At 36.5% G+C, this 57,671-nt stretch carries 54 protein-coding genes, 8 tRNA genes, 1 other RNA gene, 1 pseudogene and 2 riboswitches (2 of these 66 running past the window's edge); of the genes and pseudogenes, 48 read left to right on the forward strand and 16 right to left on the reverse strand.

Features of this window, described 5'->3' with window-relative positions; translation table 11 throughout:
- The 8 genes from IGM09_RS04205 to IGM09_RS04240 all read left to right on the forward strand — a co-directional run.
- A tRNA-Asp gene (locus IGM09_RS04205) sits at window positions 1–58 on the forward strand; it begins 18 nt to the left of the window's first position.
- A 45-nt stretch (window positions 59–103) separates the two neighbouring features.
- Window positions 104–176, forward strand: a tRNA-Phe gene (locus IGM09_RS04210).
- A gap of 5 nt (window positions 177–181) precedes the next feature.
- Window positions 182–262 (forward strand) — tRNA-Tyr (locus tag IGM09_RS04215).
- Window positions 263–266: 4 nt separating this feature from the next.
- Window positions 267–340: transfer RNA gene (locus IGM09_RS04220), tRNA-Trp, on the forward strand.
- A 36-nt stretch (window positions 341–376) separates the two neighbouring features.
- Window positions 377–449: transfer RNA gene (locus tag IGM09_RS04225), tRNA-His, on the forward strand.
- Between the two features lie 14 nt (window positions 450–463).
- Window positions 464–535 (forward strand) — tRNA-Gln (locus IGM09_RS04230).
- Between the two features lie 25 nt (window positions 536–560).
- Window positions 561–631 (forward strand) — tRNA-Cys (locus IGM09_RS04235).
- A 13-nt stretch (window positions 632–644) separates the two neighbouring features.
- A tRNA-Leu gene (locus IGM09_RS04240) sits at window positions 645–728 on the forward strand.
- A 17-nt stretch (window positions 729–745) separates the two neighbouring features.
- Here IGM09_RS04240 and IGM09_RS04245 read toward each other — a convergent pair.
- The 3 genes from IGM09_RS04245 to IGM09_RS04255 form a co-directional block, all read right to left on the reverse strand.
- Window positions 746–1,006, reverse strand: a complete 261-nt coding sequence (locus IGM09_RS04245; protein WP_002401593.1) for a hypothetical protein — start codon at window positions 1,004–1,006, stop codon at window positions 746–748.
- A 64-nt stretch (window positions 1,007–1,070) separates the two neighbouring features.
- Window positions 1,071–1,238: riboswitch (M-box (ykoK) riboswitch) on the reverse strand.
- A gap of 62 nt (window positions 1,239–1,300) precedes the next feature.
- The gene (locus IGM09_RS04250) at window positions 1,301–2,080 is read right to left on the reverse strand and encodes an ABC transporter ATP-binding protein (RefSeq protein WP_002360638.1); all 780 of its coding nucleotides are present in this window, start codon (window positions 2,078–2,080) and stop codon (window positions 1,301–1,303) included.
- Window positions 2,081–2,168: 88 nt separating this feature from the next.
- Window positions 2,169–3,941, reverse strand: a complete 1,773-nt coding sequence (locus tag IGM09_RS04255; protein WP_033624889.1) for an ABC transporter permease subunit — start codon at window positions 3,939–3,941, stop codon at window positions 2,169–2,171.
- A 44-nt stretch (window positions 3,942–3,985) separates the two neighbouring features.
- Window positions 3,986–4,153, reverse strand: a riboswitch (M-box (ykoK) riboswitch).
- 314 nt (window positions 4,154–4,467) lie between these two features.
- On the opposite strand from IGM09_RS04255, the gene IGM09_RS04260 reads away from it, so the two are divergent.
- From IGM09_RS04260 to IGM09_RS04270, 3 genes are all read left to right on the forward strand, one after another.
- A complete protein-coding gene (locus tag IGM09_RS04260) occupies window positions 4,468–4,983 on the forward strand; it encodes an AAA family ATPase (protein ID WP_002384763.1) in 516 nt (171 codons plus the stop codon).
- Between the two features lie 268 nt (window positions 4,984–5,251).
- Window positions 5,252–6,850 carry an Nramp family divalent metal transporter gene (locus IGM09_RS04265; RefSeq protein ID WP_002382010.1) on the forward strand — a complete coding sequence of 533 codons (1,599 nt, stop codon included), beginning with the start codon at window positions 5,252–5,254 and terminating at the stop codon, window positions 6,848–6,850.
- Complete coding sequence (locus tag IGM09_RS04270; RefSeq protein WP_002358161.1) at window positions 6,850–7,275, forward strand: universal stress protein; 426 nt, start codon at window positions 6,850–6,852, stop codon at window positions 7,273–7,275. Before IGM09_RS04265 ends, IGM09_RS04270 begins: the two co-directional genes overlap by 1 nt.
- A gap of 54 nt (window positions 7,276–7,329) precedes the next feature.
- On the opposite strand, the gene IGM09_RS04275 is transcribed toward IGM09_RS04270, so the two are convergent.
- Window positions 7,330–9,000 (reverse strand): PucR family transcriptional regulator, encoded by a 1,671-nt coding sequence (locus IGM09_RS04275; protein WP_033624890.1) that lies wholly within the window; start codon window positions 8,998–9,000, stop codon window positions 7,330–7,332.
- A 380-nt stretch (window positions 9,001–9,380) separates the two neighbouring features.
- On the opposite strand from IGM09_RS04275, the gene IGM09_RS04280 reads away from it, so the two are divergent.
- The 5 genes from IGM09_RS04280 (at window position 9,381) to IGM09_RS04300 (ending at window position 14,719) form a co-directional block, all read left to right on the forward strand.
- A complete protein-coding gene (locus tag IGM09_RS04280) occupies window positions 9,381–11,042 on the forward strand; it encodes a peptide ABC transporter substrate-binding protein (RefSeq protein WP_002363656.1) in 1,662 nt (553 codons plus the stop codon).
- Entirely contained in the window at window positions 11,043–12,293 is a 1,251-nt protein-coding gene (locus tag IGM09_RS04285) for an amidohydrolase family protein (RefSeq protein WP_016618214.1), read from the forward strand. It begins immediately after the preceding gene.
- Complete coding sequence (locus IGM09_RS04290; RefSeq protein ID WP_010815950.1) at window positions 12,290–13,507, forward strand: amidohydrolase; 1,218 nt, start codon at window positions 12,290–12,292, stop codon at window positions 13,505–13,507. The genes IGM09_RS04285 and IGM09_RS04290 overlap by 4 nt, the downstream gene beginning before the upstream one ends.
- Before the next feature lie 234 nt (window positions 13,508–13,741).
- The gene (locus tag IGM09_RS04295) at window positions 13,742–14,221 is read left to right on the forward strand and encodes a GAF domain-containing protein (RefSeq protein WP_002360627.1); all 480 of its coding nucleotides are present in this window, start codon (window positions 13,742–13,744) and stop codon (window positions 14,219–14,221) included.
- 66 nt (window positions 14,222–14,287) lie between these two features.
- Window positions 14,288–14,719, forward strand: coding sequence for a VOC family protein (locus IGM09_RS04300; protein ID WP_025192069.1), 432 nt, complete (start codon window positions 14,288–14,290; stop codon window positions 14,717–14,719).
- Between the two features lie 45 nt (window positions 14,720–14,764).
- Here the strand turns inward: IGM09_RS04300 and IGM09_RS04305 are convergent, their stop codons facing one another.
- The 3 genes from IGM09_RS04305 to galM all read right to left on the reverse strand — a co-directional run bounded on the left by IGM09_RS04305 (window position 14,765) and on the right by galM (window position 16,805).
- Window positions 14,765–15,403 (reverse strand): sugar O-acetyltransferase, encoded by a 639-nt coding sequence (locus IGM09_RS04305; protein ID WP_002394768.1) that lies wholly within the window; start codon window positions 15,401–15,403, stop codon window positions 14,765–14,767.
- A 120-nt stretch (window positions 15,404–15,523) separates the two neighbouring features.
- The gene (locus IGM09_RS04310) at window positions 15,524–15,670 is read right to left on the reverse strand and encodes a hypothetical protein (protein WP_002384758.1); all 147 of its coding nucleotides are present in this window, start codon (window positions 15,668–15,670) and stop codon (window positions 15,524–15,526) included.
- A 130-nt stretch (window positions 15,671–15,800) separates the two neighbouring features.
- A complete protein-coding gene (galM, locus tag IGM09_RS04315) occupies window positions 15,801–16,805 on the reverse strand; it encodes a galactose-1-epimerase (protein WP_016617492.1) in 1,005 nt (334 codons plus the stop codon).
- Window positions 16,806–17,057: 252 nt separating this feature from the next.
- Here galM and IGM09_RS04320 point away from each other — a divergent pair, with 252 nt between their 5' ends.
- From IGM09_RS04320 to IGM09_RS04405, 18 genes are all read left to right on the forward strand, one after another.
- Window positions 17,058–18,221: a galactokinase gene (locus IGM09_RS04320; protein ID WP_033624892.1), complete on the forward strand. Its 1,164-nt coding sequence runs from the start codon at window positions 17,058–17,060 to the stop codon at window positions 18,219–18,221.
- Between the two features lie 15 nt (window positions 18,222–18,236).
- On the forward strand, window positions 18,237–19,226 hold the full coding sequence (gene galE / locus IGM09_RS04325; RefSeq protein WP_033624893.1) for a UDP-glucose 4-epimerase GalE: 990 nt from the start codon (window positions 18,237–18,239) through the stop codon (window positions 19,224–19,226).
- Between the two features lie 14 nt (window positions 19,227–19,240).
- Window positions 19,241–20,731: a UDP-glucose--hexose-1-phosphate uridylyltransferase gene (gene galT / locus IGM09_RS04330; protein WP_025191334.1), complete on the forward strand. Its 1,491-nt coding sequence runs from the start codon at window positions 19,241–19,243 to the stop codon at window positions 20,729–20,731.
- A gap of 6 nt (window positions 20,732–20,737) precedes the next feature.
- Window positions 20,738–21,742, forward strand: a complete 1,005-nt coding sequence (locus IGM09_RS04335; RefSeq protein WP_010713545.1) for a LacI family DNA-binding transcriptional regulator — start codon at window positions 20,738–20,740, stop codon at window positions 21,740–21,742.
- A gap of 9 nt (window positions 21,743–21,751) precedes the next feature.
- Window positions 21,752–22,318, forward strand: coding sequence for a kinase (locus IGM09_RS04340; RefSeq protein ID WP_025192668.1), 567 nt, complete (start codon window positions 21,752–21,754; stop codon window positions 22,316–22,318).
- 27 nt (window positions 22,319–22,345) lie between these two features.
- On the forward strand, window positions 22,346–22,654 hold the full coding sequence (locus IGM09_RS04345) for a hypothetical protein (protein WP_161798482.1): 309 nt from the start codon (window positions 22,346–22,348) through the stop codon (window positions 22,652–22,654).
- A 62-nt stretch (window positions 22,655–22,716) separates the two neighbouring features.
- Window positions 22,717–23,223 (forward strand): GNAT family N-acetyltransferase, encoded by a 507-nt coding sequence (locus tag IGM09_RS04350; RefSeq protein ID WP_033624895.1) that lies wholly within the window; start codon window positions 22,717–22,719, stop codon window positions 23,221–23,223.
- Between the two features lie 48 nt (window positions 23,224–23,271).
- Window positions 23,272–23,712 carry a GNAT family N-acetyltransferase gene (locus IGM09_RS04355; RefSeq protein WP_289862020.1) on the forward strand — a complete coding sequence of 147 codons (441 nt, stop codon included), beginning with the start codon at window positions 23,272–23,274 and terminating at the stop codon, window positions 23,710–23,712.
- Window positions 23,713–23,904: 192 nt separating this feature from the next.
- Complete coding sequence (gene emeA, locus IGM09_RS04360) at window positions 23,905–25,059, forward strand: multidrug efflux MFS transporter EmeA (protein WP_002358140.1); 1,155 nt, start codon at window positions 23,905–23,907, stop codon at window positions 25,057–25,059.
- Window positions 25,060–25,205: 146 nt separating this feature from the next.
- Complete coding sequence (locus IGM09_RS04365; protein WP_033624896.1) at window positions 25,206–26,528, forward strand: Y-family DNA polymerase; 1,323 nt, start codon at window positions 25,206–25,208, stop codon at window positions 26,526–26,528.
- 4 nt (window positions 26,529–26,532) lie between these two features.
- Window positions 26,533–26,922 (forward strand): hypothetical protein, encoded by a 390-nt coding sequence (locus IGM09_RS04370; RefSeq protein WP_010710518.1) that lies wholly within the window; start codon window positions 26,533–26,535, stop codon window positions 26,920–26,922.
- A 71-nt stretch (window positions 26,923–26,993) separates the two neighbouring features.
- Window positions 26,994–27,191, forward strand: coding sequence for a hypothetical protein (locus IGM09_RS04375; protein WP_002360617.1), 198 nt, complete (start codon window positions 26,994–26,996; stop codon window positions 27,189–27,191).
- Between the two features lie 17 nt (window positions 27,192–27,208).
- Window positions 27,209–27,514 (forward strand): hypothetical protein, encoded by a 306-nt coding sequence (locus IGM09_RS04380; RefSeq protein WP_002358136.1) that lies wholly within the window; start codon window positions 27,209–27,211, stop codon window positions 27,512–27,514.
- A 52-nt stretch (window positions 27,515–27,566) separates the two neighbouring features.
- Entirely contained in the window at window positions 27,567–27,998 is a 432-nt protein-coding gene (locus tag IGM09_RS04385; protein ID WP_002391595.1) for a universal stress protein, read from the forward strand.
- A 69-nt stretch (window positions 27,999–28,067) separates the two neighbouring features.
- A complete protein-coding gene (locus IGM09_RS04390; RefSeq protein WP_002358134.1) occupies window positions 28,068–28,310 on the forward strand; it encodes a hypothetical protein in 243 nt (80 codons plus the stop codon).
- A 369-nt stretch (window positions 28,311–28,679) separates the two neighbouring features.
- On the forward strand, window positions 28,680–29,126 hold the full coding sequence (locus IGM09_RS04395; protein WP_010713539.1) for a GNAT family N-acetyltransferase: 447 nt from the start codon (window positions 28,680–28,682) through the stop codon (window positions 29,124–29,126).
- Window positions 29,127–29,265: 139 nt separating this feature from the next.
- Window positions 29,266–29,979 (forward strand): DsbA family oxidoreductase, encoded by a 714-nt coding sequence (locus IGM09_RS04400; protein ID WP_002375225.1) that lies wholly within the window; start codon window positions 29,266–29,268, stop codon window positions 29,977–29,979.
- Between the two features lie 70 nt (window positions 29,980–30,049).
- Window positions 30,050–30,445 (forward strand): DUF805 domain-containing protein, encoded by a 396-nt coding sequence (locus IGM09_RS04405; protein ID WP_002358131.1) that lies wholly within the window; start codon window positions 30,050–30,052, stop codon window positions 30,443–30,445.
- Window positions 30,446–30,630: 185 nt separating this feature from the next.
- Here the strand turns inward: IGM09_RS04405 and IGM09_RS04410 are convergent, their stop codons facing one another.
- A complete protein-coding gene (locus tag IGM09_RS04410; protein ID WP_033624897.1) occupies window positions 30,631–32,052 on the reverse strand; it encodes a helix-turn-helix domain-containing protein in 1,422 nt (473 codons plus the stop codon).
- Window positions 32,053–32,226: 174 nt separating this feature from the next.
- Here IGM09_RS04410 and ebpA point away from each other — a divergent pair, with 174 nt between their 5' ends.
- From ebpA to srtC, 4 genes are all read left to right on the forward strand, one after another.
- Window positions 32,227–35,691, forward strand: a complete 3,465-nt coding sequence (gene ebpA, locus IGM09_RS04415) for an endocarditis and biofilm-associated pilus tip protein EbpA (RefSeq protein ID WP_162782967.1) — start codon at window positions 32,227–32,229, stop codon at window positions 35,689–35,691.
- A 3-nt stretch (window positions 35,692–35,694) separates the two neighbouring features.
- The gene (ebpB, locus tag IGM09_RS04420) at window positions 35,695–37,125 is read left to right on the forward strand and encodes an endocarditis and biofilm-associated pilus minor subunit EbpB (protein ID WP_033624899.1); all 1,431 of its coding nucleotides are present in this window, start codon (window positions 35,695–35,697) and stop codon (window positions 37,123–37,125) included.
- On the forward strand, window positions 37,122–39,005 hold the full coding sequence (gene ebpC, locus IGM09_RS04425) for an endocarditis and biofilm-associated pilus major subunit EbpC (protein ID WP_010775721.1): 1,884 nt from the start codon (window positions 37,122–37,124) through the stop codon (window positions 39,003–39,005). The genes ebpB and ebpC overlap by 4 nt, the downstream gene beginning before the upstream one ends.
- 93 nt (window positions 39,006–39,098) lie before the next feature.
- Complete coding sequence (srtC, locus tag IGM09_RS04430; protein WP_002360607.1) at window positions 39,099–39,956, forward strand: Ebp pilus assembly class C sortase; 858 nt, start codon at window positions 39,099–39,101, stop codon at window positions 39,954–39,956.
- A gap of 312 nt (window positions 39,957–40,268) precedes the next feature.
- On the opposite strand, the gene IGM09_RS04435 is transcribed toward srtC, so the two are convergent.
- On the reverse strand, window positions 40,269–40,562 hold the full coding sequence (locus IGM09_RS04435) for a hypothetical protein (RefSeq protein ID WP_002358125.1): 294 nt from the start codon (window positions 40,560–40,562) through the stop codon (window positions 40,269–40,271).
- 194 nt (window positions 40,563–40,756) lie between these two features.
- Between IGM09_RS04435 and IGM09_RS04440 the strand changes: the two genes are divergently transcribed.
- Both IGM09_RS04440 and tnpA read left to right on the forward strand, forming a co-directional pair.
- Window positions 40,757–40,960 (forward strand): DUF378 domain-containing protein, encoded by a 204-nt coding sequence (locus IGM09_RS04440; protein ID WP_002381996.1) that lies wholly within the window; start codon window positions 40,757–40,759, stop codon window positions 40,958–40,960.
- Window positions 40,961–41,147: 187 nt separating this feature from the next.
- Window positions 41,148–41,441: pseudogene (gene tnpA, locus IGM09_RS04445) on the forward strand (IS200/IS605 family transposase).
- 155 nt (window positions 41,442–41,596) lie between these two features.
- Here the strand turns inward: tnpA and IGM09_RS04450 are convergent.
- The 3 genes from IGM09_RS04450 to IGM09_RS04460 form a co-directional block, all read right to left on the reverse strand.
- Window positions 41,597–43,363, reverse strand: coding sequence for a collagen binding domain-containing protein (locus IGM09_RS04450; RefSeq protein ID WP_010713533.1), 1,767 nt, complete (start codon window positions 43,361–43,363; stop codon window positions 41,597–41,599).
- 702 nt (window positions 43,364–44,065) lie between these two features.
- Window positions 44,066–44,432, reverse strand: a transfer-messenger RNA (tmRNA) gene (ssrA, locus tag IGM09_RS04455).
- 138 nt (window positions 44,433–44,570) lie between these two features.
- The gene (locus IGM09_RS04460; protein ID WP_002360604.1) at window positions 44,571–44,876 is read right to left on the reverse strand and encodes a DUF898 family protein; all 306 of its coding nucleotides are present in this window, start codon (window positions 44,874–44,876) and stop codon (window positions 44,571–44,573) included.
- A gap of 334 nt (window positions 44,877–45,210) precedes the next feature.
- Between IGM09_RS04460 and ace the strand changes: the two genes are divergently transcribed.
- From ace to IGM09_RS04475, 3 genes are all read left to right on the forward strand, one after another.
- The gene (ace, locus tag IGM09_RS04465; RefSeq protein ID WP_173962398.1) at window positions 45,211–47,235 is read left to right on the forward strand and encodes a collagen-binding MSCRAMM adhesin Ace; all 2,025 of its coding nucleotides are present in this window, start codon (window positions 45,211–45,213) and stop codon (window positions 47,233–47,235) included.
- A 124-nt stretch (window positions 47,236–47,359) separates the two neighbouring features.
- Window positions 47,360–48,955: an ATP-binding cassette domain-containing protein gene (locus IGM09_RS04470; protein WP_033624902.1), complete on the forward strand. Its 1,596-nt coding sequence runs from the start codon at window positions 47,360–47,362 to the stop codon at window positions 48,953–48,955.
- A gap of 69 nt (window positions 48,956–49,024) precedes the next feature.
- The gene (locus tag IGM09_RS04475) at window positions 49,025–49,759 is read left to right on the forward strand and encodes a class I SAM-dependent methyltransferase (protein ID WP_002391601.1); all 735 of its coding nucleotides are present in this window, start codon (window positions 49,025–49,027) and stop codon (window positions 49,757–49,759) included.
- On the opposite strand, the gene IGM09_RS04480 is transcribed toward IGM09_RS04475, so the two are convergent.
- From IGM09_RS04480 to IGM09_RS04495, 4 genes are all read right to left on the reverse strand, one after another.
- Window positions 49,756–50,157, reverse strand: a complete 402-nt coding sequence (locus tag IGM09_RS04480; protein ID WP_002388016.1) for a YxeA family protein — start codon at window positions 50,155–50,157, stop codon at window positions 49,756–49,758. The two genes, IGM09_RS04475 and IGM09_RS04480, sit on opposite strands and share 4 nt — an antisense overlap.
- Before the next feature lie 109 nt (window positions 50,158–50,266).
- Window positions 50,267–51,619 carry an amino acid permease gene (locus IGM09_RS04485; protein WP_033624903.1) on the reverse strand — a complete coding sequence of 451 codons (1,353 nt, stop codon included), beginning with the start codon at window positions 51,617–51,619 and terminating at the stop codon, window positions 50,267–50,269.
- A gap of 169 nt (window positions 51,620–51,788) precedes the next feature.
- Entirely contained in the window at window positions 51,789–51,974 is a 186-nt protein-coding gene (locus tag IGM09_RS04490) for a hypothetical protein (RefSeq protein ID WP_002358046.1), read from the reverse strand.
- Window positions 51,975–52,154: 180 nt separating this feature from the next.
- Entirely contained in the window at window positions 52,155–52,442 is a 288-nt protein-coding gene (locus IGM09_RS04495) for a hypothetical protein (protein ID WP_002390077.1), read from the reverse strand.
- 369 nt (window positions 52,443–52,811) lie between these two features.
- Here IGM09_RS04495 and IGM09_RS04500 point away from each other — a divergent pair, with 369 nt between their 5' ends.
- The 5 genes from IGM09_RS04500 to IGM09_RS04520 all read left to right on the forward strand — a co-directional run.
- Window positions 52,812–53,573, forward strand: a complete 762-nt coding sequence (locus IGM09_RS04500) for a (Fe-S)-binding protein (protein WP_002365495.1) — start codon at window positions 52,812–52,814, stop codon at window positions 53,571–53,573.
- A gap of 12 nt (window positions 53,574–53,585) precedes the next feature.
- Window positions 53,586–55,058 carry a LutB/LldF family L-lactate oxidation iron-sulfur protein gene (locus tag IGM09_RS04505; RefSeq protein WP_002365496.1) on the forward strand — a complete coding sequence of 491 codons (1,473 nt, stop codon included), beginning with the start codon at window positions 53,586–53,588 and terminating at the stop codon, window positions 55,056–55,058.
- Window positions 55,051–55,770, forward strand: a complete 720-nt coding sequence (locus IGM09_RS04510) for a LutC/YkgG family protein (RefSeq protein ID WP_002361597.1) — start codon at window positions 55,051–55,053, stop codon at window positions 55,768–55,770. Before IGM09_RS04505 ends, IGM09_RS04510 begins: the two co-directional genes overlap by 8 nt.
- 220 nt (window positions 55,771–55,990) lie before the next feature.
- Window positions 55,991–56,539, forward strand: a complete 549-nt coding sequence (gene lepB / locus IGM09_RS04515; RefSeq protein ID WP_002358039.1) for a signal peptidase I — start codon at window positions 55,991–55,993, stop codon at window positions 56,537–56,539.
- Window positions 56,540–56,649: 110 nt separating this feature from the next.
- Window positions 56,650–57,671, forward strand: the 5' end (the start) of a protein-coding gene (locus IGM09_RS04520) for a PD-(D/E)XK nuclease family protein (RefSeq protein WP_033624904.1). The gene runs 2,569 nt beyond the window's last position; 1,022 of the gene's 3,591 nt are visible here — the first part of the coding sequence; it begins with the start codon at window positions 56,650–56,652; the stop codon falls past the right edge of the window.

Below are 57,671 nucleotides of genomic sequence, written 5' to 3' on the forward strand. Positions count from 1 at the left end.
TTAACATGCCTGCCTGTCACGCAGGAGATCGCGGGTTCAAATCCCGTCGGAACCGCCATTTAATGTTGTTACTTGAAAATTATTTGAACAAGCTTTTGTTTTAGGCGTGGTAGCTCAGTTGGTAGAGCAACGGATTGAAGCTCCGTGTGTCGGCAGTTCGACTCTGTCTCACGCCATTTATGGAGGAATAGCGAAGTGGCTAAACGCGACGGACTGTAAATCCGTTCCTTAGGGTTCAGTGGTTCGAATCCACTTTCCTCCATTTTAGGGGCATAGTTTAAAGGTAGAACAACGGTCTCCAAAACCGTTGGTGTGGGTTCAATTCCTGCTGCCCCTGCCATTTAATTATTTAATAGATACACTTTTTAAGATTACGGCGATCGTGGTGAAGTGGTTAACACACCAGATTGTGGCTCTGGCATTCGTGGGTTCGATTCCCATCGGTCGCCCTTTGTAATTTTATTGGGGTATAGCCAAGCGGTAAGGCAACGGACTTTGACTCCGTCATGCGTTGGTTCGAATCCAGCTACCCCAGTTTTTTTGTAACAAAAATGGAATATGGCGGTATAGCCAAGTGGTAAGGCAGAGGTCTGCAAAACCTTCATCACCGGTTCAAATCCGGTTACCGCCTTCCAAAATATCTTGCCGGCGTGGCGGAATTGGCAGACGCGCTGGACTCAAAATCCAGTTCCTTCACGGGAGTGCCGGTTCGACCCCGGCCGCCGGTATACTAAAGACTGTTAAATCAATGATTTAACAGTCTTTTTTGTTTATTATTTTCTCGAATACATAAAAAAACCATCTCAAAAAAATGAGATGGAAAGTTAAGTGAGAGAGTGATAAGTATAGTGCGAATAAATACAAGGGTTACAGAAGAATGTGGGGGTTCTGCATCATCGTCATTAAATGTTCCTGCAGTAGGAATGTGAATTTCTGTCATATTATATTCAATAACTTGAACTGTGATGATTGCAACAGTTCCAATGATTGCTAACATAGTAGTCATACTTTCACTCCTCTCTTAATTTTAAATAAAAGTACTTAACTGATTAACTAGAGACTAAAAAGATACATCAACATGAACGTTGAGCTTTAGCACTATACAACGTAAAGATCACTCTTAGCTATTTTGAGAAAAGCCTTCTCCTCGACCAGTCTTGTTCTACTCATTGGTGTCTCTCGACATTTCTGAGCAATAGCCTATGTTTGTATAGGAGCCTCACCTAACTTATTACAAAGAAATAATAGTCTTTTAAGTAACTCTTTGTCAAGACATAAGCAGAAGTCAAAACAGTTCTATTTACAAATGAATGCGACGAACCATTTCTTCTGTTATTTGTTCTACAATATCAATGGTTGTTTTTGGCGAACGTTGATTTCTGGGGATATCGATTGAGTAAATTTTGGCAATACGACCAGGATTTGCATCCATTAATACAACCCGATCAGAAAGTTGGACTGCTTGTTGAACGTCATGCGTGATCATTACAATTGATTTAGTCGCAATTTGATTGTTTAACCAAATTTCTAATAAATCGTTGGATAATTGGCTGGCTGTAATGATATCTAAAGCTGAAAAAGGTTCGTCTAAGAGCAATAAGCTAGGTTCGATGGCTAAAGCACGAGCAAAGCCTACACGCTGTTTCATTCCACCAGATAACTCTCTGGGATATGCTTTTTCAAAACCAGTTAAACCAATCATTTCAATGAGATTACTGACTCTTTTATTTATTTGTTCACGGGAAATTTCTTTACGGTTTTCTAAGCCAAAGCTGATATTTTTTTCAACTGTCAACCAAGGAAAAAGGGCAAAATGTTGAAAAACCATGCCGATATTGGCATCAGGCTCATTAATGATTTTATCTTCAAAAGTAATTTCACCTCTAGTTGTACGAAGAAGTCCAGCGATACTTCTGAGCAACGTTGATTTTCCTGTTCCTGATTGTCCGATAATACTTAAAAATTCATTCGTTTTAACCGTTAAATCAATATTTTCAAGGACTTTTAAATGTTCTGAATGTCCTTCAATTTCAAATTCTTTATATACTGATTTTATGCTTAATAATTCTTTATTTTCCATCGTCTTATTAGATAGGCAAAGGGAAATCACCTATCGTTCTCCTCTCTAGTTTATCTTAAAAATTTAGTCGAGTTGAGTCGTCCAGCTATTAATAGTGAAATTTTTGTTTTGCTGCTCGATATAAAGGTTGCCAAACAAAGGCGATACATAAACCAACAACGAAACACATCGCTAAGGTTCCTAAGGCAGATTTATCTTTTACACCATCGTTTGCCGCAATATATTGTCCTAGGCCAGTAACATCTATTGATTTTTTTCCCCATTGAATGCTTTCTGCTGCGATATCAGCGTTCCAAGCAGCACCAGCAGCGTTAATAATTGCTGTAATGAGGTAAGGTAAAATAGAAGGGATCAAAAATTTTGTCCACCATTGCCATTTAGATAATTTAAAAAGTTTGGTTACGTCACGAATATCATCAGGGATGGCTAAGTAGCCAGCAATTACATTAAAGAAAAAATACCATTGGCAACCAACCATGATGAGTGGTAAAATCCACCATTCTAATTTGTTGAAGCCCATACTAATAATCAACACAATGAATGGAGTATAAACATTTGACGGAATGGAGCCTAAAATTTGTCCAATCGGTTGAACGATACTTAAGCGCCGATTATCATTCGCAACCCAGATTGCTAAGGGAGTAAAGAGAATGCCAGCAACGACCATAGCCAAGGTAACCCGTAGCGTAGTATAAAGGGTTAATCTTGGAATCATGCTGAAATCTTGATGGGGCAAAAAATGATAGAGCTTAATAGAACAATAAACCCCGACAATGGTTAAGCTGACATACCATAATGTTTTGAAGAAATGGCGTAATTTTGCTAGTAATCGATAGAGATAGTCTAGCTTGAAAAAGTACCAAACTTTTGGTAAATCGTAAATCCAAAAATGACTGAATTTCACAAAAGCTTTTGAAAAGTATTTCGTTAAAGTTGCTTTTTTTAATAAATGATAAATAATAGATTTAGGTGGCGTTGTACTTTCGACATCTGTTTCATATTTAAAATAATAAGTGGCTCGAACTAAAGGTTGAAAAACTAAAAAGTTTAAAATCACCACATTGATTAATAAGGCAAAAACAGCCCATAAACAGGATTTAAAGTCGGCTCGATTTAATGCTACTTGGATATAAGAACCAATTCCTGGTAAATAAAGGTTGGTTTCTTTAGGAAAGGCAACAGAAGCTTGCTCGCTGGCCACCAAGGCAAACCAAGCCGCAGTTTGAGAAATAATAACGTTCCAAAGTAAGCCAGGAATTGAGTAAACAAATTCAAGACGCCAAAATTTTTCCCAAGCATTGTACTTGAACTGATCGGTCACATTCACTAAATCTGAAGGAATAACTTCCATTATTTGATAAAGAGTCAACATGATGTTCCAAGCTTGACCTGTGAAGATGGCAAAAATAGCAACCGCTTCTGCGCCCATCACATTTCCTGGAAATAAACCAAGTAACCAAGCAGTTGTAAAGGTCAAAAAACCTAGCAATGGAACAGATTCAAGGAAATTAACTAATGGTAAAATGACTCTTCTTGCCGTTTTATATTTTACGGCTAAAATACCAAAAACAAAGGAAAACAGGAAGGACCAAGCCATCCCCACAATCATTCGAAACATGGTTCGAATTGAAAAGTAAAAAAGATTTGATGGAGATAAGAAATCATCTGTTTTACTTGGTGTTGCGAGGAATTCTTCTGAGGGAAGGGTGTGAAGAGGGCGATTCATTTTTAGCCAAGAGAAGACGATGATAAAAATGAAAATGCCTAAAATGATGAGTAAGGTAAGATTCCCGATACTTTTAGCAAGTAGGGTATTTTTCTTAGATGATGCAGTGACAGCTTTCAATTTAAAAACCTCCAATTAATCATATTAAAGAGGTCGCCGAATAAAAGAAGAAGATTATAGGGTAATCACAATAATTGAGCTTTGGCTTTCTGAGACGTAAGAAAAAAATTCTAGTTATCTTAGGAAAGCCTTAATTCGACAATCCCTGCTTTACTCGTTACTGTCTCTCGACATTTCCGAGCGATAACCTGTGTTCTTCAGAGTAACCTCACCTAATATGATTCTATTTGATTTACATGCTTATCATACTCGTGACTAAAAATAAAACAATTTCTAGCTGGTTATACCTGAATTACTGTTTGTTGTTATTCTATTCAATGATTCTTAAAAAGATTGCCCACATTCTGTTTTTTTAGGGAGAAATTATCAGATGAGTATGTTATGTAACCCGAGGTTAATAGCGTAGGATGTTGTATTTTTAGTTTGTCTCGTTTACTGTTAAAGATGTAAGTAGTAACTATAAGTGAATGGCTAAAAAAATTAAAAGTAATCTAGCACCTAAATTAAACAACAAAGAAATTTGTTCAGAAGAAAGGAAATTATGATGATTATTTGGTTAAACGGTGCGTTTGGAGCCGGAAAAACGACCATTGCACATGAGTTACAACAAAAACTTCCCAATGCAATCATTTATGATCCAGAAATTATTGGTAGTGCATTGATGGAGCTAGTTCCCGAAGAAATGAAAGAAAATGATTTTCAAGAGTATCAGGAATGGCGTTGCTGGAATGCTCATTTATTAAAACGAATGTCCAAAGAGTCTGGACGGCCGATTATTGTTCCAATGACCCTTTATAAAAATGAATATGAAGAAGAGCTGATTGGATATCTGAGACGAGCAGGCATTGACGTTTATCATTTTTTGTTAGCGGTCGAGAAAGAAGAAATTTTACAGAGATTATTGAAAAGAAATGATGGAACTTTTGAATGGGGGAAAAATAAGTTGCCCGAAGTACTTGAAGGTTTTCGTCAGATTCAGTTTACCGAGATTTTTAGAAATCATTCAGCTGACACGACAGAAATTGTAGCAACCATTCTTAATAGAATAACCGAATAAAAATAAAATAAGGGACCTAAGCCGAAATGACTTAGGTCTCTTATTTTCTACTTCTTAAGATAATCAACTACCAGCTACCCTGATTTCTTCAAACTTTAAGACCGCACATTTACGACAATCTATTTTTACACTGTCAAAATTTTCTTTCAAGTCTTGCATTTTGTTATTTTTAGCAGTATATTTTAGGTGTACCTAAAATATATTAGAGGTTAACCTTCTAACGGGAAGGGCCTTTTAAAATTATTGCAAAACGAAAGAAGGAATTGAATTGAAAAATTCAGAAGAACATGAACCAAAGCAAAGACATCATTTGATTGAATATGCAAATGGTCCTTCGCTTGAAGAAATTAATGGCACCATCGACGTGCCTAAAAATATGAGTTTTTGGAAAACGTTATTTGCTTACTCAGGTCCAGGAGCATTGGTAGCAGTGGGGTATATGGATCCAGGAAACTGGTCTACTTCAATTACTGGGGGACAAAATTTTCAATATTTATTGATGTCGATTATTTTAATTTCCAGTTTGATTGCAATGTTGCTCCAATATATGGCTGCTAAATTAGGCATTGTTTCACAGATGGATTTAGCACAAGCGATTCGTGCTAGAACTAGTAAGACGTTAGGTATTGTATTATGGATTTTAACAGAGTTAGCAATTATGGCTACAGATATCGCTGAAGTTATCGGGGGCGCAATTGCCTTATATTTATTATTTCATATTCCTTTAGGTCTGGCTGTCTTCATTACGGTATTTGATGTTTTACTTTTGTTGTTATTGACAAAAATTGGTTTTAGAAAAATTGAAGCTATTGTTGTTGCTTTAATTGTTGTTATTTTTGTGATTTTTGCTTATCAAGTGGCATTGTCAAATCCAGTATGGGGAGATGTAATTAAAGGGCTGGTTCCTAGCGCAGAAGCTTTTTCTACATCACATGCGGTGAATGGGCAAACGCCACTGACAGGTGCATTGGGGATTATTGGTGCAACAGTGATGCCTCATAATTTGTATTTACATTCTTCTGTTGTACAAAGTCGTAAAATTGATCGTAAAGATAAAACCGATATTCAACGCGCTTTACGCTTTTCAACTTGGGATTCTAATATTCAATTAACGATGGCATTTTTTGTTAACTCTTTGTTATTGATTATGGGTGTGGCCGTTTTTAAATCCGGCAGTGTCAAAGATCCTTCATTCTTTGGTTTGTTTGATGCTTTATCAAATCCAGCGGTTATGAGTAATTCTATTTTAGCGCATATTGCAGGTTCTGGAATTTTATCAATTTTATTTGCGGTAGCCTTATTGGCATCAGGACAAAATTCAACAATTACAGGAACGTTAACTGGTCAAATCATTATGGAAGGCTTTATTCATATGCGCGTGCCAATTTGGTTACGTCGGATGGTCACACGTTTGTTATCTGTTATTCCTGTCTTAATCTGTGTTTTAATGACCAGCGGGAAAAGTACAGTGGAAGAGCATATCGCGATTAATAATTTAATGAACAATTCACAAGTTTTTCTAGCATTTGCTTTGCCATTTTCTATGTTGCCTTTACTGATGTTTACAGATAGCCGTGTTGAAATGGGTGAACATTTTAAAAACTCGTGGTTAATTAAATTGTTAGGCTGGGTTTCTGTCATTGGCTTAATTTACCTCAATATGAAAGGCTTACCTGATCAAATTGAAGGATTTTTCGGTGATAATCCGACAGCGAGTCAAATTACGTTAGCCGATAATATTGCCTATGTCATCATAGCACTCGTCATCCTCTTGTTAGTTTGGACGGTTGTGGAATTATATAAAGGCGATAAACGATATGCACAGCAGCTTGCAGCTATGGAGCAACAAGTAGAGGAGGTTAAATAATGAAATTTTCAAAAATTATGGTTGGTGTTGAAGAGTCGCCAGATGCGTTAAAAGCATTTCATTATGCTATCCAAAAAGCAAAAGAAGAACAAGCTGAATTGGTTATTGTTTCGATTTTAGAAGAGAAAGAGATTAATGTTTACCAATCGTTAGATAAAAATTATTGGCAAGAACAGTTGGCGAAATTAGAGAAACAAACGGAAAAATATCAACAAGAAGCGTTAGCGAATGGCATCGATAAAGTAAGTGTAATTGTCAATGAAGGGAACCCAGGAGAATTAATTATTAATAAGCTTATTCCTTTGAATAAACCAGATTTGTTAATTATTGGCTCCAAGTCAACTAGCAAATTAAAAAGCTTTTTTGGTAGCCAAGCAGCTTATATGGCTCGATATGCACCAATTTCTGTAATGATTATTCGCTAACAAAATTGAAACAGTTAAAAAAGCCGCCACGATTTACTATTCGTGGTGGCCTTTTTATAGTAATTTTTGTTTATATAAATAAACAGCCAAACTTAGTTGTAGCGAACTATCAGGAAATTCTAAAGTTAAGTGAAGAATCTCTTCTATTTTTTTTAAGCGGTAAATAATTGTATTACGATGTACATACATATTTGTGGCAGTCAACGAAATATTTTTATTCGATTGAAAGTAGGTGTTGATGGTTTCTAGTAGGGAACTTTCATGTTTTTGATCTTCTTTTTCTAATGGTTCAATCAATCGTTGATATATTTTTTGTTTGGCTTTTTTGGTCAGGGTTTCGATCATTAAACGATAAAAAAAGAGGTCGTCATAATTCAAAATAGTTCGTTGTTGTAATTCTTGACTTGCTTGTGCTAAGTGGAATGTTTCTTGTGCTAATTTATAAGAATCACACAGATTGGTGATTTTTTTGACAGTTGGCCCAATCGCTAATTTAAATGATAATTTTGGATTCAGTTTCATTAGTTGCTCTAGTAAATTCTTGGCAAGATGAGTGGTTTGTGCAAGGTAGGTGGCTTCCTCTTGTGCTGGATTTTCTAGTAATAAAATAAAGCCAGTTTGTGTAGGAAAGGCAGTAATTTTTTGTCGATATCCTTCTAAAATATGATTCAATTGATGGCCAATGCTATTCATTTGAATAGTCGGATTAAACAGTTGTTCCAATTGTTCAATGGCTACAAGCAAGAGACTAAATGTATCTTTTTCATTTAATTGCAGATAATTACTAAATTCTTGCCAAGCTTGAGGATTGGTATTTTTTTCTTGGATAAGGTCTTGAAACAGCGCCCCGATCTTTTGCCTCGTTGTTAAATTTTCCGAAGATTCTAATTGAAGTTGTGGTAAAAGGTAGTGAGCACAGACCTCCACAGATAATAAATCAATCGTCTGTAATTTTTTGGTAGTTTGCCAAATCACTAAGTAAGATAAGCTGAGATTTTTCTTTTTGATGGGTAAAATTCGCAAAGATAACTGATGGTTCGCTAAGGAAAATTCAACAGTCAATGGTTCTTTATAAAATAATAGTAGCTCATTGTTCTGGGCTTTTAAAGCTGTCTCAAACTGTTTTTTGAGAGTCGCGTTGTTTAAAATACTGGTGATTCTTGTTGGCGCATCAGGTAAATCAAAATGATTCATAATCTGAAAACGCTCATCTAAAAGCATTACAGGCGCTTGAATCGCGGCACTTAATACTTCCAGTAATTGGGTACTTTTTCCGCCAGCTTTGATAATTGTATAAAATTTATTATGCATATGAACAGAATGTTGGCTAATCGTTTCGTCAGGTTGATTGACTCGGCGATTGACCAATGAAATAATTTGAGAAAAGTTGTAATTATAAGGGATTGAGAGAATTGGTAATCCGACGTCATTCGCTAATTGGATCATCTCTTGTGGAACTTCATTGAAATAGCGTTGGACTTTAAAGCCTAGAGCAGCGCAGTTCATATTTGCTAGTTCTTGAATAAGACGTTTTTGCAAGCAAGGCTGATCTTTGAAAATATAGCCGGTAGTTAATAAAATTTCTCCTGGCGTTAACCAGTCAAAAGCATCAGGATTTTCTAAAATATTTGCTTGTAGAATTGGCGCATCTAAATTGGTCTCGTGCGTCAATAAGGTTAAACCAGGTAGTTCTTCTGCATGGAGTAGATCATTGACCGTCATCATTAGCAAGGCCTCCTTTTGTATGAATTATCTAAAAATTAAGTGTATTTATTGTAAGATGTTACAAAACTATTTTAGGGAAAATAAGGTATCCTTATACTAATAGAAAAAAGTTCCAAGTCATCACGTGATTGGTAGTCACAAGTGACCAAATAAGAACAATCAGCGCTTACAACCTATAGAAACGCATCGTTTAAAGATATAGCAATAGTATACTTAATTTTTAATGCTTTTACTATTGTTTCAGCTACTTTAAATTTCTCAAGTATTTCTATAATTTGTAAGTTTTTTGAGACTCTTATCGGATATGCTTCTTTTTCTATATTTTATCAGAAAATTCTGGTAACTTTGAAGGTTATAGTTTGTAAAATGGAGGGATCGGTATGAAGAAATTAAAAATGTTAGGATGTGTCGGTTTGCTTTTAGCTTTAACGGCTTGTCAGGCGGGAACGGGAAACTCGGCTGATAGTAACAAAGCAGCGGAACAAAAAATTGCAATTAGTTCTGAAGCGGCTATTTCGACAATGGAACCACACACAGCGGGGGATACGACCTCGACTTTAGTCATGAATCAAGTTTATGAAGGACTCTATGTTTTAGGTAAAGAAGACGAGTTAGAGTTGGGGGTCGCTGCCGAAGAACCAGCGATTTCTGAAGATGAAACCGTTTATACATTTAAGATTAGAGAAGATGCCAAATGGTCGAATGATGATCCAGTAACAGCAAATGACTTTGTTTATGCATGGCAACAAGTTGCTTCCCCTAAATCAGGGTCGATTCATCAAGCGTTATTTTTTGATGTCATTAAAAATGCTAAGGAAATTGCTTTAGAAGGCGCAGATGTGAATACTCTTGGGGTTAAGGCGCTAGATGATAAAACGTTAGAAATAACTTTAGAGCGGCCCACCCCTTATTTGAAATCTTTGCTTTCGTTTCCTGTTTTGTTTCCGCAAAATGAAAAATATATCAAAGAACAAGGGGATAAATATGCCACTGATGCAGAACATTTGATTTATAATGGTCCTTTTAAATTGAAAGAATGGGATAATGCCTCTTCCGATGACTGGACCTACGAAAAAAATGATACGTATTGGGATGCTGAAAAAGTTAAATTAACAGAAGCAAAAGTTTCAGTAATTAAGAGCCCAACGACAGCGGTGAATTTGTTTGACTCGAATGAATTGGATGTAGTGAATAAGCTAAGTGGTGAATTTATTCCTGGTTATGTTGATAATCCAGCCTTTCTTTCAATTCCTCAATTCGTCACATACTTTTTAAAAATGAACAGTGTTCGTGATGGAAAAGAAAATCCGGCTTTAGCGAACAACAATATTCGTAAAGCGTTGGCACAAGCTTTTGATAAAGAAAGTTTTGTAAAAGAAGTCTTGCAAGATCAATCAACGGCCACAGATCAAGTAATTCCGCCGGGACAAACGATTGCGCCAGATGGAACAGATTTCACAAAACTAGCTGCTAAGAAAAATAACTACTTAACCTACGATACAGCGAAAGCAAAAGAATTCTGGGAAAAAGGGAAAAAAGAAATTGGGCTGGATAAAATCAAATTAGAATTTTTAACAGATGATACAGACAGCGCCAAAAAAGCTGCTGAGTTTTTCCAATTTCAATTGGAAGAAAATCTAGACGGATTAGAAGTGAATGTTACTCAAGTTCCTTTTACTATTCGTGTTGATCGTGATCAAACGAGAGACTATGATTTAGAATTATCTGGTTGGGGAACCGATTATCGTGATCCATTAACAGTTATGCGCATTTTTACTTCGGATAGTACCTTGGGCGGCGTAACGTTCAAGAGTGATACGTATGATCAATTAATCCAAGAGACTAGAACAACACATGCGGCTGATCAAGAGGCTCGTTTAAATGACTTTGCTCAAGCACAAGATATTTTGGTGAATCAGGAAACGGTTTTAGCACCAATCTACAATCGAAGCATTTCTGTATTAGCTAATCAAAAAATCAAGGATCTGTATTGGCATTCATTTGGACCTACGTACAGTTTAAAATGGGCTTATGTTAACTAATTGAATGAAGGTAGGAAGGGGTTTGTCATGCTTTTAAAAAACTGTAAATTAGAAACAGGATTTTCTACTGTGAATCAGCGAATTGTTGCGACAGAAACAGCTAGCTATGATATTCGAATTGAAAACGAGGTCTGTACTGCGGTCGCACCGCAGTTAAGGCCTTTAGAGAGCGAAACAGTTATCGATGTGAATCAGCAACTCGTTTTACCTGCTCTAAGAGAAATGCATATTCATATTGATAAAACGTATTTTGGGGGACCTTGGAAGGCCTGTCGTCCACTAACGAAAGGAATTTTAACACGTATTGAAGAAGAAACTTGGCTGTTACCTGAACAATTACCAACTAGTTTAGAACGTGCTTGCCAAGTTATTGAGCAGTATATTCAACAAGGCCATTATCATATTCGCAGTCATTGTAATGTAGATCCATCTATTGGAACGAAACATATTGAAATCACTAAAGAAGCATTTAGTCGATATGAACAATACATTACTCATGAAATTGTGGCTTTTCCTCAACACGGATTACTCCGCTCACAAGTCGAACCTTTGATGCGCGAAGCCTTACGCATGGGGGCAACTCATGTCGGCGGCGTTGATCCAGCCCTTGTGGATCGTCATGTGGATCATTCAATCGCAAAAATATTTGAATTAGCTACCACATTTAATAAAAAAATTGATGTTCATTTACACGCCCGTGATACTTTGGGACTTTATGAATTTAATAAATTTGTTGATTATACAGAACAAGCAAAGATGTTTGGCAAAGTTACTTTAAGTCATGCTTTAGCTTTGGGGAGCTTAGAAGAAGCAGCAATTAGAGACATTGCGCAAAAATTCATCGAAACAGGGATTGATTTGACTTCGACTGTACCGATTGGAATGCCCACCATGCCGATTCCAACCTTGGTTGAACAAGGTGTTAAGATCTCCGTGGCTCATGACAGTTTGACGGATCATTGGTCGCCTTTTGGCAGTGGCAATACAATAGAAAAATTAAATACAGCCGCTCAAAGATTTAAAATTAGCGATGAGTATCGCTTGAATCGTTTATGGGGCTTAGCGAGTAATTTTGTAACGCCTCTTGATCCTAACGGGCAGCGAGTTTGGCCTAACGTCGGCGATTCTGCAGATTTCCTACTATTTAATGCTGAGAGCACTGCTCACGTGATTGCACGCCAACAGCCAATCCAACAACTGATACTAAAAGGACAACTGGTTGAAGCCGTTCAAAAGGGGGAAAGAGAATGACAGCATCCATTGTTTATTTGAATAATGTTCGTTTAGAAACTGGTTTTGCTAAAGACCACCACGAATTAACGTATACTAAAACCGCACGCTATACTTTAGCGATTCAAGAAGGCAAAATTCAAGCGATTATTCCGCAAAATCAAGTCACTGAAAAGCAACAAGGAACTGATTTAAACGGACAACTGGCTATTCCCGCTTTTCAAGAGAGCCATAACCACTTAGATAAAACCTACCTTTCATTAGGCTGGCGTGCTAGCCAACCTGTTAAGAATTTAAAAGAGCGTTTAGCAGACGAAGCCAGTGAACTTAAATTGTTAGCGCCGTCAACAGAACAACGAGCGACGGCCATGATTGAAAAATTGATTGGGTATGGAGCCTCTTATATTCGGACACATGTCAACATTGATCCTTATGTAGAACTAGAAAACTTCTGGGGCGTCAAAAGAGCCTTAGAAAAATATGCGCATGTGATTGATTATGATATTGTTGTCTTTCCACAGCATGGATTATTAAAAAATCCCCAAACGGTTTTACTCATGAGAGAAGCCCTAAAAAATGGTGGAACAATGGTTGGCGGTTTAGATCCTGCAGGCATTGATTATGCAATTGAAGAATCTTTAGAAACCATTTTCGATCTGGCAGAAGAATTTCAAGTAGGAATCGATATTCACTTGCATGATACGGGGGAAGTGGGTGTTTATACAATTGATAAATTTTTAGACATTTTGGAAGAACGAAAATTTACTCAGCGAACCGCTATCAGTCACGCCTTTGCGCTGCTAGATGTACGACCAGCAGAAAAAGAAAAACTATACCAACGCTTGGCAACGCATCAAACGGCGATTATGTCTACAATTCCCTATGATCCTCGTTATTTATTGCCACCAATTGATGTGTTACGCCAAACTGGTGTATCGGTTCATTTAGGTAGTGATGGCTTTTTTGACTCTTGGAGTTCTAATGTTTCAGGTGATTTATTTGAAAAATTACGTAATTTTTGTGAAATGACAGGAAAGATTACAGAAGAGCAACTTACTCAAGCTTACGTCCATGGCTGCGGCAAAGAAGCACCTTTTTCATTTGAAGAAGAACGTCTTTGGTTTACAGAAGGCGACGAAGCAAACTTTATCTTTACAGAAGCAGCTTCTACAGCAGAAGTGATTGCTAGAAAACCACAGAAACGCCAGATTATGTTGAAAGGACAATGGGTTTAACTTGCTTTAAAATTAGGTAGAAATAGAATGCTAAAAAGCCAAACAGAGGAAACAGGGTTCAGCTCTGAGCGACGCATAGTGTCAGTCCAGCGGTTACTCGTCACAGTTTAATCCTTATAAAGTGCTTCTGCTCACAACGTGTATCAGCGTTTCAAGTTTGTTTGACTCACTTTAACATAGCACTTTTGCGTATCTTCCTTTATAATAAGACAAAATGAAGGAGATGAACCAAGCATGACTGAACAAACGAGAGAAAACAAAAAAGCAGCCTACGAATTGTGCTTACAACAATTGAGCGGTTTGCTAGAAATAGAAACGGATGCTATTGCAAATTTAGCAAACTCGTCCGCGTTACTTGCACAAACATTACCAGATACCGTTTTTGCTGGGTATTATTTATATAAAGATGAAGAATTAGTTTTGGGGCCTTTTCAAGGGAAAGTCTCTTGTACCAGAATTAAAATGGGCAAAGGTGTCTGCGGTGAATCAGCGGAAAAACAAGCTACATTGATTGTTGATAACGTGAAGACACACGCCAATTATATTTCTTGCGACTCAGCTGCGATGTCTGAAATCGTTGTACCGATGGTAAAAAATCATCAATTGGTCGGTGTTTTAGATATTGATAGTGGTGTAACAAATAGCTATGATGCGGTTGACCAACTGTATTTGGAAAAATTTGTTACCTTGTTACTAGAAAAATCAGATTTTTAAGCAGACTATTTTTGCTTTCTGACAAATCATGAGAAAATAAAGTATAAAATTTGATCATGAAAGAAGGTGAGTCATTTGTTAGAGCTGTATATAAATTTTAAAGGTGAAGCAAAAGAAGCAATTGCGTTCTATGAAGATGTTTTTGATACAAAATGTCAAAATTTAATGACTTTTGGCGAAGCACCTGAGGATCCTGAGCATCCTATAAGCGACGAGATAAAGGATTTAGTGATGAACGCAAGTATCATTATTGAAGGAACCTATGTAATGATTTCAGATGTTCCTGATATGTTTGGTTTTGAAGTTACGGAAGGAAATAACCTTTCGCTCGTGGTTAGCACAGATGATGATGAAAAAATTGATCGCTTATTTAAACGATTATCTGAAGGTGGCACTGTTACAATGCCATTGTCTGAAACTTTTTGGTCCAAAAAGTATGGTTCCCTAAAAGATCAGTTTGGCATCCATTGGATGTTTAATTATTATGAAGAAGATTAAAATAAAAAATCCCCAATCCGTTATTTTCATTGGATTGGGGATTTTTTATTCATGAAAGAATTGCTTCTTAGCGATTTGATACTGCCGTTGCTTTTCTGTCCAAAATTGCTGATCTTTTTCATCAATTTTGCGAATGACTTTTGCTGGATTACCTCCAACAATCGTGTTGGCAGGAACGTCTTTTGTAACCACAGCACCAGCAGCGACAATAGCATTTTTTCCAATTGTAACGCCAGGTAAAATGGTGGCACTTCCGCCAATCCACACGTTATCTTCAACAATAATTGGCGTCCCGAATTCTAATTCTGCAGTTCGAATCGTTGGATCAATTGGATGGCCGGCAGTATAAAAACTAGCACGAGGGCCAACCATGACATTATCACCGAAGATGATTTTGTTTACATCTAAAAAAATGCAATCCATATTTGCATAAAAATTTTCTCCTACCTCAATATGGCGACCGTAATCTACATAGAGGGGTGGGGTGATATATAACTCATTGCCAGTTTTTCCTAATAATTCTTTTTCTAGGGCCACAATTTCTTTCACATTATCGATAGGAAGTTGATTGATTTTTTGAGCTAACACCTTGCCTTTTGTTGATTTGTTTTCGGGTAAAATGGTGGGGGCGTAATATAATTCACCTTTTAACATTTGCATATAATCAAAGTCATTTTGTTTCATGTAAGCGCTCCTTTAGGCTTTTTCTCTATTGTATCAAATCAATACAATAAGTCGAGGAATATGTAAAATAAAAAAGGACAGATAGCAAAATAGCCTTGCTTATCTATCCTTTACCTAAGGTTATCCAATTTTTTTAACTCTCCCGCCAATTTTATCTGCTAATTTTTGTGCTTCTTTTTCAGAGTGGTAAACTAAACAACCTGATTTATCTCGCGTACGTTTACCATCTGCAGTTAAATAGCCATGAAAAAATTTGATTGCATACATAGACATCACCGCCTTTCTAATTGAAAATAGTGTAAATGGAGCGATTAAAAATGTCAAATAATAGAAGTGCTCTTAACCATTCTTATCTTTTTTAGTTCGAAGATAAGTTTGGTTAAGAGCACCATTTCACTTAATAAATTAGTTTGAAACGGGTCGTTGAGTGAAATTCCTGTTCAGGTGAGAGGGTGATAGAACCGAACAACGGAAATCTTTCAGCACCAGGACAGACTTGGGTTTCAAATGTGAGCGCTCCGTGATTGACTAATTTTTGTCCTTGAATATCGGGACCGTTATCAGCAAAATTTGCTGAAAAAATAACAACTGAAGGTTGATCAGTGAACATTTCTAAGGTGATATCTTTAGTAGGACTTTTTAAGATAACATCTGGGTTAATTAAATCATGATTGGTTAAGATGAAAGGGTGATCGAAGCCGTTCATCTTTTGGATTTGTTCATCGTTACTTGAAAAAACCTCAGCTAATTTTTTAGGTTTTTGTAAATCAAAAGCTGTCTGGTCGACGGAAGCTAATTCTCCAAGCGGTAAAACTCTTTCATCAAGCGGGACAAACTTTTGGGCATTTATTTGTAACTCATGCGCATCAATGGGGATTGCAGGATTTCCAGTTAAATTAAAGTAGACATGATTGGTTGGATTAAAAAGTGTTTGTTCATCTGTAGTTGCCTGATACTCAATTTGCCATTCATTTTCTTCAGTCAATGTATACGTGACTGAAACAGTGAGATTTCCAGGAAAACCATTTTCACCAGCAGGACTCTCTAGCCAAAATTTCACAGAAGGATTCGCTTGTGCCTCTTGGATTTCGCTGTGCCATTTTTTACTTTCAAACCCAGGTGTGCCACCGTGAAGTGTTGTTTGAGTAGGAGTATTAATCATCGTTTGATACGTTTTACCCGCTAGTTCAAAGGAGCCATCGGCAATTCGGCCAGCTGTTCGACCAATTGTTGCACCAAAATATAAGTCTTTAGACAAATATTCATCTGCTGAGGGAAAGCCTAGCACGAGTGATCGGGATTCATTTTTTGTAAGAGGAACGTCGAGCGCAACAATTCGCGCACCAAAATCTGTTGCTTTTAAAGTCACACCATTTTTATTCGTCAGTGTGTAAAGAAGCATTCCTTGTCCAAATGATTCAGTTGAAATAGTCAAAATAATCAATCCTTCCTTTAAGTAAATATTTAGTAAATTTAACTTTGTTGTTTAGATTATTTAAATAGTCAAAAAGAAACGCTAAGAAAATAAATCTTTATTTAATTGTATTGTACACGTTTTCGATCAAAATGACAATCAAGAAAATGTTAAGTAAATATTTGCAAAAGTTTAGTAAATATTATACAATTTGTTTACTAGTGAAAGGAGCGATTAGTGATGGAAGAACTGTTAATGAATCGATTTGTAGAAATATTTGGTGAGAAAGGGACAGCCTGTTATTTTGCCCCTGGAAGAATTAATTTGATTGGTGAACATACAGATTACAATGGCGGTCATGTTTTCCCAGCGGCTATTACTTTAGGGACATTTGGTGTGGCAAGAAAAAGAGACGACCAAAAAATTCGAATGTTTTCTGATAATTTTAAAGAGGTTGGTCTCATCGAATTTTCATTAGAAGATTTAACCTATTCAGATTCAGATGATTGGGCAAATTATCCGAAAGGCGTTTTAAATTACTTGATTGAAAGCGGACACAATATTGATTCTGGCTTAGATGTGCTCTTCTACGGTACGATTCCTAATGGTGCTGGCTTGTCTTCTTCTGCTTCTATTGAACTTTTAATGGGGACGATCTGTAATGATTTATATGCTTTACACTGTCCAATGCTTGAGTTGGTGCAAATCGGTAAAAAAGTGGAGAATGAATTTATTGGCGTTAATTCGGGAATTATGGACCAATTTGCCGTAGGAATGGGAGAAAAAGATCAAGCTATTCTACTAGATACCAATAATATGCACTATGAAATGGTTCCCGCCAAATTAGGTGAGTATACGATTGTCATTATGAATACTAACAAACGCCGTGAATTAGCAGATTCAAAATATAATGAACGTCGTGCAGAATGCGAAGAAGCCGTTCGTTTGCTTCAAAAAGAGTTATCTATTGAATTTTTAGGTGAATTAGACAGCGAGACATTTGACCAATATCAAGCATTGATTGGAGATCCAGCGTTGATTAAACGAGCGCGTCATGCCGTCACAGAAAATGAACGAACTTTATTGGCAAAACAAGCGCTAACTGAAGGGGATTTGGAAGAATTTGGCTTATTATTAAATGCCTCACATCGTTCGCTAAAAGAAGATTACGAAGTAACCGGTATTGAGTTGGATACCTTAGTGGCTTGTGCGCAAGAACAACCAGGCGTTTTGGGCGCACGGATGACTGGTGCAGGGTTTGGCGGTTGTAGTATTGCTTTGGTACCAAAGCAAAATATAGATGCATTTATTGAAGCTGTTGGCCAGAGTTATCAAGATAAAATTGGCTATGCTGCTGATTTTTATCCTGCATCAATTGATGATGGTGCCAGAAAGTTATTTTAGAAAGGAAGGCTTTAAATGTCTATTTTAGTATTAGGTGGCGCAGGCTACATTGGCTCACATGCCGTCGATCAATTAATTTCAAAAGGATATGCCGTTATTGTTGTTGATAATTTATTAACGGGGCATCGTTCAGCAGTTCATGAACAAGCGACTTTCTATGAAGGCGATATTCGTGATAAAGCTTTTTTACGTAGTGTCTTTGAAAAGGAATCAATTGAAGGGGTGTTGCACTTTGCGGCCAATTCTTTAGTAGGAGAATCCGTGGAGAAACCGTTAATGTATTTCAATAACAATGTTCACGGCACGCAAATTGCCTTGGAAGTCATGCAAGAATTCGGGGTGAAACACATTGTTTTTTCTTCCACAGCGGCCACTTATGGCGAACCAAAAGCAATGCCTATTACAGAAGAAACCCCAACGAATCCTAAAAATCCGTATGGGGAAAGTAAATTAATGATGGAAAAAATCATGAAATGGTGCGACAACGCTTATGGAATGAAATATGTTGCTTTGCGTTATTTTAATGTTGCAGGAGCAAAAAAAGATGCCTCAATTGGTGAGGATCACACGCCAGAAACGCATATTGTGCCAATTATTTTACAAGTGGCATTAGGCCAACGAGCAGAGCTAAGTATTTTGGGGGATGATTATGATACACCAGATGGCACGTGCATTCGAGATTATGTTTACATTGAAGACTTGATTGCAGCACATATTTTGGCTTTAGAATATTTGAAAAATGGCGGCGAAAGTGACGTCTTTAACCTGGGAAGCAACAACGGCTATTCTGTTAAAGAAATGTTAGATGCTGCTCGCGAAGTGACAGGCCAAGAAATTCCTGCGACAATCGCCCCACGCCGAGCAGGGGATCCTAGTACGTTGATTGCTTCTAGTGAAAAAGCCAAACGAGTTTTAGGCTGGCAACCAGAAGTAACTGAGGTCAAGGATATTATCGCCACCGCTTGGCAATGGCATGTGAAACATCCTCAAGGCTATAATGAATAGGAGAACATCAGATGATGAAAGAAAGTAGTAAATGGATTGCTGCATTTGTAGAGATAATCATAGAAAATGGCGATTGGACGGAAACAGACCGTTATTATTTGACGAATCGGATTGCCAAACTAGTTGGCTGTGATTTTTTTGAACAACCAGAAGCGGTTGTTTGTGAGCAAGAACCGTTGCGTGTGGTGGAACATCTTTTAAACATTGCACAAGCCAATCACCAAATCGATGACTCAATTACGGAAGCAGAACAACTAGAAGCAGAGTTAATGGATTTTATTACGCCGACCCCAACCATCATTAATCGGAAGTTTATGGATTATTATCAAGAGTCTCCACGAAAAGCAACGGATTATTTTTATCAGTTATGTAAAACAAATAACTACATTAAAACGAAAGCAATCGCCAAAAATATTATTTTCCCAATGGACTCACCCTATGGTAAACTAGAAATTACCATTAACTTATCGAAGCCAGAAAAGGATGCTCGAAAAATTTTGGCTGAAAAGAAAATGAGTCAAAAAAAATATCCAGCGTGTATGTTATGTATGGAGAATGAAGGCTATTATGGTCGTGTGAATTATCCAGCACGGACAAACCATCGGATTATCCGACTAAATTTAGAGGACGAAGCTTGGGGCTTTCAATATTCGCCATATGCTTACTATAATGAGCATGCGATTTTCTTGGACCAACAACATCGAGAAATGAAAATCGAGAAAAAAACGTTCCAGCGGCTCCTTAAAATTACGGAGTTATTCCCTGAATATTTTGTGGGCTCTAATGCAGATTTGCCAATTGTTGGTGGTTCTATTTTATCTCATGATCATTACCAAGCGGGACGTCATACATTTCCAATGGATTTAGCACCAATGGAAAAAAGATTTTCTTTGAAAAAATATCCTGAGATAACTGCTGGTATTTTAAAATGGCCGATGTCTGTGATTCGTCTTCAAAGTGATCGTCAAGAGGAACTAGTTGAAGCAGCCGAATTAATTTTGACCAAATGGCGCAATTATTCTGATGAACGTGTCTCAGTTCGGGCCTATTCAGAAGATGGTACGCCGCATCATACGATTACGCCAATTGCCCGACGCAAAGGGTCATTATTTGAATTGGATTTAGTTTTACGAGATAATAATGTTTCGGAGGAATTTCCAGATGGCATTTTTCATCCACATCCAGAAGTACAACATATTAAGCAAGAAAATATTGGCTTAATTGAAGTAATGGGACTAGCTATTTTGCCACCAAGGCTGGCACAAGAATTAAGAGAAGTCGAAAAGTATTTATTAAAGCAACCCAATCAAATTGCTGAAAGTCATCGAGCTTGGGCGGATGAACTCAGTCAGCAAACCATCACTGAAGCCAATGTCAAAGAAGTGATCCAACAAGGAATTGGGACAATTTTTGTTCAAATTTTAACAGATGCCGGCGTCTTTAAACGTGATGAAGAAGGCCGTCGTGCTTTTGAACGATTTATTCAATGTATAGAAAATGATTAGTTTGAGGTGAGGAACATCGTAACCATTAAAGATATAGCAGAGCAAGTCGGTGTTTCTTCAGCGACAGTTTCGAGAGTTTTGAACTATGATGAAACATTATCAGTTAGTGATGAAACGAAGAAGAAAATATTTGAAACAGCAGAAACGTTAAATTATAAAAAGCGAGCCAGAAAAAAACAAGCAGGCAAAAAGAAAATTCGGTTTGTCCAATGGTTCAGCGATCCAGAAGAACTGGATGATATTTACTATTTATCGATTCGTTTAGGTGTTGAAAAGCGGGCAGAGGAATTGGGTTTTCTTTTAGTCAAAGAATCTCTGACAAACCTGTCTCAAAAAAGATTTGATGGGACAATTGCCCTAGGAAAATTTGATGAAAAGCAAGTGGCGGCCTTAGCCGCCTTAGGCGCACCTCTTCTATTTGTAGACTTTGATGCAATGGTTTTTGGCCAAAACTCCATTGTTGTTGATTTTACTGGAAGTGTTAAAACAATTGTGCAAGAATTTTTGGCGCAAGGGCATCAGAAAATTGGTATGCTTTCTGGGCAAGAATATACGAAAGAGTCCCACGTGGCATTGGTTGATCCACGTTTTGTCGCTTTTAAAGAAACCTTAAAAGATCTGGACCTTTATCATCAAGAATGGGTTGTCGAAGCAGCTTTTTCTGTTGAAGAAGGCTATCAAGCGATGAAAGACTTTATTGAAGAAGCGGACACTCGTCCAACCGCTTTTTTCGCTGCAAGTGATACATTGGCGATTGGTGCAATGCGGGCGTTACAAGAAGCAGCCATTCGTGTGCCAGAAGATATTTCTATCATTGGTTTTAATGATATTAGTGTCGCAAAATATGTTTCACCAACATTAACAACAGTTAAAGTTCATACTGAATGGATGGGTGAGCTAGCCGTTGAGACAATGAAAGAGTTATGCTTGAATACCCCACCAGTTCCTAGAAAAATTATTGTCGGAACGGAATTCATTCAGCGAGATTCAACGAAACATTCATCAAAATAACAGCAAAACTTGGAGAGTTTTTTCCAAGTTTTTTGCTCTTTTCTGCTGGTTTTCAACAATCAAGAAAATGGAGGGAAACAGATGCAACCGAAATTAATTATTTTACGTGGTAATTCTGGTAGTGGTAAAACAACGATAGCTAAAGCGCTTCATCAGTGTCTTAAAGAACAATCGTTATTGATTTCTCAAGATGTGGTGCGCAGAGAAATGCTTCGTGTTAAAGATGAAACAGGTAATCTAAGTATTGCTTTGTTAAAACAGTTGGTAGCTTTTGGTTATCAAGAATGCCAGTATGTGATTGTTGAAGGGATTTTTCAAAAAGCCATTTATCATTCCTTTTTCCAGGAAATAATCCATCTCTTTGAAGGAAATGTTCAGGTTTATTATTTTGATCTTTCTTTTGAAGAAACGGTGAAAAGACATAGCCAGAGAAACAAGAATCAAGAATTTGGTGTCGTGGAAATGAAACGTTGGTGGCTACCAGAAGATTATTTAGGGCTTGCGGGAGAACAGCGGTTATCTGAACAACTGTCTGAAAAGCAGATTATCAGGCAAATTTTAGCAGATATTCAGTAGTAAGTGCTGCGCTTTTTAGAGAAATGGATGTTGTGGTATGATAAAAAAGAAGGAGTGGTTTCAATGGATTATCAAGAACGATTAAAAAATTTACCACCTGAAGTCATGACAGCTTTTTCAGAATCATTTATTTTTTTAATCAGTAATGATAAAGTTCAACATTTTCCTGCACGAGACTTAACGCAAGCTGAAATGATTCAACGAGTGAAAGAGAAATTAGGTGAAGCGGTGACGTGGTCCTTATGGCAAGGGTTCGTTATTGCTGTTAATTCAGAAGAAACATGTGTTGCTGTTTTGCCCAAATATCATCAACTCGATGGTTTTGAAAATGAATAAGGGAGCGAAGAATTATTCGCTTCGTTTTATAAAATGAAAACGCTTTTCGGGAGGAAGTGCTAATGTCTGAGCTAGTGGTTATTAGAGAAATGCAAGAGAAAGATATCTTAGCGCTGGATACTCAATTTGTCCAACAAGGTTGGCCAAGTCGCCAAGAGATTTTAATGAACTATTTAGAAGAACAATTAGTCAAGCAACGAACGGTTTTTGTAGCGGAGAAAAAGGCAACGCTGTTAGGTTATGTGACGTTACTGCCATTAGCTAAGGAAGGACCTTTTAAAAATTTATATCCTGAAATAGCTGATTTCAATGTTTTCTTGTCATTTCAAAAACAAGGAGTGGGGCGGTTATTATTAAATCGTGCAGAAAATGTTGCCAAAAGTTATGCAGATACTGTTTCCTTGGGAGTAGGCCTGCATCCTGGTTATGGTGCAGCGCAAAGATTATATATCAAACAAGGATATGTGCCAGATGGTTCAGGAGTTTGGTTTCAAAATAAGCAGCTGAAACCAAACGAACGGTGTGTTAATGATGATGAGTTAGTTCTTTATTTATCGAAAAAACTATAGAGTAGCCAAAGTAATACTCTATAAATATCATTTAGGAGGGTGTTACCCTTGATTAGAAAAATGAAGTCAACAGATGCAACGGCGTTAACTATCATTAATAAAGAACAATTGGGCTATGAAGTTCCCGTTGACGTGACCTGTAAACAGATTGAGAAATTACTACTAGCCAGTGACAGAGAGTTTTTATATGTTTATGAAGAAACGAAGACAGGGAAGATTTTAGGCTATGTGCATGCGCAACTGTATGAAACAATTTATTCCCAAACGTTATTGAACGTTCTGGGATTAGCAGTGGCAAAAGAAGCAGAAGGCCGTGGAATTGGCAAACAATTAATGACGAAACTAGAAACGGAAGCTAAAAAGTGTAACTTGTCTGCGATTCGCTTAAATTCAGGGGAACAGCGTACAGCAGCACATCAATTTTATGAACACATTGGCTATATTTCTGATAAAAAACAAAAGCGATTCATTAAATACTTGGATACTTAAGTTATGTCTTTAAAAAATAACAATTTCCTTTAAAAAAATAAGTAAAAACTAGTGAAATTTTCAGCGAATTAGTGTAAAATGTATCTCAATGACTCAACGAGTGTTTCAGCCGAAACACTGTCAAAGAAAGTACATACAAAGAAACAGAAATAGCCATTTTTGATGGCTGTTTTTTTATGGAGGAGGCAAATTATGACGAAAAAAAATAGTATGATGTACTTAGCAATTTCTAACTTATTTCTTGTTTTTCTAGGCGTAGGCCTAGTCATTCCCGTAATTCCCCAATTAAAAGAAGAAATGCATTTTTCTGGTACCACAATGGGAATGATGATTTCTATTTTTGCGATTGCCCAATTAATCACATCGCCAATCGCAGGTGTCCTTTCGGATAAAATTGGTCGGAAAAAAATGATTGCAACGGGCATGTTGGTGTTTTCAATTTCTGAGTTATTATTTGGTTTAGCTCAAGCGAAAAGCGGTTTTTATATTTCTCGTGGTTTAGGTGGGATTGCCGCCGCTTTATTAATGCCGTCAGTGACAGCCTTTGTGGCAGATATGACCACGATTTCTGAACGTCCGAAAGCGATGGGACTTGTGTCAGCTGCAATTAGTGGTGGTTTTATTATCGGACCAGGAGTTGGTGGTTTTATTGCTTATTTAGGTATTCGCGCCCCGTTTTTTGCGGCCGCATTTTTAGCGTTTATTGGTTTTATTTTGACATTAACTGTTTTGAAGGAGCCAGAGAAACGAATTTTAGCCGCTGTTGAAGCGAAAAAAGGTTCATTTATGGATATTTTAAGAAATCCAATGTTTACCTCATTATTTGTGATTATCTTAATTTCCTCTTTTGGCCTGCAAGCGTTCGAATCTATTTATAGTATTATGGCGACTATTAATTTTGGCTTTACCACAAGTGAAATAGCAATCGTGATTACGGTTAGTGGTATTTTAGCGTTGATTTGTCAGTTGTTTTTCTTTGATGCAATCGTCCAAAAAATAGGTGAAATGGGTTTAATCCAATTAACCTTTTTTGCAAGTGCCATTTTTATTGCCGTGATTGCCTTTACAAAAAATAATTTAGTTGTTGTATTTTCAACGTTTATTGTCTTTTTAGCGTTTGACTTGTTTAGACCAGCAGTAACTACTTATTTATCCAAACATGCTGGAGATCAACAAGGAACCATCAACGGACTAAATTCGACATTTACAAGTTTTGGTAATATTTTAGGACCAATGGCAGCAGGAGCTTTATTTGATATCAATCACTTTTTCCCTTATTATGTTTCAGCAGTAATTCTGTTAGGAACGGGCTTTTTATCGTTATTTTTAAATCGAAATAAGATGTAAAAGAAAAAATAAGTATTTGGAATATAAAAATTCCGAATACTTATTTTTTTTTGATCACCGACCGTTCTTGAAAAAAACAAAAAAATAAACAGTGTTCGCTTGATTAATCGAACGTTTGTTCGTATAATGATTTTGCAAGTGAGGTGATGTTTGTGAAATTTGATTATGAAAAAGAACCTAGTCGCGATATTCTTTGTATTGATTGCAAAAGTTTTTACGCTAGTGTAGAATGCGCAGAACGTGGGTTAGATCCGTTGAAAACGATGTTGGTAGTGATGAGTAATGCCGAAAATGCGGGGGGATTAGTTTTATCAGCATCGCCAATGGCAAAAAAAGTTTTAGGTGTTTCAAATGTTACGCGTAAAAATCAAGTGCCCGCTCATCCTGATTTATATGTGGTTCCGCCACGAATGAATTTGTACATGAAAAAAAATCAAGAAATTAATAATTTATATAAAAAGTTTGTCGCAGATGAAGATCACTCTGTGTTTAGTGTAGATGAATCATTTCTTGATGTAACGGCTTCTTTAAGTTATTTTCATTGTGAAACTGCCTATAAAATGGCTCGGATTATCCAAAGAGTCGTTTATAATCATGTGGGTATTTATGTGACCGTTGGGATAGGGGACAATCCGTTACTGGCTAAATTGGCGTTGGACAATGGCGCCAAACATTCGCCAGATTTTATTGCAGAATGGCGGTATGATCGTGTACCAGATACTGTCTGGCAGTTGCCTTCTTTGACAGATTTTTGTGGGATTGGTCGCAGAATGGCTAAACGACTGAATCGTTTCGGAATTGATTCTGTATATGAGTTAGCGCAAGCGAATCCGCATCTTTTACAAGAAACATTTGGCGTGATGGGGCTTCAATTGTATGCTCATTCATGGGGGATTGATCGTACCTTTTTAGGGAAAAAAGCGCAACATAAAGCTGAAAAATCATTTGGGAATAGTCAGATTTTACCGAGAGATTATGCGCGAAGAGATCAGATTGAACTAGTCTTAAAGGAACTGACAGAACAAGTGGCTGCTCGTTTAAGAAAAGCGCATTGTCAAACGGAATGTATCACAGTCTACGTTGGTTATTCCAAAGGACAAATTGACCGTGAAGGACGAACTGGTTGGCGAAAACAACAAACGATTCCTGCAACAAACAATACAAAAGTTTTGATTACCTATGTCTTAGCCCTTTTTAGAGAACATTATCTAGCGGGAACCGATGTCCGGCAATTAGGGCTTTCTTATGGGAAATTAGTTTGGAATGAATCTTTACAATTAGATTTATTTTCGGAACCAGAAGAGCAAATTAGTGAAATGGAGTTAAACTATCTGATTGATAAAATCCGACAAAAATTTGGCTTTCAAGCTTTAATCCACGCCTCTTCTTTGTTGGAAGGCGCGACGGCAATTCATCGTTCAGGATTAGTCGGTGGACATGCTGGAGGAAATGTCGGTTTAGGAGGATAACATCATGAAACGAACAAAAAAAGAATTTACACCTTATAATGAGTACCATGATCGTCCCTTTGAACTGAAATGGGCGACCGCTTTTGCATTGGGGGAGTTACAAGAAGGAATCGAAGCTTCTGACGAATATTCTAAGAGAGCATTTGAACGCTTACCGCAACAGACAACAGAAGAAATTGAAGAATACTTAGAGCAGTCTTTAAAAAATAACCAGGTTTTAGAAATCCAATTGAATACTTTGGATGATTTTGGCCGTGTTCAACCGCCAATTGTTGGTGTTTTTGAAGGGATGAGTTCAATGGAGTATGCAAAAGTTGGAAATACACATATTTTATTTGAAGAGATTCGGCATATTAAAAGTCATGAGTTTACAAAGTGGTCGAGCCTTGATTAAAAAACTATTGTTATACGTGCGTTTTGTGAAAACATATGAGATAATGTTCATAGGTAATGGAAATAAAAATTATGGAGGTGGCTAGGATGGGACATCATTTAAAAGGACACCATGGCAAAAAAACAAACGCAAATGGCGGTTTTTTAACAAAGTTATTGGCAGGCGGCGCCTTAGTGGGCGTAGGAAAAAAGTTATACGACAATCGTGAAAAAATTAAAGAGCTGTTAAGTGACGACAAAGAAAAAAGCAACGATACTGAAAACAAATAAAGGACTGGATTGACGGAATGGTAAAAGATGCAGCGTATATTATTGAAGAGATTACCACGATTTTAGAAGGAACCTATTTTGTGATAACCAAGAAAGCGAATAAGCGCCGCATGTGTTTACATGTTTCAGATACCGCGAAAGAATTTTTACGTTGTCGACTGGAGTATGAAACATTCTTAGAGCAACAGTTTGATTATGCCACAATGTTTTTAGAAACATGTACGGAAGATGTTTCTGTTGAAATTCAAACAGGACTACTTGAAGAAACAAATTATCAAGCATTAACCGTGGAAAAATTACAACAGATAGCCACTAAAATGTAACACAGCTGTTGTGTTAGTTTTGATTCTTAATTTGGTTAAGGAGGCGGATAAAATGTCAGTATATCAACATATTTTGGTTGCTCTTGATGGCTCAGATCAATCTGAAAAAGCTTTTCATGAAGCTGTCAGGATTGCCAAAGAGGAACAAGCTACTCTTTATTTAGCTACAATTATTAATGATGCTGAATTTACGACGAGTCCATTTTCTTTTGAAGAATTGTATGATTTAGAAAAACACAAGTCAGAAGAGATGCTCACTGAAAAGGCAAAACAAGCGAGTGAAATTGGTGTAAAAACAGTCAAAAAAATTGTTGAGCTTGGGAGCCCAAAACGTTATCTTGCCAACACGATTTCTGAAAATTATGCCATAGATTTAATTGTGCTAGGTGCCACGGGAAGAGGTGCTATTCAACGAACCTTGATTGGTTCTACTACAGATTATGTGGTTAACCATGCTTTGTGCAATGTCTTAGTCGTTCGCTAATTGTGAGTAATTAATCAAGGAAACAATGTTTTATCGGGACGTTTTTTAAATTAAACGAGAGGTGAGTTTATGAAAACAAAAATCGGAAAAACAGTTATCTTGTCAGCGTTTTTATTCACAAGTTTCCTTTTACTGAGTGGTTGTACCTCGGCTGGCGAAGAGATGGAAAAAACAATTGATCGACAGAAAGAAAAAGTCGATAAAACGGTCGATAAGCAGAAACATAAAAATGAAAATTCCATGGAAAGTTACGACGAAAAAGTTGACCGTTCTTTAGATAGTCAAGAAGACAAAATCGATACTACTGAGTAACGGGAAAGCTTTCAACTATCGGCTAGTAAATAAATAATATACAAAAGGGAGCATCCACTGCAGTTATTTCTCACAGCGGATCCTCTCTTTTGTGGTTAAAAAGAAAAAGTTAACTGCTCCCCAACAGTTAACTTTTAATCATGTTGCACATAGTTAAAACACTCTATATATCATTTATATCATTTGAAACGGGCAGTGTAAAAAGAAATCTCTTGAAAAGAGTCTCCATTTATAGGGAAGATTTCCCATAAAAAAGAGAAACGTATAATCACAGAGAGTTAGAGAAAGCAAAGGGAAATAAGTATGTTAAAATAAGAAGCAAGAAAGAAGACAAGTATGCAGAAAATAACAACTAATTAGGTGAAAACAATGGAAATACATTTTGAAAAAGTAACAAACGATAATCGTAAAGCAGTGGAAAACCTACAAGTTTTCGCTGAACAACAAACCTTCATTGAATCAATGGCAGAAAATCTAAAAGAATCGGACCAATTTCCAGAATGGGAATCGGCAGGTATTTATGACGGCAATCAATTAATCGGCTATGCCATGTATGGACGTTGGCAAGATGGGCGCGTTTGGTTAGACCGCTTTTTAATTGATCAACGGTTCCAAGGACAAGGTTATGGGAAAGCAGCCTGTCGACTTTTAATGTTAATGCTAATAGAAAAATACCAAACAAACAAGCTATACTTGAGTGTTTATGATACGAACAGCTCAGCAATTCGGTTGTATCAACAACTTGGTTTTGTATTTAATGGTGAATTAGATACGAATGGTGAGCGGGTAATGGAATGGACACATCAGAATAAGTAGATAGAACAGGTGAGACAAAAGCCATAGCGCATTTTGTTTCATCTTTTTCTTTTAATTGGCTTCATTTGTTTACTTTTAGTAAGTAAAATGGTAAATTTAGTTCAATCTGTTTTGAAAAAAGAGTTACTGGAGGGTAAGGATGAAAATAGAATTTTTCCATGATGTTATTTGTAGTTTTTGTTTTCCAATGTCTGACCGCATGCATGAGATTCAACAAGAATTTCCTGAAATTGAATTGATTCATCGGTCGTTTGCGTTGGGGTGGTCCGCAAACGATTTTGAAACAATGTTTGGCTCACGAGCAGCAGTAAAAGAAGAAGTTTTGACGCATTGGGTGCATGCCAATCAAAACGATTCAAAGCATCGTTTTAATATTGAAGGGATGAGGAAGCAACGATTTGATTTTCCAACATCAAAGAATGCATTATTAGCAGCAAAAGCAGCTGGATACATTGGCAACCAAGACACTTATTGGGTACTGTTTGATAAGTTACAAGAAGGTTTATTTATGAGAAGTTTAAATATTGAAGAGCCAGAAGTAATTGAGGAGCTAGTAAAAGAGACAACGATTGATTTTGCTTTATGGAAAGAAGCTGTTGCTTCCGAGGCTGTTTGGACGGCAGTTCAAGAAGATTTTGCGCTAGCTTCTGCTTATGGTTTACAAGGAGTTCCCGCACTAATCATTAATCAAAAATATTTAATTAATGGTGCAGTACCGAAACAACAAATCAGCCAAACTATTCAAAAAATTCTCGCAGAAGAAAAACAACAGCAACCGTTAGTTTCATTAACTCCTTCTTCTGAAAAGTCAGCTTCGTGTGAGTTTAAGGAAGGCACATGGACGTGTCATTAAGCGGCATAAAATAACGTTATTCTTTGACAAAACGAAAGACTTCTGTAATAGTTAATGCGGGGGTGATAATATGTTTAACGCGTATAGAGAATACTGGAATAATATTACAACAATGAATGCGTCAGCAACACGAGCACAATATTGGTGGCCACAATTAATTAATTATTTGGTGTTAGGGATTTATTCAGCAATTACGGGCGTTTACAGATATATTGAAGTAACACCCAATGATGGAACAATCATTAAAGAATGGAATACTGTGACCATTATCTTTTTCTTGCTGACTGCTTTAATTTGGTTGGCAAACTTTACTGTTCGAGCAAGAAGATTGCATGATCGCGACCACAGTAACTGGTGGATTTTATTCTATTTACTTCCTTTTATCGGTACTTTAGTGATCTTCATTACATTAATTTTGCCAAGTAAAAGTCACACAAGATGGCCAGTGAATCAATCAGAAATTTAATTTGCTGGTTTCGTTTAGCTGATTATCTTAAGAGTGAAAATAGGACATAAGTCGAAATGACTTATGTCCTATTTTCTTTTTGATTTCAGAAAAATAAAAATATCTTCTGTATGATGGCACCTCACATTACGTGATTCTTGATAAAAGGGCTATCTTTTTGGTAGATAGGGAAAACCATTAAGACGTTAAAAGTTTAATAAATCGAGCAATTCTCTTTTGTTAGAAAATAAGATAGCATCATTAATTAAAATACTTGGAACACTGGTTTCAATAATTGGTTGATTGGTAATAATCAAATCAAATTCTTCAAGTTGATGTTCACCTAATTGTTCTTCCGTAATTGCTAACGTATTTGAACGAATCCGATGCAAAGCTAAAATATCGTGGACATAGTTTCCAATATATTGACTATGATTCAGGCCCATGTCGCTAATAATCAAAATCTTTTTTGAGTCGAAACTCTGGTTAATTTCTGGAAAAGTATTAAGCAACCAAAAAATATAAGAAGATGAATAGTTTAATAGATTTGTTTCTAAAAGAGCGGAAAAGAAATGCAATTCTGCTTTTAATCGTGCATATAAGTGAAGCTGAGTAAAATGAATTTGTCGAGTGAAAAAGGTGGCCCTTTGTGTCAATTCGGAGGTGTCAAAAGGCACTAATTGAGAAAACAAATAAAGACAGGTTAACAAGTGAACAGCGAAGTCGACGACTTCTTCTGTTAATTGTTCAATCTGTGAAAAAGCATTAAATTTTAAATTTTCACGTATTCTTTGACTGATGACTTCTTGGTCTTCGGAGTAGTATTGCCGAAAAGCGCCTCTTTGAAAATACCGGAGAACTTCCCGATAGGTTTCACGGCTGAGCCCAGTAAAATGACGACTGAGTAAAAGATAATCTTCCATTTTGATTGGACTCTTTTTATCTGTTTTTTTCTGGAAACGTTGCTGAAAGCCTTGATGCTCTCTTAATAAATCAACAATAAAATACATAATAAAGAAATCGTGTTCATAACTGTTATCCATACTAATAATATTTAATTGGCATTGATTACGACGCATTAATTGTTTGATTTCTTGCTTATCTAATTGATAAGGCAATTCATAATGACCATAATACATTAAAAAGAAAAAGGTTGTAAAAATACGTAAAGGCAATTCTTCTGTTTGGCTAGTTAATTGATAGCCTTGATCAACGATAACGCGAAGAGAGTAAGTTTCCAAGACCTGATTACACTGCTTCAATTTTCGAGCAAAAGAAGAGCGACTAATATTGATGGTATCGCAATAATATTCGATGGTTTTGCCAGGATTTTGGATAAACTCATGGAGCAATTGGGTGGTCGTTGACGTTTTTGCCATATCCGTCAGCACGTTTAAATATAAGGACACATTAAAGTTTTCTAAACGATAGCCTAATTTATGCGATGTTTTAATGGTTAAACTTTCGCCCCAACGCTGTTTAATCTCCTCAATATAACGAATAAAAGTAGACTCAGAACTACCAATATATTTTGCAAGTTCTTTTTTAGTCATCCATTTATCAGAAATGGATAAGACACGAATGATTTCTTCCATTTTCCGATAATTTTTTTCTAAAAACCTAATCATATTGTTTCCTCCCAAGTCCTTTACTTTAATGAAACAATCATCGAAACAATAACGCAATTTCAGAAATGAAACCGCTTGGTATGAAAGCTGGTGTGATTTAATGAGCTCCTTCTCTGTATAATAATTATCAGATTAGAATAATGAAATTTTACGTGCTAGGCAATTCTAATTTAACTGTTAATTCATAAAAGAAAGGAGAGAACAGACATTAAATTACTAAAGAAATTTGGGGTTTTCGGCGTAGTCTTTTTACTTGTCTCATCCTATTTCATACCGCTCATTGGCTATGCAGAAACAGCCAAAGAAGTTGAAATTACATCCGCTCAAATGATAACAGATGAGAATGATAAAACGAATATTAATATCGAGTTAAATCTTCTCAACCAAACAGAGCAGCCATTACAACGAGAAATTCAATTGAAAAATGCACAGTTCATGGATACTGCTGTAATTGAAAAAGACGGATATTCTTACCAAGTGACTAATGGTACGCTTTATCTGACTTTGGACGCACAAGTAAAAAAGCCGGTACAGCTTTCGTTAGCTGTTGAGCAAAGTTCGCTTCAAACAGCTCAGCCACCTAAGTTATTGTATGAAAACAACGAATATGATGTTTCAGTTACTTCTGAAAAAATAACAGTAGAGGATTCTGCTAAAGAATCAACTGAACCAGAAAAAATAACTGTACCAGAAAATACGAAAGAAACTAACAAAAATGATTCGGCTCCAGAAAAAACAGAACAGCCGACCGCAACAGAAGAGGTAACCAATCCATTTGCAGAAGCAAGAATGGCGCCAGCCACTTTGAGAGCGAATCTGGCACTACCTTTAATTGCACCACAATACACGACGGATAATTCTGGTACTTATCCGACAGCTAATTGGCAGCCCACAGGCAATCAAAATGTGTTAAACCATCAAGGGAATAAAGATGGTGGTACACAATGGGATGGTCAAACGAGTTGGAATGGGGACCCTACTAATCGCACAAATTCTTATATTGAGTATGGCGGTACAGGAGACCAAGCCGATTATGCCATCCGAAAATATGCTAGAGAAACAACAACACCAGGGCTTTTTGATGTATATCTTAATGTGCGTGGAAATGTTCAAAAAGAAATCACACCATTGGATTTGGTCTTAGTCGTTGACTGGTCCGGAAGTATGAATGAAAACAATCGGATTGGTGAAGTACAAAAAGGAGTGAACCGTTTTGTTGATACATTGGCAGATAGCGGTATTACCAATAACATCAACATGGGCTATGTTGGCTACTCAAGTGACGGTTATAATAACAACGCCATTCAAATGGGACCGTTTGATACAGTCAAAAATCCAATTAAAAATATTACGCCAAGTAGCACTAGAGGAGGAACTTTCACTCAAAAAGCATTAAGAGATGCTGGTGATATGTTAGCAACGCCAAATGGACATAAGAAAGTTATTGTACTTTTAACGGATGGCGTCCCAACCTTCTCTTATAAAGTGAGTCGAGTTCAAACAGAGGCGGATGGTCGCTTTTACGGGACACAATTTACGAATCGACAAGACCAACCAGGTAGCACTTCTTATATCTCTGGTAGCTATAATGCGCCAGATCAAAACAATATCAATAAACGAATTAACAGTACGTTTATCGCCACGATAGGTGAGGCAATGGCCTTAAAACAACGTGGGATTGAAATACATGGATTGGGCATTCAATTGCAAAGCGATCCACGAGCTAATTTATCTAAACAACAAGTTGAAGATAAAATGCGCGAGATGGTGTCAGCCGATGAAAATGGAGACCTTTATTATGAATCCGCGGATTATGCACCAGACATTTCTGATTATTTAGCGAAAAAAGCCGTTCAGATTTCAGGAACGGTTGTAAACGGAAAAGTAGTTGATCCAATTGCTGAACCTTTTAAATACGAGCCAAATACATTATCAATGAAAAGTGTGGGTCCTGTTCAGGTTCAAACATTACCAGAAGTGTCGCTAACAGGCGCTACAATTAATAGTAATGAGATTTATTTGGGTAAAGGGCAAGAAATTCAAATTCATTATCAAGTACGTATTCAAACAGAGTCAGAAAACTTCAAACCTGATTTTTGGTATCAAATGAATGGTCGGACAACGTTTCAGCCATTAGCCACGGCCCCTGAAAAAGTTGATTTTGGGGTTCCTTCTGGAAAAGCACCTGGCGTGAAGTTAGACGTGAAAAAAATCTGGGAAGAGTATGATCAAGACCCAACAAGTCGGCCAGATAATGTGATTTATGAAATTAGTAGAAAGCAAGTAACTGACACAGCCAACTGGCAAACTGGGTATATTAAATTATCAAAACCAGAAAATGATACCAGCAATAGTTGGGAGCGCAAAAATGTAACCCAACTTTCCAAAACCGCGGATGAAAGCTATCAAGAAGTTCTTGGGCTTCCCCAATACAATAATCAAGGACAAGCTTTCAATTATCAAACAACCCGTGAATTAGCAGTTCCTGGTTACAGTCAAGAAAAAATCGACGATACTACTTGGAAAAACACGAAGCAGTTCAAGCCATTAGATTTAAAAGTAATCAAAAATTCTTCCTCAGGTGAGAAAAACTTAGTGGGAGCCGTCTTTGAATTGAGTGGTAAAAATGTTCAGACAACATTAGTGGACAATAAAGATGGGAGCTACTCCTTGCCAAAAGATGTGCGCCTACAAAAAGGGGAACGCTATACATTAACTGAAGTAAAAGCACCTGCAGGACATGAGTTAGGTAAGAAAACGACTTGGCAAATTGAGGTGAATGAGCAAGGCAAAGTAAGCATCGATGGACAAGAAGTGACCATCACAAATCAAGTTATTCCATTGGAAATTGAAAATAAATTTTCTTCTTTGCCAATCAGAATTAGAAAATACACCATGCAAAATGGCAAACAAGTGAACTTAGCAAAGGCGACTTTTGCGTTGCAAAGAAAAAATGCTCAAGGAAGTTACCAAACTGTGGCAACTCAAAAAACAGATACTGCAGGATTGAGCTATTTTAAAATTAGTGAACCTGGTGAGTATCGAATGGTGGAACAATCAGGACCATTAGGCTACGACACTCTTGCTGGAAATTATGAATTTATTGTTGATAAATATGGGAAAATTCACTATGCAGGCAAAAATATTGAAGAAAATGCGCCAGAATGGACACTGACACATCAAAATCATTTGAAACCTTTTGACTTAACGGTTCATAAAAAAGCCGATAATCAGACGCCACTTAAAGGAGCGAAATTCCGTTTAACAGGACCAGATACGGATATTGAATTACCAAAAGATGGCAAAGAAACGGATACTTTTGTTTTTGAAAACTTAAAACCAGGGAAATATGTCCTAACAGAAACCTTTACGCCAGAAGGATATCAGGGGTTAAAAGAACCAATCGAATTAATAATTCGCGAAGATGGTTCAGTCACGATAGATGGGGAAAAAGTAGCAGATGTTTTAATTTCTGGAGAGAAGAATAATCAAATTACTTTAGATGTTACTAACCAAGCAAAGGTTCCTTTACCTGAAACTGGTGGCATAGGACGCTTGTGGTTTTACTTGATAGCGATTAGTACATTCGTGATAGCGGGTGTTTATCTCTTTATTAGACGACCAGAAGGGAGTGTGTAATCAATGAAAAACGCACGTTGGTTAAGTATTTGCGTCATGCTACTCGCTCTTTTCGGGTTTTCACAGCAAGCATTAGCAGAAGCATCGCAAGCAAGCGTTCAAGTTACGTTGCACAAATTATTGTTCCCTGATGGTCAATTACCAGAACAGCAGCAAAACACAGGGGAAGAGGGAACGCTACTTCAAAATTATCGGGGCTTAAATGACGTCACTTATCAAGTCTATGATGTGACGGATCCGTTTTATCAGCTTCGTTCTGAAGGAAAAACGGTCCAAGAGGCACAGCGTCAATTAGCAGAAACCGGTGCAACAAATAGAAAACCGATCGCAGAAGATAAAACACAGACAATAAATGGGGAAGATGGAGTGGTTTCTTTTTCATTAGCTAGCAAAGATTCGCAGCAACGAGATAAAGCCTATTTATTTGTTGAAGCGGAAGCACCGGAAGTGGTAAAGGAAAAAGCTAGCAACCTAGTAGTGATTTTGCCTGTTCAAGATCCACAAGGGCAATCGTTAACGCATATTCATTTATATCCAAAAAATGAAGAAAATGCCTATGACTTACCACCACTTGAAAAAACGGTACTCGATAAGCAACAAGGCTTTAATCAAGGAGAGCACATTAACTATCAGTTAACGACTCAGATTCCAGCGAATATTTTAGGATATCAGGAATTCCGTTTGTCAGATAAGGCGGATACAACGTTGACACTTTTACCAGAATCAATTGAGGTAAAAGTGGCTGGAAAAACAGTTACTACAGGTTACACATTGACGACGCAAAAGCATGGATTTACGCTTGATTTTTCAATTAAAGACTTACAAAACTTTGCAAATCAAACAATGACTGTGTCGTATCAAATGCGTTTAGAAAAGACCGCTGAGCCTGACACTACGATTAACAACGAAGGACAATTAGTCACGGACAAGCATACCTTGACTAAAAGAGCCACAGTTCGTACAGGCGGCAAGTCTTTTGTCAAAGTTGATAGTGAAAATGCGAAAATCACCTTGCCAGAGGCTGTTTTTATCGTCAAAAATCAAGCGGGGGAATACCTCAATGAAACAGCAAACGGGTATCGTTGGCAAAAAGAAAAAGCATTAGCTAAAAAAATCACGTCTAATCAAGCCGGTGAATTTTCAGTTAAAGGTTTAAAAGATGGCCAGTACTTCTTGGAAGAAATCTCTGCACCAAAAGGTTATCTTCTGAATCAAACAGAAATTCCTTTTACGGTGGAAAAAAATTCTTATGCAACGAACGGACAACGAACAGCACCGTTACATGTAATCAATAAAAAAGTAAAAGAGTCAGGCTTCTTACCAAAAACAAATGAAGAACGTTCTATTTGGTTGACGATTGCAGGCCTGCTAATCATTGGGCTGGTAGTCATTTGGCTATTTTATCAAAAACAAAAAAGAGGAGAGAGAAAATGAAGCAATTAAAAAAAGTTTGGTACACCGTTAGTACCTTGTTACTAATTTTGCCACTTTTCACGAGTGTATTAGGGACAACAACTGCATTTGCAGAAGAAAATGGGGAGAGCGCACAGCTCGTGATTCACAAAAAGAAAATGACGGATTTACCAGATCCGCTTATTCAAAATAGCGGGAAAGAAATGAGCGAGTTTGATAAATATCAAGGACTGGCAGATGTGACGTTTAGTATTTATAACGTGACGAACGAATTTTACGAGCAACGAGCGGCAGGCGCAAGCGTTGATGCAGCTAAACAAGCTGTCCAAAGTTTAACTCCTGGGAAACCTGTTGCTCAAGGAACCACCGATGCAAATGGGAATGTCACTGTTCAGTTACCTAAAAAACAAAATGGTAAAGATGCAGTGTATACCATTAAAGAAGAACCAAAAGAGGGTGTAGTTGCTGCTACGAATATGGTGGTGGCGTTCCCAGTTTACGAAATGATCAAGCAAACAGATGGTTCCTATAAATATGGAACAGAAGAATTAGCGGTTGTTCATATTTATCCTAAAAATGTGGTAGCTAATGATGGTAGTTTACATGTGAAAAAAGTAGGAACTGCTGAAAATGAAGGATTAAATGGTGCAGAATTTGTTATTTCCAAAAGCGAAGGCTCACCAGGCACAGTAAAATATATCCAAGGAGTCAAAGATGGATTATATACATGGACAACGGATAAAGAACAAGCAAAACGCTTTATTACTGGGAAAAGTTATGAAATTGGCGAAAATGATTTCACAGAAGCAGAGAATGGAACGGGAGAATTAACAGTTAAAAATCTTGAGGTTGGTTCGTATATTTTAGAAGAAGTAAAAGCGCCAAATAATGCAGAATTAATTGAAAATCAAACAAAAACACCATTTACAATTGAAGCAAACAATCAAACACCTGTTGAAAAAACAGTCAAAAATGATACCTCTAAAGTTGATAAAACAACACCAAACTTAGATGGTAAAGATGTGGCAATTGGCGAAAAAATTAAATATCAAATTTCTGTAAATATTCCATTGGGGATTGCAGACAAAGAAGGCGACGCTAATAAATACGTCAAATTCAATTTAATTGATAAACATGATGCAGCCTTAACTTTTGATAACGTGACTTCTGGAGAGTATGCCTATGCGTTATATGATGGGGATACAGTGATTGCTCCTGAAAATTATCAAGTGACTGAACAAGCAAATGGCTTCACTGTCGCCGTTAATCCAGCGTATATTCCTACGCTAACGCCAGGCGGCACACTAAAATTCGTTTACTTTATGCATTTAAATGAAAAAGCAGATCCTACGAAAGGCTTTAAAAATGAGGCGAATGTTGATAACGGTCATACCGACGACCAAACACCACCAACTGTTGAAGTGGTGACAGGTGGGAAACGTTTCATTAAAGTCGATGGCGATGTGACAGCGACACAAGCCTTGGCGGGAGCTTCCTTTGTCGTCCGTGATCAAAACAGCGACACAGCAAATTATTTGAAAATCGATGAAACCACGAAAGCAGCAACTTGGGTGAAAACAAAAGCCGAAGCAACTACTTTTACAACAACGGCTGATGGATTAGTTGATATCACAGGGCTTAAATACGGTACCTATTATTTAGAAGAAACTGTAGCTCCTGATGATTATGTCTTGTTAACAAATCGGATTGAATTTGTGGTCAATGAACAATCATATGGCACAACAGAAAACCTAGTTTCACCAGAAAAAGTACCAAACAAACACAAAGGTACCTTACCTTCAACAGGTGGCAAAGGAATCTACGTTTACTTAGGAAGTGGCGCAGTCTTGCTACTTATTGCAGGAGTCTACTTTGCTAGACGTAGAAAAGAAAATGCTTAATTTCTAGCATCACCGAAGAAATTTTTAGAAAAACAAAGAGCCTGGGCCAATCACTGTCCCAGGCTCTCATGCTTTATTTTTAAGGAGGAAGCAATGAAGTCAAAAAAGAAACGTCGTATCATTGATGGTTTTATGATTCTTTTACTGATTATTGGAATAGGTGCATTTGCGTATCCTTTTGTTAGCGATGCATTAAATAACTATCTGGATCAACAAATTATCGCTCATTATCAAGCAAAAGCAAGCCAAGAAAACACCAAAGAAATGGCTGAACTTCAAGAAAAAATGGAAAAGAAAAACCAAGAATTAGCCAAAAAAGGCAGCAATCCTGGATTAGATCCTTTTTCTGAAACGCAAAAAACAACGAAAAAACCAGACAAATCCTATTTTGAAAGTCATACGATTGGTGTTTTAACCATTCCAAAAATAAATGTCCGTTTACCAATTTTTGATAAAACGAATGCATTGCTATTGGAAAAAGGAAGCTCCTTGTTAGAAGGAACCTCCTATCCTACAGGTGGTGCGAATACACATGCGGTCATTTCAGGCCATCGTGGTCTCCCTCAAGCCAAATTATTTACAGATTTGCCAGAATTAAAAAAAGGCGATGAATTTTATATCGAAGTTAATGGGAAGACGCTTGCTTATCAAGTAGATCAAATAAAAACCGTTGAACCAACTGATACAAAAGATTTACACATTGAGTCTGGCCAAGATCTCGTCACTTTATTAACTTGCACACCGTATATGATAAACAGTCATCGGTTATTAGTTCGAGGACATCGTATCCCATATCAACCAGAAAAAGCAGCAGCGGGGATGAAAAAAGTGGCACAACAACAAAATTTACTATTATGGACATTACTTTTAATTGCCTGTGCGTTAATTATTAGCGGCTTCATTATCTGGTACAAGCGGCGGAAAAAGACGACCAGAAAGCATGGAAATTAACGATTCGTATAATAAAAGTGACTATGTTTTTATTTTTTTAAACCCTTTACGTAGTAAATCAATGACCAAACCTAAGCAAAAATAAGTACAAAAATGAAGCCCAGAAGAAATCAACATTCTGGTTGTTAAAGGCTGCTGGGAATAATAAGTATCCAGCACAGGCGTTTGGTGAATAATAGAAAAACCTAGAAAATCTGTAAGGGCCAATAGAAATCCCTTACTATCATATCCAGAAAACCAAAGTAGTATGACGAAAAGGCTAAACATACTAAAAAAAAGAGTAAAAAATAGCTTTTCAATTTTTAATCCTCCTTATCGTGCATAATTGAACCAGAGAAACAGAAGTATTAACGAAATAACTAAAAGAGCAAGCCCTGAATAAAAAGCGACAAAGGGCCAATCAATCGACTGTTTAAATTCCTGCCAAGTTTGGATTTTTCTGTTTTTTTTCGCGCTATCCTCAAGCGTGAGTAAATAATTCAATAGTAAGAGGAGCAGCAACACCGTGAAATCATTTGTGGTAAAAAGCACATGTAAAAATAGAATGACAAAGACAACACGGGATAACACTCGATTCCGCAAAATTAAAAATAACTTAGCACGCATAATAAACCACCATTTCTTATCAGAGATAATGAATCTGTTTTTGTCTACTCTTTAGTTATATCATAAAATTCTTAATAATGAAAAAATGATTCGAGAAAATAATTGAAAAAAATTTTTTTCCTGAATCATTATTTTCGTAAATAAAGAACAAACGTGTTACTCTTGGCTTATCAAATTTGGAAGGAGTGTTAAAAATGAAATATCTGGATATTATTGCTTTAATTTTATTGATTGTCGGAGGTTTAAACTGGTTATTAGTTGGCGCATTTAATTTTGATTTAGTTGCAACAATTAGTGGCGGTGCAACCACACCATTAGCAAAAATTATCTATATTATTGTCGGAATTTGTGCGATTTATTCTATTAAGTTTTTAGCTCCTTTGTTCCGCGAACCATAGGATTGATTTAAAAGATTTAGATAACGTGAAGTTATTTTGACTTAGCAATTGAGAGTTTCCTTGAGAAAGGGGACTCTTTTTTTTTATGCATTGAAAACCATCCACTATGCAAATGGTTTCTCGACCATCATATCAAAAGTTTTGAGGTAACCCTTATGAAAAAGGGCATAAAAAGTTTATACACAAGATGGAATGTAAGTATCATATTGTTTTTGCGCCAAAATATCGCTAGAAAGTTGTATACGAAACATATTCATATGCTAGTATGCATTCCTCCAAAATTAAGTGTCTACCAATTCATTCTGCATTTAAAAGGAAAAAGTAGCTCAATGATATTCGATAGACATACAGAACTAAAATATCGTTAGGAACATAAAAAATTTTGGTGTGGCGGTTACTATATGGGTACAGTAAAAAAAATAAAAAGCAGATAGAAGAATACATTCGTAATTAACTTTGTGAAGATTATGTAGCAGATTAACTAACAATGTTTGAAGATGTAGGTCCGTTCACAGGACAAAAAATACAAAAAATAAAATAGCTCCTTTCAGGAGCAGTGAGTAAATGTGGCGCGGCAGGTAATAGAGGTCACAGCCACAAAACAAACCACCCGTGTGAGCGGGTGGTTTTGATTATTTAATTTACTTTTTTATATTTAGAATAAACAGTAATTGAAGTGAAAAGAATGATTAGCAGACCCAGTAGGGTTAAAAACATATTGTTTGTTGTTCCTGCTTTAGGAAGTATTTTTTTCTCTTTCTCATTTACTGATGATAAAGATGAAACGGTTGTCATACTTGTGTCACTTGTTGTTTTTTGATTCGCTTGAGGGCTGTTTTTTTTCACAGCAGTTTTGTTTGTATCAACAGTGTTGCTTGTTTCTTTTTTGATTTTTTTAGAAGAAAGAGGTTTTTCTGTTGATGGAGTGTCTTTTAAATCTTTAATTTTATCGGATTCATCTTCAACAAGGTCTTCTTTTTCACCAATACGGCTTTCAGGTTGGTTTTTATCAACAGAGTTGTTCGTTTCATTCTCAACTTCTTTAGGAGGAAGAGGCGTTTCTGTTGATGGGGTGTCTTCTAAATCTTTGGTTTTATCAGACTCATCTTCAACAACTTCCTCTTTTTCACCGATATGGATTTCAGGTTGATTTTTATCAACAGAGTTGTTCGTTTCATTCTCAATATCTTTAGGAGAAAGAGGTTTTTCTGTTGATGGGGTATCTTCTAAATCTTTGATTTTATCGGATTCATCTTCAACAAAGTCTTCTTTTTCACCAATATGAATTTCAGGCTGACTTTTATCTGGTCCTTTTTCTGAAGGATTTTCTGAATCTTCAACTAATGGTTTTTCAGGAGTGGGGGTGTTATCTGGTAATGGTTCAACTGATTCGTTAGGAGTTTCAATCTCATGCTCATTAGGATCCTGTTTGTCTAAATCGCCATCTGCTTCTCCTTCAGCAAATAGATTTTTGACGCTAGTTGAATTTTTTTCTGTCATTCGCTCTTTGTTAAAAATTTGATAGTTTACGTCATAACTATTTTCAAAGAGCTCTTGTTTACGACCTTCAGTTGTAATGGTCGTAGTGTACATTATAGTAAATGAGGCTAAACGTGCATGGTCTTTCTTCAATCGAATAATAAAATTATTATCTGTTGAAAGTTCGATGGTGCCGAATCCTTTTTCCATGAAAGCGTTGAGAGTATAGGTAGTTGAACCTAAATAATTATTTACCGTAATATTGAAACTATCTTTGTTTAATAATTGACCAGATCCGTGAGTGTCAGAGATGACGATATCATCTGAAAGTTCTTCTTTGTTTAAATTTACATTTAAAAACCAACGGACCTTATCAGAGTCGCCTAGTAAATCCCCTGATTTGTAGAAAAATGGTTGAGTACTCGTTCCTGGATTTTGAGAAATGCCTCGGACAGTTACGGATTTTTTTTCTAAAGTTGTTCCAAAATTTGTTTCAATAGTGGCATCGGTTGTACTGTTAGTAACAGTTGATTTAATACCAAAACTAAAACTACCATGTACATGTTCTAGAAATTTTACACGATCATTGGCAGTTGCAACAATTCTGTCTTTGTATATAAGTGCTTCGCCTAAGTCGCTTAACAAAATTTTTCTTGGTGAACCGTCATTTTCAGTCATGCCCTCTAGCCCCGCTGGCATTGGAAAGGTCAATGTATCGCCAGGTTTGATATGATCTTTATATTTTTCACTAAATGTTATTTTGACAGAAGTTGTTTGTCCTTGAGATAAGTTAGTATCACTAAATTCAAATAGATCAACTATACCAGTTCCGACTAGCTCCTCTGCAGAAACAACTTGGTGGCTGTAAAAACTTCCAATAATAATAATTAGTAGAGAAAATGTATACTTTAAAAACTTGTTCAAAATGATCTTCCTTTTCTTTCTTTTTTTGTTATTTCTTTTCCTTTTTGGATATTACTTTGTTTTCCACTAAAAATATATAACAACTTATTTTTTTAGTTAATAATTTATCATTTTTAACTCATATTCTAATGTAAGCGATTTCTTAGTCTAGACCAATTGGTTGTTTTCACTAATTTAAAATAAGTTAATTAATATAACGAGTGTTTTTTAAAGTTTTTTTGTTAAAAGAAATTTTTATTGTGAAATTAAAGATTAAAAAATAAGGAGTGGATTATGGGTGCTTTTTTCTCGGTTCCTTTTAAAATAGTTTTTAGTTATAGAAAAAATTGTAAAAAATAAAAAAACTAGTCTGGGATTTCGTTATTATATTGTTATTTAATATGCTGAAAAGATATGTAGAGAATTTTTTAATTTAAAATATGGATATACAAATTTTTTTTAGTTTCAATGCTATTCATTGTAGATTCTGAAGTTTACTATTCTTTGATAATAGTTGATTTAACGTTTTGTTCCTGGCTAATTTGAAGTGTATCATTGGATTACTCCAACCGTAAGAGTTGTTAAGTCGCAAGTTTTTCAGAGAATGAGTGCAAAATATTTTGCATTTCTCTACATTTTTATTTTTTTCTTGTAAAATAAAGAGAGCTAAAACCTCATAAAATAAAGGTTTTAGCTCTCTTTTGTTTTTCTCTACTTTTCTAAAAATGGAGACGGCGGGAGTCGAACCCGCGTCCAAACATATTGCCACTTAAATCTCTACGTTCATAGACACTCATTTAAAGGTTCGCTTTACAGCGTGCCGAGTGACAGGCATTCTGTATTGCTAGTCTGGTAAGCTCCTCTAAATTTTACAGACGGAAAAATTTAGCGTATCCCACTTCGATTAGGACCCTGACCCGAGCACATGGGCGATGCCGGGAGGATCTTCGCTAGCTGGTTTTTAGGCAGCTAAAGCGAAAGAATTGTTTTCGTTTTTAGCAGTTATATTTAACTGTAACGTTTTAACGTAGCCGTAACCTACGAAACGCAATTCAAGCTCAACTATGCCTGTCGAATCCGTAACGCCCCCGAAATAACATAAGTATCCCTTGATACTTATCAAAGTATAGCATAAATTCCTTGTTTTTTCAAAGAGTAGGATAACACTCTGTTAGATATTCATAAAAAGAGGAAGGATGGACCGTAACTCAGTTCATCCTTCCTCTTTTTATGAAAGTGTGTGGGTATGTTTTGTAATCCATTGTTGCAAACGGATATTCAACCAAAAACCATAAATTCCTAAAGTAATTATAGTTAATAAAAGCCATTTAATCCAATGACCGAATAATTGCATAGCTGTACCGTCAAAATAAAGGCGTTTACCATCAATAACGGTATGCTTGATTTTCCAGTTGTACATCATACAAATTCCCCAAGGTGCGCAAATGCCTAATGTAAAGACAGTAATCAAGGTTGCTAAAATTGAAGTCCCGATATACGTTGCTAAACCACCGTCAAAATATGAATTTTTCATTCTTTTCCTCCTTATCTCATAAACTTTATTATAACAAGAATAAATGGCCTGGGAAACAAAATGAGGATGAAATAAGTATTTTTATTCATTATTGATTCGAAATATGTTATTTATGCAACTCAAACTTAGCAATACTAGATATTTTGTAACAAATGTTATCTAATGTAACTACCATAATAAAACGTTTTCCTTAGGAAGTGAATTAGAAATTTAAAAAAAAGGCTACTTAAATGAGCATTAATATTGTACGAGACATATCTTTTTGATATTGTCAACTTCTGAAAAAGACCACTAAGTGGAAAAAATAAGAGAAAAGAAGGGTGAATAATTTTTTATGACAAAAAGTGTAAAATTTTTAGTGTTACTGTTGGTAATGATTCTACCAATTGCGGGGGCGTTATTGATAGGTCCAATTTCGTTTGGCGCCGAATTGAGCAAAAGTTCAATCGTTGACAAAGTAGAATTAGATCACACTACTTTATATCAAGGGGAGATGACCTCCATTAAAGTATCTTTTAGTGACAAAGAAAATCAGAAAATAAAACCTGGAGATACTATTACTTTAACTTTACCAGACGAACTAGTTGGAATGACCGAGAACGATGGCTCACCACGAAAAATCAATTTAAATGGTTTAGGGGAAGTTTTTATCTATAAAGATCATGTTGTAGCAACATTTAATGAAAAAGTTGAATCTTTACATAATGTGAATGGGCATTTTTCTTTCGGGATTAAAACGCTTATCACCAATAGTTCGCAACCGAATGTGATAGAAACGGATTTCGGAACAGCAACGGCGACTCAACGTTTGACGATTGAAGGAGTGACTAACACAGAGACTGGCCAAATTGAGCGAGACTATCCGTTTTTTTATAAAGTAGGCGATTTGGCTGGAGAGTCAAATCAAGTACGTTGGTTTTTAAATGTGAACCTCAATAAATCCGATGTCACAGAAGATATTTCAATTGCGGATCGACAAGGAAGTGGTCAACAATTAAATAAAGAGAGTTTTACATTTGATATTGTGAATGACAAAGAAACTAAATATATTTCACTTGCCGAGTTTGAGCAACAAGGTTATGGCAAAATTGACTTCGTAACAGATAATGACTTTAATTTACGTTTTTATCGGGATAAAGCACGCTTTACTTCCTTTATCGTCCGTTACACTTCGACAATCACAGAAGCAGGCCAACATCAAGCAACATTTGAAAATAGTTATGACATCAATTATCAACTAAACAATCAAGACCCAATGAATGAAAAAAATACATCACAGGTTAAAAATGTTTTTGTAGAAGGCGAGGCAAGCGGCAATCAAAATGTGGAAATGCCAACAGAAGAAAGTTTAGACATTCCTTTAGAGACAATAGAAGAATGGGAACCAAAGACACCTACTTCAGAACAGGCAACAGAAACAAGTGAAAAGACAGACACAACAGAAACCGTAGAAAGCAGCCAACCAGAAGTTCATGTCTCGCCAACAGAAGAAGAAAATCCAGATGAAGGTGAAACACTAGGCACGATGGAGCCAATCATACCTGAAAAACCAAGCGTAACAACTGAAGAGAATGGCACAACGGAAACGGCAGAAAGCAGCCAACCAGAAGTTCATGTGTCGCCAACGGAAGAAGAAAATCCAGATGAAAGTGAAACGTTAGGTACAATTGCACCGATCATACCTGAAAAACCAAGCGTAACAACTGAAGAGAATGGCACAACAGAAACCGCAGAAAGCAGCCAACCAGAAGTTCATGTGTCGCCAACAGAAGAAGAAAATCCAGATGAAAGTGAAACGTTAGGTACAATTTCACCAATCCTACCTGAAAAACCAAGTGTGACAACTGAAGAGAATGGCACAACAGAAACGGCAGAAAGCAGTCAACCAGAAGTTCATGTGTCGCCAACGGAAGAAGAAAATCCAGATGAAAGTGAAACGTTAGGTACAATTTCACCAATCCTACCTGAAAAACTAAGTGTGACAATTGAAGAGAACGGCACAACGGAAACTGCAGAAAGCAGCCAACCAGAAGTTCATGTCTCGCCAACAAAAGAAATTACTACAACTGAGAAAAAACAGCCATCCACAGAAACAACTGTGGAAAAAAATAAAAATGTTACATCAAAAAATCAACCACAAATACTAAACGCTCCATTAAATACATTGAAAAATGAAGGAAGCCCACAATTGGTTCCCCAACTGCTTAGTGAACCAATTCAAAAATTAAATGAAGCAAACGGGCAACGAGAACTTCCCAAAACAGGCACAACAAAAACACCGTTTATGTTAATAGCAGGAATACTGGCAAGTACATTTGCCGTTTTAGGTGTAAGTTATCTACAAATCAGAAAGAATTAACAATAGAAAAGCCATCCAGCTTTCGCTGGGGGGCTTTTCTATTATCTGGAGATAAATTGTTGATAGGCGCCAATCAAAAACTATGCTACAGTAAGGTATATAATGCTCGAAAAGGAGGGAGTAAATGACTAAAAAAATATGGTCGCACTTTCGGAAAAGCTTCACTTGGTACATTTTGATTGGCGTGATTGTTTCATTATGTAGTGCTTTAGCAATTTATTTTTTTCAACAGTTGTTAGATCATTATCAAAAAAGTTTCCAACTAGGGTTGTTAGTAGCGTATGGAACGACAATTATTTTAATTCCGCTATTGTCTTATTGTGAACAGAAACCAAAAGCTTACTTAACTAATGGCATCTATTTCTATTTGAAGAAATTAAGTTTAATAAAAATGAGCAAGATTTCCTATGAAGAATATCTAAAACTGGGAGCGGGAGCTTTACTACAAAAAGTAGAAGTTGGTGCAGCAGCTGGGAGAAATATCCACTTGAATTTTTATGGGCGCTTATTTCGAGAGCTAATTCCAGAGACGTTATTTAATTTATTTTTCATAGCATTGATTGATAAAAAATTATTACCAGCAATTCTAATTGGTTATGTGATTGTATTTATTTTAACCAAAATACTTTTGAAAACGCTACAAAAAATGAAAGAAAAAACACTTATTTCTGAAGAAGCAATGAATGCTACTTTGATACGAGGGATGACAGAACTAGTAACTTTTAGAATTAATCGAAAATATAAAAAAGAGATTGAAAATTACGCGTTAATGGCAGAGGAAAATAGTCAAAATATAACAAAAATGACTATGATCCATGAATTTTTCTTTGGCTTTTTTGCCTTGTTAGTCGCACTAATCAAAGTAAGTATTGTCGTACTTAGTTTTACTAACATCGTGACGTTAAGTTTAGGTGGACTTGTAGCGATAGTGATGTATATCGATCGAATTTATACGCCGGTAGCCATATTTAATGTTTTATTTGTTCAATATAATTTGGATAAAGTAGCCTATCAGCGCTTGGAAGATTTTTATAAAAAAGAAGATGATCCTGACTTAGCGGTTTCCGGCAAAGCGTTACCTGAAATTCAAACAATTTCATTAAAAGATGTGTGTTTTAGCGTAGATAGTCAAACGATTATGTCCCAACAAAATCGACCATTTTCAATGAATAAAACCTATGGCTTGATTGGAAAAAGTGGGACAGGCAAATCTACCCTGATTAAATTGATTTTAGGATTATTGAAACCGACAGAGGGGACAGTTTATGTGAATCAATTTCCTCTAACACAATTTAATTTGGAAGATTATTATGAAAAAGTTTTTTATTTATCGCAAGATGTGCCAATATTTCAAGGAACGTTGAAAGAAAATATTGTATTGAATCAAGAAATTTCTGATGAACAAGTAATTGAAGCTATGTATCGTTTTCAGTTGGGGGAACTTTATGAACGGTTGCCGGAAGGTTTAAACACTATTGTGAGTGAAAAAGGAATGAATTTTTCTGGTGGCGAGAAACAACGGATTGCTTTCACGCGCTTAGCATTTACACAAGCAGAGATCCTTATTTTAGATGAGGCGACTTCCGCATTGGACGAAAAGACCGAAGAAAAAGTGTTACAAGAAGTACAAAAATTTACCCACAATAAGTTGACTATTTTGGTTACTCATCGACCTAAAACCCTGCGATTTGTGGATGAAATTATTGATTTAAATGAGTGAACTTGTTAGCTCTTTGGCGCTTCTTTTGCTACACTTTTTATAAGAATTGAGAGAAAGGGGCAATTGTTGATGAATAATAATGAGCAAGAATTGGCGGAATTTTGGGATGAATTTGCAGAAGAATATGAAGAAATTCAACAAGAATCGCCATTTCCAATTGCTCGAGAATTACGTGATTTCTTGGTCCAAGAAGGTCTTTTTCCGTGTCAGACATTTCTGGATATCGCAGGTGGGACAGGACGATACTTACCTTTTTTTCAAGAGCAAGTCACGGAGTATACGCTAGCCGATATTTCTCAGAGAATGTTGGAGATTGCGGAAGCAAAAGCACAAAGCAACGTTGTTTTTCTTCACCAAAGCCAAGAAAGACTGATTGAGACTGGGAAAAAATTTCAAGTCGTTTTTTCAGCGATGAACCCTGCTTTGGATACGCCGGAAAAAGTTAATGCATTGTGCCAATTAAGTGAGGAATGGTGTCTTATATTTCGGCTAGTGGAAGAGCAAGATTCGTTGTTTTCTCCTTTTGAGCAAGAGAGCAACCCGCAGTTAAATTGGATGGCACAATACAAAGCATTTCTAAAAAAAGAACAGCGACCTTTTTTCACAAAAAAATTTTTCTTTGAAGCATCAGAAGCTATTTCAAAAGACTTTTTCCGCAGCTATTTTGAAGAACAATGGTCAGTTCCAATTTTAGAACAACGCGTACAAGAAATTTTTGGTTCTCATGAAATTAAGCAAAATCAGCGTACCATTATTTATGAATTAATTGTTATTCCATGTAAAAAAACAACCAGCGATGACTAATTATCGCTGGTTGTTTTTCGGTTATTTAATTGTGCGAAAGCTTTTTCTGGTATCTCTTTTTTATCAATTTTGACAGGAGATTGGATGATTCTTTTTTTACTAATGGTTGCTTCTATGTAAGCATTCGGTTCCAAAGGTTGAGGATTTTTGTCTGTCCGTTCGTAATCCATGACTTGCGTTTTTCCATTACTTTTAACAAAAGTTAACGCGTATTTTAATGAATATAGACCAGAGACTGGTTGTTTTTGATTGTTTAATGCTTGTTTTCTTTCAGGAATTTCTAGAGGAACTTGTGCATAGGCTTTTTCACCCTTATATGTATCTGCATAAAAACGATAGCTTATATAACCACCAACAATCAATACGCCAATCAATAAAATAGCGCCAATTTTTTTCATTTTTTCTCCTCCTAACAATTTACGAAAATAGTATAGCAAAAGAAGACGGCTTTTGAACATCGAAAAAACGAACAGTTATCTTACAAAACTGTTCGTTTTTTCGGTCTATTTAGCTTTCATCAGAGAGTAGAAAGGAATCATTTTTCTTACGATAACTAAAGAAAATAACAAAGTACAATAGGCCTGTTAAAAGAGTAACGCCTAACGAATTTGTAAATAAGATGCCAATAAAGATGAGGCCTAAAATGATTAAAGCAAGAAGATTAATACTTTTTTCAAAGAGAGACCCTCGTTTTAAAGACAGAACAAACGCCGCAGCGCTAATTAAAATCCAAATTAACAAGACAGTGTAAGAGAGAGAACCGGCTAAGTAACCAAATAATTCATCGCCAACAAAATAAGAAAGAATAACGCCCAGATATAAAACACTGGCGCAGAAGAAAACTGAACGTTGAGGTACTTGGTGCTTGTTTAAAACCGCTAGTTTACTTAGGGGCCCTTTTTTGTCTTTTAAACGAAAATATAAAAGGCGAGAAGAGGCGTATACTCCAGAATTAATAGAAGAAAACAAGGCTAAAATAATCACAAAATTTACGATGTCAGCAGCAAAAGGAATATTCATTTTTTCAAAAACCATAACAAATGGACTCACCGTTGTGCCTGCTAAGGTATTCCAAGGGAAAATAATCAAAAGTAAGAATAATGGAATGATATAGAAGGAAATAATCCGTCCCATCACACCACGAATCGCTTTAGGAATGGCTTTTTTAGGATCATCTGCTTCACTGACAGTAATCGCGATTAATTCTGAACCGCCATAAGAATAAATAACTACTAATAAAGAATTAACAATACCTTTCATGCCATGTGGGGCGAAGCCACCATGATCGGTGATACTTTGTAAAGTAGGGAAGACACCACTGCCTAGCATTTGTTGTCCCACCAGATAAACACCAAAAATAATTAACAAAATGATGACACTAATTTTAGCAAACGCCAACCAATATTCTGTTTCTGCAAATAAACGAACCGAGTAAAGATTAATGAGCGTCGTTAAAATAGCTAAAATGAAAACAAAAAACCAAGCAGGAATATTAGGAAACCAAAGTTGTAAAAAGGAAGCTGCGGCAACCGCTTCTGCGATAATATTAATTGTCCACATGGAATAATAAACCCAATCAATAAAATCAGCAGAATGTGCACCTAAAAATGGTCGAACCAAGCCAGACAAACCATGATGTGTGTCTCCGCCATCTAAAACAAGTTTTCCTAAACCACTCATGACGATGAAGAGAACAGCACCGCCAATTAGAAAGGCGATTAAAACAGAAGGACCAGCAATACCAATTGCTTCGCCACTTCCTTTAAAAAGACCTGCGCCAATCGCTCCCCCTAAGGCTAACATCGTAATGTGGCGCGAGCTTAATTGTTTTTTTAAGGTTGTTTGTTGTGTTTCACTCATAGGATTCTCCTTTAATTGAAAAAAATAATATGAAAATAACTTTCTTTATTATATACAATTTTCTGACAATTACAACTATTCTGTCAATGAAAATGAAAAAATAAGTGAAAAATATTATGAAAATAAAAAATCGAGCAATTTAAGTGATTAAAATCGCTCAATTTTTTTATTAATTTTTATTTTTTAATAGAGTCATAATTGTTAATGGAACAGTAATGACTACATAGCCGATGATACTAGCCACTACTAAATAAGCTATAGGACTCGAGAAATTAAATAAGTCCGTTAAAAGTATTGCGACAATCATTGAAATAGCATAACAAATGAATAATTGAATAAACCGCTTTGCAGACAAAAAATCACCTCTTCCTAATTAGTTAAAGTCTCTTTTCAATCATTTAGTATACACCTGAAAAGAAGAATAAACTATCATTAATTAAAAGAAAAAGTGAAACAACTAGCGGATTTTTTGTTCAGCTGATTATCTTAAGAATTAGAAAATGGGACATAAGTCATCTCGACTTATGTCCCATTTTCATTTATGACGTTGGCTTCGTGTAAATTGAGAAGTCTCGTCCTCTCTAGTGGTTGGTTTCTGTGTTCGTTGTACGGCTTGCTTTTCTGGCTCGCTCTTTTTTGCAACATCAGTCACAACGTTTGGCTTCTGAGAAGGGGGAACGGTTGTTTTTTTGTTTAAAGTTGGCGTAGTTCTTTTTGTTTCTTTCTTTTGTTTCTTTTTATTATTTTTATCATTTCCAGTGACTGTCAAATAGATAATCAGAAAAATCATTAGGATCGTTGCAACAATTAATAGAATAAACATGTTAAATGAAATGAACATGCATGGCCCTCGTTTCTCGTTTTTTCTTAGTTTACCAAAATTTCAAAATTTCGTCACTCTTTTCTTCAGAAAAAACGAATTTCAAAGGAGTTAAAAGAAACTTTTATAAAAAAGCCTCCTTTTTTGTGTGAAAATGCACAAAATTTCTGGAATCGTTTGCTGTTAAAACCAGATACTGGTAAAATAATTATTGTATAAGAATCATTTTAAAAAACGATTTTTGTTACAAATAACGTATTTGTTGAAAAGGCACTGTGAAGTAGTTAGAGACGACAGCCAAGTGACTTTTAATGACAGCCGCCCAATTAATTTCATGGAGCCTTTTCGTAGAAAACGAGGAGGTTATTTTGCGTGAAAGTGAGTATATTTTCGACATGCGTGGTGGATTTACTTTTTCCAAATGTAGGGCAAGCAATGGTAGAGGTTTTGGAACGTTATGGCTGTGAAACGGTTTTACCAACAAGCCAAACGTGTTGTGGTCAGCCAACGTATAATAGTGGCTATGTGACAGAGAGCACGACAACGCTTAAGAATCAAATTGATAGTTTTGACGGTGCCGATTATGTGGTGGGACCTGCGGGGTCTTGTGTCGGCATGATGAAAGAATACCACAAATTTTTAGCAGATGATCCTATTTATGGACCAAAAGCACAACGTTTAGCTGAGCGAACTTACGAGTTTAGTCAGTTTCTTTATCGTGTCTTAGGGGTCAAAGATGTTGGCGCAACGTTACATGGGAAAGCCACTTATCATCGTTCTTGTCATATGACGCGAATTTTAAATGAACGAGAATCGCCTTTTGTTTTGTTGGATCATGTGAAAGGATTAGAAATGATTCCTTTAGGACATCTTGAAAATTGTTGCGGATTTGGCGGAACGTTTTCAGTGAAAATGCCAGCTATTTCTGAACAAATGGTGACGGAAAAAATGAACGATGTGATTGATACAGGCGCAGAAATTTTAATTAGTGCGGATATGGGTTGCCTGATGAATATCGGCGGTAAATTTAATCGTGATGGGAAAAAGATTAAGATTATGCATATTGCAGAAGTCCTTAATCACGAAGTGGATGAAGCACGCATGGACCAACCGCAAATCATATCGGTAGGGTAAGGGGGAAGAACTGTGGGATTATCAACGAGCAATAAGCCGTTAAGTGAACGAATTGAAGAAAGTAAAAAAGATGTGTTTATGCAAAAGGCTGTCGCCAAAGCACAAGATGCCCAATGGGAGAAACGAGAAGGTGCGCGGGAAGCTTTAGGCAATTGGCCACAATGGCGTGAATTGGGAGAACAAATTCGCCAACATACAATTCAGTATCTGCCTGACTATTTAGAAGAGTTCAGTGATAACGTCGCCAAACGAGGTGGCAAAGTCTTTTTTGCTCAAACCGCCGAAGAGGCCAATGAATATGTGAAACAAGTAGTTCTAGAAAAAAAGGCGAAAAAAATTGTGAAATCTAAATCAATGGTGACGACCGAAGTCGATATTGATCCAATGTTATTGGGATTAGACGATGTCAGTGTGATGGAAACAGACTTGGCGGAATTCATTTTACAAATGGATGACTGGGATGAACCGTCACATATTGTTTTCCCAAGTATTCATAAAAATCGCGAACAGATTCGTCAGGTTTTTGCGAAAAAATTAGGGTATCAAGGAGATAATGACCCGGTAAATTTGGCACGCTGTGCACGAGAAGTGATGCGCAAATTCTTTTTGGAAGCGGAGATTGGCATTACAGGTTGTAATTTCGCTATTGCGGATAGCGGCTTAATTAACTTAAATACAAATGAAGGAAATGCTGATTTGACCATCAGTATTCCTAAGACACAAATCGTGTTAATGGGAATGGAAAGAATCGTACCAACGATGCGTGAAGCAGAGGTTTTAGATAACCTTTTAGCCAGAAGTGCCGTTGGTCAAAATTTAACAACGTATGTGACGTTTGCTGGGCAAAAAAATGCGGATGAATCCGATGGTCCAGAAGAATTTCACGTGGTCATTTTGGATAACGGACGTTCAAAAGCGTTAGGAACAGCCTTTCAGCCAGTCTTACAGTGTATTCGTTGTGGGTCTTGTCTGAATGTTTGTCCGGTCTATCGCCATATTGGAGGGCACGGTTATGGCTCTATTTATCCAGGACCAATTGGTGCTGTGCTTTCCCCAATTTTAGGTGGATATAAACAGTTTGGGGAATTGCCTTATGCGTCTAGTCTTTGTGGGGCATGTACGGAAACGTGTCCTGTGAAAATTCCATTGCACGAATTATTAATTGAACATCGTAAAGTGATGACCGATGATCTGAAAATGAAACATGGATTTGAAGATTTCCAAATGCGTATGGTAGGTAAAGCCACTGGTTCACCAGCAATGTTTAAAGCAGCCATGAAAGTCGATCATGCTGCAGCGGGCATTTTAAGTAAACAAAAAGACATTACTGTTGAAAACATGTACAATCATGGGGGCTACCTCGATAAAGGACCAGGGTTAGTAAAAGGTTGGACCGATGTTCGTGATTTGCCAAGACCACCAAAATCTTCAGAAAACTTCAGAAGTTGGTTCAAAAAACATCAAGAAGGTGAAAAAAATGACTAACGAAGCGATTCAAAATCGAGAACCTTTTTTACAAAATCTACGAGAAAAATTAGGCGTAGAAAAACAGCCTGTTTCGGCCCATCCATTTGAGCCAGTTAATCATTTACCAGAAGAACAGTTGGCAGATAAAACACCAGCAGAGCTATTAACGATTGTGAAAGAACGTGTGGAAACGATTCACACGAACTTAGTGGAAACCACACAAGAAAATTTACTGACGACGATTCAGCAAATTGTTGCTGAGTTTGGTGGGGGCAATCTTTTATTGCCAACAGATGCACGTTTTGAAGCCTATGGATTAGCTGATTTAGCTAAGTCATTAGAGGCTGTTTCTGTTAAGCAATGGCAACCTGGAAGTGAGCAACGAGAAGCGAATATTCAAACAGCTGCTCAGGCAAATATTGCGATTGCCTTTGCTGAGTTTTTACTAGCTGAATCAGGAACGATTGTGGTGGAGTCCAATGCGGGACAAGGCAGAGCCTTACATTTTTTACCGAAGCATTACATTTCAATTATACCGTTTAGCAAACTCGTTCCACGTTCGACTCAGCCAGCAGCTTTTTATACAGAAAAAATAGAAAAAGGCGAAAAAATCGGCTCAGCGATTCACTTTATTTCAGGGCCTTCTAATTCAGGAGATATTGAAATGCAACTGGTTGTCGGGTTGCATGGTCCTTTAGAAGTTTGTTACGTGGTTGTGATGGATCGCTAAAACGCTAGAAGCATAATCAATTCAGCCCTTTTTAGAATTGATTATGTTTTTTTTATGAGCAGGATCAAAAAAGTAAGAATCAAATTTGAAAGAAATACGTTTTTTTTCTGACCATTTTGTAAAAAAAGCGTACATAAAAATTAATTGGGTGTTAAGCACTATAGGATTGATTTACTTTGTGGTAGAATATGAGACATAAGATAATAAGGTTTTTGGAGGAATGAGTTTGAAATCAAAAGAATTAATTAAAACAGTCGTCTTTTTTGCCTGTTTAGCTTTGGGTCTGTTTTTACTGAGACAATTTGTATTTACGCCTGTCGTAGTGAGAGGTCATTCAATGGATCCAACGTTAGCAGATGGTGAACGGGTAATTACGTTAAAAAACACAGAAATTAATCGTTTCGATATTATTACTTTCCCAGCGCCAGATGAACCAGATAAAAATTATATTAAACGTGTGATTGGTTTACCTGGAGATACAATTGCGTACAAGGATGATACGTTGTACATCAATGGAAAAGAAGTTGACGAACCCTATTTAGATGAATTTAAAAAAGCCTTAACAGATGGTCAACCTTTGACAGGCGATTTTTCATTAAAAGAAAAAGTACCAGCAGATAGCTACTTTGTTTTAGGTGATAATCGACGGAATTCAAAAGACGGTCGTGTCATTGGTTTTATTCATAAAAAAGATATTTTGGGTGAAGTGAAATTCGTTATGTGGCCATTCTCACGGTTTGGTCCAATACCAGAAGTGTCAAAACAATAAAAGAGACAATGAGTAAAAGAGAAGGACGGAAATGTGTAAAAACAAACACATGTTTCCGTCCTTCTTTTGTGGTAAAATAAAGGCAGTGCAAAGGAAAAGGATGTGAAACCATGAGTGTGCAGTTTATTAGAGGAACCGCTGTGGCAGATTTAGAAGCGCCACTTATACAGGCGACAAAACAATGGCTAGAGGAAGACGCACAGCATGAAGTATTCTATTTAGTCCCGAACCATATTAAGTTTGAGCAAGAAATTCAAGTCTTGCAAAAGTTACGTCAATTACAGACAACTACGTCTGATTCAATAACCAGTACCCGTCTGCAGGTTTTTAGTTTTTATCGTTTGGCTTGGTACTATTTACAACATACACCTTTTTACTCGGCAGATGTTTTATCTGATGCAGGTGCTGCGATGATTTTTCGCAAAATTTTAGTAGAAGCAGAAGAAGAGTTAAAAATTTTTAGAGGTGAAATTAACAAGCCTGGCTTTATTCAGCAACTATTTCAGCTTTATCAAGAAATGCGCGAAGGCAATATTGAGATTGCGGAGCTTTATCCATTTTTAGAAAAACAAACGGAGAACCCTAAAGGACAAGATTTACAACTTAAGTTTCAAGATTTAACGTTAATTTTTACGCGATTCCAATTGCAAATGAGTCAGTATGGCTATGAATCAGCGGAGATTATTCAACATTTAAGTGAGTATTTACAAACGGTTGATTTGTCGAATGTCCAATTCGTTATTTCAGGCTATCAGCAGTTTACTGCCAGAGAATTAAAGTTGATTGAAGTACTAATGGCGCAAGCAGGTTCTGTGAAAGTAGCCCTTTTATTGGACAAACAATATCCGCATGACTTACCTGATCCGCGGTCGTTATTTTATGAAGCGGGGCAAACCTACCATCAGCTTTATCAATTAGCAAGACAGAAGCAAATTCCGATTCTTTCAGATTATGTGGAAAAGAAAGAGGTATTAATTACAAACCCAGACTTGCAAGGATTAAATGATTATTGGATTCAATCGCAAGAGCACCTGCATCCATTAAGCACAACTGACTGGAGAGGCGATGGCTTATTTCTGTGGCGTGCTGAAAACGTTAAAGAAGAATTAACACATGTTGCAACTGAAATTCG

The organism is Enterococcus sp. DIV0167 (assembly GCF_050541555.1).
GTDB lineage: Bacteria > Bacillota > Bacilli > Lactobacillales > Enterococcaceae > Enterococcus > Enterococcus faecalis.

What these genes read in the sequence shown, in the direction of transcription:
- IGM09_RS04405 (WP_002358131.1), top strand. Translation starts at nt 30,050, where the DNA reads ATGTTTAACGCGTATAGAGAATACTGGAATAATATTACAACAATGAAT.
- IGM09_RS04495 (WP_002390077.1), bottom strand. Translation starts at nt 52,442, where the DNA reads ATGTTTATTCTATTAATTGTTGCAACGATCCTAATGATTTTTCTGATT.
- IGM09_RS04305 (WP_002394768.1), bottom strand. Translation starts at nt 15,403, where the DNA reads ATGAAACAAAATGACTTTGATTATATGCAAATGTTAAAAGGTGAATTA.
- IGM09_RS04510 (WP_002361597.1), top strand. Translation starts at nt 55,051, where the DNA reads ATGACTAACGAAGCGATTCAAAATCGAGAACCTTTTTTACAAAATCTA.
- IGM09_RS04270 (WP_002358161.1), top strand. Translation starts at nt 6,850, where the DNA reads ATGAAATTTTCAAAAATTATGGTTGGTGTTGAAGAGTCGCCAGATGCG.
- IGM09_RS04245 (WP_002401593.1), bottom strand. Translation starts at nt 1,006, where the DNA reads ATGACTACTATGTTAGCAATCATTGGAACTGTTGCAATCATCACAGTT.
- IGM09_RS04395 (WP_010713539.1), top strand. Translation starts at nt 28,680, where the DNA reads ATGGAAATACATTTTGAAAAAGTAACAAACGATAATCGTAAAGCAGTG.
- IGM09_RS04250 (WP_002360638.1), bottom strand. Translation starts at nt 2,080, where the DNA reads ATGGAAAATAAAGAATTATTAAGCATAAAATCAGTATATAAAGAATTT.
- IGM09_RS04475 (WP_002391601.1), top strand. Translation starts at nt 49,025, where the DNA reads ATGAATAATAATGAGCAAGAATTGGCGGAATTTTGGGATGAATTTGCA.
- lepB (WP_002358039.1), top strand. Translation starts at nt 55,991, where the DNA reads ATGAGTTTGAAATCAAAAGAATTAATTAAAACAGTCGTCTTTTTTGCC.
- IGM09_RS04440 (WP_002381996.1), top strand. Translation starts at nt 40,757, where the DNA reads ATGAAATATCTGGATATTATTGCTTTAATTTTATTGATTGTCGGAGGT.
- IGM09_RS04485 (WP_033624903.1), bottom strand. Translation starts at nt 51,619, where the DNA reads ATGAGTGAAACACAACAAACAACCTTAAAAAAACAATTAAGCTCGCGC.
- IGM09_RS04385 (WP_002391595.1), top strand. Translation starts at nt 27,567, where the DNA reads ATGTCAGTATATCAACATATTTTGGTTGCTCTTGATGGCTCAGATCAA.
- IGM09_RS04380 (WP_002358136.1), top strand. Translation starts at nt 27,209, where the DNA reads ATGGTAAAAGATGCAGCGTATATTATTGAAGAGATTACCACGATTTTA.
- IGM09_RS04280 (WP_002363656.1), top strand. Translation starts at nt 9,381, where the DNA reads ATGAAGAAATTAAAAATGTTAGGATGTGTCGGTTTGCTTTTAGCTTTA.
- IGM09_RS04375 (WP_002360617.1), top strand. Translation starts at nt 26,994, where the DNA reads ATGGAGGTGGCTAGGATGGGACATCATTTAAAAGGACACCATGGCAAA.
- IGM09_RS04400 (WP_002375225.1), top strand. Translation starts at nt 29,266, where the DNA reads ATGAAAATAGAATTTTTCCATGATGTTATTTGTAGTTTTTGTTTTCCA.
- ebpC (WP_010775721.1), top strand. Translation starts at nt 37,122, where the DNA reads ATGAAGCAATTAAAAAAAGTTTGGTACACCGTTAGTACCTTGTTACTA.
- IGM09_RS04435 (WP_002358125.1), bottom strand. Translation starts at nt 40,562, where the DNA reads ATGCGTGCTAAGTTATTTTTAATTTTGCGGAATCGAGTGTTATCCCGT.
- galT (WP_025191334.1), top strand. Translation starts at nt 19,241, where the DNA reads ATGAAAGAAAGTAGTAAATGGATTGCTGCATTTGTAGAGATAATCATA.
- IGM09_RS04365 (WP_033624896.1), top strand. Translation starts at nt 25,206, where the DNA reads ATGTTTGTGAAATTTGATTATGAAAAAGAACCTAGTCGCGATATTCTT.
- emeA (WP_002358140.1), top strand. Translation starts at nt 23,905, where the DNA reads ATGACGAAAAAAAATAGTATGATGTACTTAGCAATTTCTAACTTATTT.
- ebpB (WP_033624899.1), top strand. Translation starts at nt 35,695, where the DNA reads ATGAAAAACGCACGTTGGTTAAGTATTTGCGTCATGCTACTCGCTCTT.
- IGM09_RS04295 (WP_002360627.1), top strand. Translation starts at nt 13,742, where the DNA reads ATGACTGAACAAACGAGAGAAAACAAAAAAGCAGCCTACGAATTGTGC.
- IGM09_RS04390 (WP_002358134.1), top strand. Translation starts at nt 28,068, where the DNA reads ATGAAAACAAAAATCGGAAAAACAGTTATCTTGTCAGCGTTTTTATTC.
- IGM09_RS04260 (WP_002384763.1), top strand. Translation starts at nt 4,468, where the DNA reads ATGATGATTATTTGGTTAAACGGTGCGTTTGGAGCCGGAAAAACGACC.
- IGM09_RS04290 (WP_010815950.1), top strand. Translation starts at nt 12,290, where the DNA reads ATGACAGCATCCATTGTTTATTTGAATAATGTTCGTTTAGAAACTGGT.
- IGM09_RS04370 (WP_010710518.1), top strand. Translation starts at nt 26,533, where the DNA reads ATGAAACGAACAAAAAAAGAATTTACACCTTATAATGAGTACCATGAT.
- IGM09_RS04410 (WP_033624897.1), bottom strand. Translation starts at nt 32,052, where the DNA reads ATGATTAGGTTTTTAGAAAAAAATTATCGGAAAATGGAAGAAATCATT.
- IGM09_RS04480 (WP_002388016.1), bottom strand. Translation starts at nt 50,157, where the DNA reads ATGAAAAAAATTGGCGCTATTTTATTGATTGGCGTATTGATTGTTGGT.
- IGM09_RS04310 (WP_002384758.1), bottom strand. Translation starts at nt 15,670, where the DNA reads ATGTATGCAATCAAATTTTTTCATGGCTATTTAACTGCAGATGGTAAA.
- IGM09_RS04350 (WP_033624895.1), top strand. Translation starts at nt 22,717, where the DNA reads ATGTCTGAGCTAGTGGTTATTAGAGAAATGCAAGAGAAAGATATCTTA.
- IGM09_RS04460 (WP_002360604.1), bottom strand. Translation starts at nt 44,876, where the DNA reads ATGAAAAATTCATATTTTGACGGTGGTTTAGCAACGTATATCGGGACT.
- IGM09_RS04470 (WP_033624902.1), top strand. Translation starts at nt 47,360, where the DNA reads ATGACTAAAAAAATATGGTCGCACTTTCGGAAAAGCTTCACTTGGTAC.
- galE (WP_033624893.1), top strand. Translation starts at nt 18,237, where the DNA reads ATGTCTATTTTAGTATTAGGTGGCGCAGGCTACATTGGCTCACATGCC.
- srtC (WP_002360607.1), top strand. Translation starts at nt 39,099, where the DNA reads ATGAAGTCAAAAAAGAAACGTCGTATCATTGATGGTTTTATGATTCTT.
- IGM09_RS04275 (WP_033624890.1), bottom strand. Translation starts at nt 9,000, where the DNA reads ATGATGACGGTCAATGATCTACTCCATGCAGAAGAACTACCTGGTTTA.
- IGM09_RS04320 (WP_033624892.1), top strand. Translation starts at nt 17,058, where the DNA reads ATGGAAGAACTGTTAATGAATCGATTTGTAGAAATATTTGGTGAGAAA.
- IGM09_RS04345 (WP_161798482.1), top strand. Translation starts at nt 22,346, where the DNA reads ATGTTGTGGTATGATAAAAAAGAAGGAGTGGTTTCAATGGATTATCAA.
- ace (WP_173962398.1), top strand. Translation starts at nt 45,211, where the DNA reads ATGACAAAAAGTGTAAAATTTTTAGTGTTACTGTTGGTAATGATTCTA.
- galM (WP_016617492.1), bottom strand. Translation starts at nt 16,805, where the DNA reads ATGCTTCTTTACACACTGACGAATAAAAATGGTGTGACTTTAAAAGCA.